This is a genomic window from Shewanella sp. Isolate7 (assembly GCF_022398425.1).
Lineage (GTDB): Bacteria > Pseudomonadota > Gammaproteobacteria > Enterobacterales > Shewanellaceae > Shewanella.
The window spans coordinates 1-44757 of record NZ_JAKEVJ010000032.1 but is presented as its reverse complement, the minus strand read 5'-3'; the positions used below and the strand labels follow the sequence as shown (position 1 = coordinate 44757).

At 52.3% G+C, this 44757-nt stretch carries 48 protein-coding genes and 2 pseudogenes; 18 read left to right on the top strand and 32 right to left on the bottom strand.

Translation table 11 applies throughout. The features are described from left to right. Window positions 1-195 precede the first annotated feature (195 nt). The 11 genes and pseudogenes from ndk to trmJ all read right to left on the bottom strand — a co-directional run bounded on the left by ndk (window position 196) and on the right by trmJ (window position 8247). Window positions 196-627: a nucleoside-diphosphate kinase gene (gene ndk / locus L1D47_RS10110; RefSeq protein WP_041510960.1), complete on the bottom strand. Its 432-nt coding sequence runs from the start codon at window positions 625-627 to the stop codon at window positions 196-198. Between the two features lie 202 nt (window positions 628-829). After that, window positions 830-1014, bottom strand: a pseudogene (gene iscX / locus L1D47_RS10105) (Fe-S cluster assembly protein IscX). 121 nt (window positions 1015-1135) lie between these two features. Beyond that, complete coding sequence (gene fdx / locus L1D47_RS10100) at window positions 1136-1471, bottom strand: ISC system 2Fe-2S type ferredoxin (RefSeq protein ID WP_041510958.1); 336 nt, start codon at window positions 1469-1471, stop codon at window positions 1136-1138. A gap of 8 nt (window positions 1472-1479) precedes the next feature. Beyond that, entirely contained in the window at window positions 1480-3342 is a 1863-nt protein-coding gene (gene hscA, locus L1D47_RS10095) for a Fe-S protein assembly chaperone HscA (RefSeq protein ID WP_239884555.1), read from the bottom strand. 73 nt (window positions 3343-3415) lie between these two features. Further along, entirely contained in the window at window positions 3416-3937 is a 522-nt protein-coding gene (gene hscB, locus L1D47_RS10090; protein WP_239884553.1) for a co-chaperone HscB, read from the bottom strand. 17 nt (window positions 3938-3954) lie between these two features. Further along, on the bottom strand, window positions 3955-4278 hold the full coding sequence (iscA, locus tag L1D47_RS10085; protein WP_041510955.1) for an iron-sulfur cluster assembly protein IscA: 324 nt from the start codon (window positions 4276-4278) through the stop codon (window positions 3955-3957). Between the two features lie 14 nt (window positions 4279-4292). After that, complete coding sequence (gene iscU / locus L1D47_RS10080; protein ID WP_041510954.1) at window positions 4293-4676, bottom strand: Fe-S cluster assembly scaffold IscU; 384 nt, start codon at window positions 4674-4676, stop codon at window positions 4293-4295. Between the two features lie 36 nt (window positions 4677-4712). Next, the gene (locus L1D47_RS10075; protein WP_239884551.1) at window positions 4713-5927 is read right to left on the bottom strand and encodes an IscS subfamily cysteine desulfurase; all 1215 of its coding nucleotides are present in this window, start codon (window positions 5925-5927) and stop codon (window positions 4713-4715) included. Window positions 5928-6004: 77 nt separating this feature from the next. After that, window positions 6005-6466 carry a Fe-S cluster assembly transcriptional regulator IscR gene (iscR, locus tag L1D47_RS10070; protein ID WP_011866115.1) on the bottom strand — a complete coding sequence of 154 codons (462 nt, stop codon included), beginning with the start codon at window positions 6464-6466 and terminating at the stop codon, window positions 6005-6007. 196 nt (window positions 6467-6662) lie between these two features. Then, complete coding sequence (gene cysE / locus L1D47_RS10065) at window positions 6663-7484, bottom strand: serine O-acetyltransferase (RefSeq protein ID WP_239884549.1); 822 nt, start codon at window positions 7482-7484, stop codon at window positions 6663-6665. A gap of 4 nt (window positions 7485-7488) precedes the next feature. After that, the gene (trmJ, locus tag L1D47_RS10060; RefSeq protein WP_239884547.1) at window positions 7489-8247 is read right to left on the bottom strand and encodes a tRNA (cytosine(32)/uridine(32)-2'-O)-methyltransferase TrmJ; all 759 of its coding nucleotides are present in this window, start codon (window positions 8245-8247) and stop codon (window positions 7489-7491) included. Window positions 8248-8404: 157 nt separating this feature from the next. Between trmJ and suhB the strand changes: the two genes are divergently transcribed. The 6 genes from suhB (at window position 8405) to L1D47_RS10030 (ending at window position 13014) form a co-directional block, all read left to right on the top strand. Further along, on the top strand, window positions 8405-9208 hold the full coding sequence (gene suhB, locus L1D47_RS10055) for an inositol-1-monophosphatase (protein ID WP_041510950.1): 804 nt from the start codon (window positions 8405-8407) through the stop codon (window positions 9206-9208). 530 nt (window positions 9209-9738) lie between these two features. Continuing rightward, the gene (locus L1D47_RS10050) at window positions 9739-10911 is read left to right on the top strand and encodes an NnrS family protein (RefSeq protein ID WP_239884545.1); all 1173 of its coding nucleotides are present in this window, start codon (window positions 9739-9741) and stop codon (window positions 10909-10911) included. A 108-nt stretch (window positions 10912-11019) separates the two neighbouring features. After that, complete coding sequence (locus L1D47_RS10045; protein WP_011866120.1) at window positions 11020-11424, top strand: phosphate-starvation-inducible PsiE family protein; 405 nt, start codon at window positions 11020-11022, stop codon at window positions 11422-11424. Between the two features lie 174 nt (window positions 11425-11598). Beyond that, complete coding sequence (locus L1D47_RS10040) at window positions 11599-11901, top strand: PilZ domain-containing protein (protein ID WP_041510949.1); 303 nt, start codon at window positions 11599-11601, stop codon at window positions 11899-11901. 113 nt (window positions 11902-12014) lie between these two features. Beyond that, the gene (locus tag L1D47_RS10035) at window positions 12015-12683 is read left to right on the top strand and encodes an AAA family ATPase (RefSeq protein ID WP_041510948.1); all 669 of its coding nucleotides are present in this window, start codon (window positions 12015-12017) and stop codon (window positions 12681-12683) included. Continuing rightward, window positions 12670-13014, top strand: a complete 345-nt coding sequence (locus L1D47_RS10030) for a hypothetical protein (RefSeq protein ID WP_041510947.1) — start codon at window positions 12670-12672, stop codon at window positions 13012-13014. Before L1D47_RS10035 ends, L1D47_RS10030 begins: the two co-directional genes overlap by 14 nt. A 7-nt stretch (window positions 13015-13021) precedes the next feature. On the opposite strand, the gene L1D47_RS10025 is transcribed toward L1D47_RS10030, so the two are convergent. Then, the gene (locus L1D47_RS10025; RefSeq protein ID WP_239884543.1) at window positions 13022-13264 is read right to left on the bottom strand and encodes a YecH family metal-binding protein; all 243 of its coding nucleotides are present in this window, start codon (window positions 13262-13264) and stop codon (window positions 13022-13024) included. Between the two features lie 157 nt (window positions 13265-13421). Between L1D47_RS10025 and L1D47_RS10020 the strand changes: the two genes are divergently transcribed. From L1D47_RS10020 to L1D47_RS10010, 3 genes are all read left to right on the top strand, one after another. Next, the gene (locus L1D47_RS10020) at window positions 13422-15119 is read left to right on the top strand and encodes a sensor histidine kinase (protein ID WP_239884541.1); all 1698 of its coding nucleotides are present in this window, start codon (window positions 13422-13424) and stop codon (window positions 15117-15119) included. Further along, window positions 15116-15826, top strand: coding sequence for a two-component system response regulator BtsR (gene btsR / locus L1D47_RS10015; protein ID WP_239884539.1), 711 nt, complete (start codon window positions 15116-15118; stop codon window positions 15824-15826). The genes L1D47_RS10020 and btsR overlap by 4 nt, the downstream gene beginning before the upstream one ends. Window positions 15827-15945: 119 nt before the next feature. After that, entirely contained in the window at window positions 15946-17382 is a 1437-nt protein-coding gene (locus tag L1D47_RS10010; RefSeq protein WP_239884537.1) for a carbon starvation protein A, read from the top strand. A gap of 126 nt (window positions 17383-17508) precedes the next feature. On the opposite strand, the gene L1D47_RS10005 is transcribed toward L1D47_RS10010, so the two are convergent. The 9 genes from L1D47_RS10005 to L1D47_RS09965 form a co-directional block, all read right to left on the bottom strand. Continuing rightward, window positions 17509-18048, bottom strand: coding sequence for a YaeQ family protein (locus tag L1D47_RS10005; RefSeq protein ID WP_239884535.1), 540 nt, complete (start codon window positions 18046-18048; stop codon window positions 17509-17511). A 68-nt stretch (window positions 18049-18116) separates the two neighbouring features. Beyond that, window positions 18117-19028, bottom strand: coding sequence for a bifunctional precorrin-2 dehydrogenase/sirohydrochlorin ferrochelatase (locus L1D47_RS10000; RefSeq protein ID WP_239884533.1), 912 nt, complete (start codon window positions 19026-19028; stop codon window positions 18117-18119). 70 nt (window positions 19029-19098) lie between these two features. Then, entirely contained in the window at window positions 19099-19416 is a 318-nt protein-coding gene (locus L1D47_RS09995; RefSeq protein WP_041510940.1) for a DUF2007 domain-containing protein, read from the bottom strand. A 336-nt stretch (window positions 19417-19752) separates the two neighbouring features. Continuing rightward, window positions 19753-20700 carry a protein translocase subunit SecF gene (secF, locus tag L1D47_RS09990; RefSeq protein WP_239884531.1) on the bottom strand — a complete coding sequence of 316 codons (948 nt, stop codon included), beginning with the start codon at window positions 20698-20700 and terminating at the stop codon, window positions 19753-19755. 13 nt (window positions 20701-20713) lie between these two features. Next, the gene (gene secD / locus L1D47_RS09985; protein ID WP_239884529.1) at window positions 20714-22564 is read right to left on the bottom strand and encodes a protein translocase subunit SecD; all 1851 of its coding nucleotides are present in this window, start codon (window positions 22562-22564) and stop codon (window positions 20714-20716) included. Window positions 22565-22603: 39 nt separating this feature from the next. Continuing rightward, window positions 22604-22936, bottom strand: coding sequence for a preprotein translocase subunit YajC (yajC, locus tag L1D47_RS09980; protein WP_033539156.1), 333 nt, complete (start codon window positions 22934-22936; stop codon window positions 22604-22606). A 27-nt stretch (window positions 22937-22963) separates the two neighbouring features. Next, window positions 22964-24088 carry a tRNA guanosine(34) transglycosylase Tgt gene (gene tgt, locus L1D47_RS09975; RefSeq protein WP_239884527.1) on the bottom strand — a complete coding sequence of 375 codons (1125 nt, stop codon included), beginning with the start codon at window positions 24086-24088 and terminating at the stop codon, window positions 22964-22966. A gap of 168 nt (window positions 24089-24256) precedes the next feature. Next, window positions 24257-25294: a tRNA preQ1(34) S-adenosylmethionine ribosyltransferase-isomerase QueA gene (queA, locus tag L1D47_RS09970; RefSeq protein WP_239884525.1), complete on the bottom strand. Its 1038-nt coding sequence runs from the start codon at window positions 25292-25294 to the stop codon at window positions 24257-24259. Between the two features lie 71 nt (window positions 25295-25365). After that, window positions 25366-25509: a hypothetical protein gene (locus L1D47_RS09965; RefSeq protein WP_162484110.1), complete on the bottom strand. Its 144-nt coding sequence runs from the start codon at window positions 25507-25509 to the stop codon at window positions 25366-25368. Window positions 25510-25704: 195 nt separating this feature from the next. Between L1D47_RS09965 and L1D47_RS09960 the strand changes: the two genes are divergently transcribed. Both L1D47_RS09960 and L1D47_RS09955 read left to right on the top strand, forming a co-directional pair. Beyond that, window positions 25705-26298: an ACP phosphodiesterase gene (locus tag L1D47_RS09960; RefSeq protein WP_239884523.1), complete on the top strand. Its 594-nt coding sequence runs from the start codon at window positions 25705-25707 to the stop codon at window positions 26296-26298. 155 nt (window positions 26299-26453) lie between these two features. Further along, window positions 26454-26894, top strand: a complete 441-nt coding sequence (locus tag L1D47_RS09955; protein WP_239884521.1) for a protein disulfide oxidoreductase — start codon at window positions 26454-26456, stop codon at window positions 26892-26894. 32 nt (window positions 26895-26926) lie between these two features. On the opposite strand, the gene L1D47_RS09950 is transcribed toward L1D47_RS09955, so the two are convergent. Both L1D47_RS09950 and L1D47_RS09945 read right to left on the bottom strand, forming a co-directional pair. Then, entirely contained in the window at window positions 26927-28282 is a 1356-nt protein-coding gene (locus L1D47_RS09950; RefSeq protein ID WP_239884520.1) for a sigma-54 dependent transcriptional regulator, read from the bottom strand. Continuing rightward, on the bottom strand, window positions 28279-29901 hold the full coding sequence (locus L1D47_RS09945; protein ID WP_239884518.1) for a HAMP domain-containing sensor histidine kinase: 1623 nt from the start codon (window positions 29899-29901) through the stop codon (window positions 28279-28281). The genes L1D47_RS09950 and L1D47_RS09945 overlap by 4 nt, the downstream gene beginning before the upstream one ends. Before the next feature lie 449 nt (window positions 29902-30350). On the opposite strand from L1D47_RS09945, the gene L1D47_RS09940 reads away from it, so the two are divergent. Continuing rightward, window positions 30351-31130 (top strand): hypothetical protein, encoded by a 780-nt coding sequence (locus tag L1D47_RS09940; protein WP_239884516.1) that lies wholly within the window; start codon window positions 30351-30353, stop codon window positions 31128-31130. A gap of 93 nt (window positions 31131-31223) precedes the next feature. Further along, window positions 31224-31559, top strand: a complete 336-nt coding sequence (locus L1D47_RS09935; protein ID WP_041510931.1) for a hypothetical protein — start codon at window positions 31224-31226, stop codon at window positions 31557-31559. On the opposite strand, the gene L1D47_RS09930 is transcribed toward L1D47_RS09935, so the two are convergent. The 3 genes from L1D47_RS09930 to L1D47_RS09920 are packed head-to-tail and all read right to left on the bottom strand — an operon-like array spanning window position 31556 to window position 34596. Then, window positions 31556-33070, bottom strand: coding sequence for an ABC transporter permease (locus tag L1D47_RS09930; RefSeq protein WP_239884514.1), 1515 nt, complete (start codon window positions 33068-33070; stop codon window positions 31556-31558). The genes L1D47_RS09935 and L1D47_RS09930 overlap by 4 nt on opposite strands. After that, window positions 33063-33737 carry an ATP-binding cassette domain-containing protein gene (locus tag L1D47_RS09925; RefSeq protein ID WP_239884512.1) on the bottom strand — a complete coding sequence of 225 codons (675 nt, stop codon included), beginning with the start codon at window positions 33735-33737 and terminating at the stop codon, window positions 33063-33065. The genes L1D47_RS09930 and L1D47_RS09925 overlap by 8 nt, the downstream gene beginning before the upstream one ends. Before the next feature lie 4 nt (window positions 33738-33741). Next, window positions 33742-34596 (bottom strand): putative selenate ABC transporter substrate-binding protein, encoded by an 855-nt coding sequence (locus L1D47_RS09920; protein ID WP_239884510.1) that lies wholly within the window; start codon window positions 34594-34596, stop codon window positions 33742-33744. A gap of 240 nt (window positions 34597-34836) precedes the next feature. On the opposite strand from L1D47_RS09920, the gene L1D47_RS09915 reads away from it, so the two are divergent. Both L1D47_RS09915 and L1D47_RS09910 read left to right on the top strand, forming a co-directional pair. Beyond that, entirely contained in the window at window positions 34837-35511 is a 675-nt protein-coding gene (locus L1D47_RS09915) for a response regulator (protein WP_239884508.1), read from the top strand. Then, window positions 35502-36851 carry a sensor histidine kinase gene (locus L1D47_RS09910; protein WP_239884506.1) on the top strand — a complete coding sequence of 450 codons (1350 nt, stop codon included), beginning with the start codon at window positions 35502-35504 and terminating at the stop codon, window positions 36849-36851. The genes L1D47_RS09915 and L1D47_RS09910 overlap by 10 nt, the downstream gene beginning before the upstream one ends. Here the strand turns inward: L1D47_RS09910 and L1D47_RS09905 are convergent. Then, window positions 36848-37543: a 2OG-Fe(II) oxygenase gene (locus L1D47_RS09905; protein ID WP_041510925.1), complete on the bottom strand. Its 696-nt coding sequence runs from the start codon at window positions 37541-37543 to the stop codon at window positions 36848-36850. The genes L1D47_RS09910 and L1D47_RS09905 overlap by 4 nt on opposite strands. 120 nt (window positions 37544-37663) lie before the next feature. Here L1D47_RS09905 and L1D47_RS09900 point away from each other — a divergent pair, with 120 nt between their 5' ends. Together L1D47_RS09900 and L1D47_RS09895 are read left to right on the top strand one after the other, a co-directional pair. Next, window positions 37664-38929, top strand: coding sequence for an HD-GYP domain-containing protein (locus L1D47_RS09900; RefSeq protein ID WP_239884504.1), 1266 nt, complete (start codon window positions 37664-37666; stop codon window positions 38927-38929). An 89-nt stretch (window positions 38930-39018) separates the two neighbouring features. Further along, window positions 39019-39327, top strand: coding sequence for a DUF3135 domain-containing protein (locus tag L1D47_RS09895; RefSeq protein WP_239884502.1), 309 nt, complete (start codon window positions 39019-39021; stop codon window positions 39325-39327). A gap of 64 nt (window positions 39328-39391) precedes the next feature. On the opposite strand, the gene corA is transcribed toward L1D47_RS09895, so the two are convergent. Both corA and L1D47_RS09885 read right to left on the bottom strand, forming a co-directional pair. Further along, on the bottom strand, window positions 39392-40339 hold the full coding sequence (gene corA / locus L1D47_RS09890; protein ID WP_239884501.1) for a magnesium/cobalt transporter CorA: 948 nt from the start codon (window positions 40337-40339) through the stop codon (window positions 39392-39394). A gap of 160 nt (window positions 40340-40499) precedes the next feature. Next, window positions 40500-40868, bottom strand: coding sequence for a hypothetical protein (locus tag L1D47_RS09885; RefSeq protein WP_239884500.1), 369 nt, complete (start codon window positions 40866-40868; stop codon window positions 40500-40502). 164 nt (window positions 40869-41032) lie between these two features. On the opposite strand from L1D47_RS09885, the gene L1D47_RS09880 reads away from it, so the two are divergent. Then, window positions 41033-41764, top strand: coding sequence for a DUF2057 domain-containing protein (locus tag L1D47_RS09880; protein WP_239884499.1), 732 nt, complete (start codon window positions 41033-41035; stop codon window positions 41762-41764). A gap of 404 nt (window positions 41765-42168) precedes the next feature. Here L1D47_RS09880 and L1D47_RS09875 read toward each other — a convergent pair. From L1D47_RS09875 to tnpB, 3 genes and pseudogenes are all read right to left on the bottom strand, one after another. After that, window positions 42169-42558, bottom strand: a pseudogene (locus L1D47_RS09875) (transposase); the annotation flags it as partial. Further along, window positions 42527-44056 carry an IS66 family transposase gene (locus L1D47_RS09870; RefSeq protein ID WP_239884498.1) on the bottom strand — a complete coding sequence of 510 codons (1530 nt, stop codon included), beginning with the start codon at window positions 44054-44056 and terminating at the stop codon, window positions 42527-42529. The pseudogene L1D47_RS09875 and the gene L1D47_RS09870, both read right to left, overlap by 32 nt. A gap of 86 nt (window positions 44057-44142) precedes the next feature. Beyond that, the coding region (gene tnpB, locus L1D47_RS09865; protein WP_239884497.1) for an IS66 family insertion sequence element accessory protein TnpB at window positions 44143-44757 on the bottom strand (615 nt) is incomplete at its 5' end.

Here is a 44757-nt window from a genome sequence, read left to right as displayed (position 1 = left end):
ATTTTTAATTGTAGAATAACTACTTATCTAAAAATCCTGCTTTGTTCTCAAGCGTTTTTCCTGCGCTATTTCTGATCACATGTTTACTGTGATTGGTATGACTCGGGCTATTTTGCCTTACTATTTTGCCGTAAATGGCGGGCACAAAAAAGGAGCCCTAAGGCTCCTTTTCGCGTGTTTTGCATCAGACTCGTATTAACGAGTACGTGGGCAAAGTTCTTCAGCGCTGAAGAAGTAAGCAATTTCACGCTCTGCAGAAGTCAGTGCATCTGAACCGTGAACGGCGTTTTCGTCTATGCTGTCTGCGTAGTCAGCACGTAGAGTGCCACGAGCCGCTTCTGCTGGGTTAGTTGCACCCATGATCTCACGGTTAGCCAGAACAGCGTTTTCGCCTTCTAGTACTTGAACCATGATAGGACCAGAAGTCATGAACTCAACCAGCGCGCCGAAGAAAGGACGCTCGCTGTGCTCGGCGTAGAAGCCTTCAGCTTGTTCTTTGCTTAGGTGAACCATTTTAGAAGCGATGATTTTCAGGCCAGCGGTTTCAAAACGGTTGTAGATAGCACCGATGTGGTTTTTAGCAACGGCATCAGGCTTGATGATAGAAAAAGTACGTTCGATAGCCATGTCTAGCTTCCTTCATTAAACAGGTTTTTAAAAATTCGCGCGGATTATACGAAATTAAAACCGAAAAACCTACCTTTATAACGAGATGAATGAGACATTCATCAAACCGTCATCTAGGCTGGGCGCGATCCTGCTTGCAAAGTAGCAAACACAAACCTGATCCTCTTTGGGTCAAGGCGATACTAAAAAGCTCGACGCAACATCAATACTCGTAGATCCAGCAGGCCTGAATCGACTCCAGGATCCGCTCATTGCAATGATTGGGGTCGTCGTCAAACTCATCGAGTGCCACTCCCGCAGATCGGTAAAGCGGATCTTGGCAGGATCCACATCGGGATGTGCCTCAAGCAGACTGAGTGCGACATCGAGAGAGTCTATCCATTTCATTGTCTTACCTCTATCGCTGAAAACTCTCCCTTAAGTTTAGTCCCTCGGCGAATTGGGGGATCAAAAAAGCCGGTCTGATGAACCGGCTTTCTTTCACTGTGCAGCGCACTGTTAGTCAGGCTTAACCTTCACTCACCATGTTGATGGTGTATTTAGGGATCTCGACCACAAGATCGCTGTCGGGCACCTTAGACTGGCACGACAGGCGGCTCTCAGGCTCCAGGCCCCAGGCCTTATCCAGCATGTCATCTTCGAGCTCATCGCTCTCTTCCAGCTCATCGAAGCCTTCACGGATGATCACATGACAAGTGGTACAGGCACAGGATTTCTCACAGGCATGTTCGATGCTGATGCCATTACGCAGCGCCACGTCCAGCACAGTCTCGCCCACCTGGGCCTCGACTACTGCGCCGTCCGGGCATAACTCTTCATTGGGTAAAAAAACTATTTGAGGCATATTGTTACCTATATATTGTCAACCGACTGGCCCTTGAGCGCCAATCGAATGGAATTATCCATACGTTTCGCGGCAAAGCTTTGGCTGGCATCGTCCAGCGCAGCAATTGCCTTCTCGATGGCGTCCGTATCGGCTTGGCTCGCCACCTGCGCCAGATTGGCCATTCCCGCCTGAATCGTTGCCGCTTCTGCCTCATCAAGCAGATTGCCATCTTTAGCCAGTGCCGCCGACAGGGATTCTAGTACCCTGGCCGCCTCCACTTGCTGCTCAGCCAACATGCGACGCTCGATATCCTCTTTGGCATGGGCCATCGAATCTTTAAGCATGGTGCCGATCTCTTCGTCGGTCAGACCGAAGGAAGGCTTAACCTGAATGCTGGCCTGAACGCCAGATGATTTCTCCATGGCGGTCACGCTAAGCAAACCATCGGCATCGACCTGGAAAGTAACACGAATATGGGCCGCGCCGGCCGCCATAGGCGGAATGCCTTTGAGGGTAAAACGGGCTAGCGAGCGACAATCGGCCACCAGCTCACGCTCGCCCTGCACCACATGAAATGCCATGGCAGTTTGGCCATCCTTAAAGGTGGTAAACTCCTGGGCGCGGGCAACCGGAATCGTGGTGTTACGAGACACCACCTTCTCAACCAGGCCACCCATGGTTTCGATACCCAGCGACAGCGGGATCACATCCAATAGCAGTAGATCAGACTCTGGCTTGTTGCCCACCAAGATGTCGGCCTGAATCGCGGCGCCGATGGCGACCACACGGTCGGGATCGATCGAGGTCAGCGGCGCCTTACCGAAGAAGCCTTCGACGCGCTCACGTACCAGAGGCACGCGGGTCGAGCCGCCAACCATCACGGTTTCCAGCACTTCATCGGCACTGATACCGGCATCGCGTAGCGCGCGGCGGCAACTGGCGATGGTCTTCTTCACCAAGGGCTCGATCAGGGCATCGAACTGCGCCTTGTCGACCACTTGCTCAAATACTTCTCCCGCCGCCAGTGTCAGGCTCGCGGTAACACTTGCCTGCTCGGTCAACGCCTCTTTCACCCGGCGACTCTCGATGAGCAGGGCGCGGCGCTCGCTGGCGCTGAGGCTGGCCAGTTGCCAGCTCTGCTGCAGATGATCCGCCAAGGCATGGTCGAAATCGTCGCCGCCCAGCGCGGAATCACCGCCGGTAGCCAGTACCTCGAACACCCCTTTGTTAAGACGTAGAATAGAGATATCGAAGGTGCCGCCGCCCAAGTCATAGATGGCGATCACCCCTTCCTGCCCCGAATCCAGCCCGTAGGCGATGGCTGCCGCCGTCGGCTCGTTGAGCAGACGCAGCACCTTGACCCCAAGTAGGCTGGCCGCCTCTTTGGTACCCTGACGCTGAGCGTCATCGAAGTATGCCGGCACTGTGATGACCACACCTTCTAAGGAACCCCCTAGGGTCTTCTCGGCGCGATCAACTAAGGGTCTTAGGATATCGGCAGAAATCTGAATAGGGTTGAACTGACCGGCCCGGGTATTAAAGAGCGGCAAGCCGTTTTCGCTGGCAGAGAAATTATAAGGTAGCGAGGCATCCTTGGCCTGGATATCACTCAGGCTGCGCCCCATGAAACGCTTAACAGAGACCACGGTATTGAGTGGGTCTTGGGCAGAGAAACGCTCGGCATCCACGCCGACCTGCACCCCATCTTCGCTGTAACGCACCACGGAAGCCAGGGCGTGACGGCCTGATTCGTCGGCCAGGGTATCGGCAACACCACTGCGCACGGCAGCCACTAGGGAGTTGGTAGTACCTAAGTCAATGCCCACCGCCAGCCTGTGCTGGTGCGGCGCGGCGCTCTGTCCGGGTTCAGCGATCTGCAAAAGTGCCATATCTTTCCAACTTAAAAAAATAAAAGGCTCAATCGACCTCAATCGACGACAGAGCCATAAAAAATGTTCGCGCTTAAAAGAGAGCGTCTTCGGCTCGCTCGAGTTCCGCCTGCAGCTTATCCATAAACTTGAGTTTACGCACCAGATCGGCGGCCTGCTCCAGGGTTGAAGACTCGTCGCTGCCTATCTTTTGTGCCAGCTGCGAAGTGATCTCACCGCGATACTCGCCAAAGGATTGATGCAGGTGCTCGATCGCCTCGTCGGGATCATCGCTGTCGCTGATCTCCTCCAGGGCCTCGCGCCACTCCATCTGCTGCATTAAAAACCCAGTGTCTTTAACCGTGGTGGATTCGTGGCTGAGGTCGATCCCCTTGAGGCTGAGCATGTGCTCGGCGCGCGAGATGGGATGTTTCAGGGTGTTATAGCCATCGTTAACCTGGGCGGTATGCTGCACGGCCAGACGCTTGTCCTGCTCGCTGGCATTGGCAAACTTATCAGGGTGCACCGCACGCTGCAGCTCGCGATACCGCTCTGAAAGCAAAGCGGTATCTAGCTCAAACGATGGCGATAAACTAAACAACTCAAAATAGTTCATGTATCTCGATTCGCTCGCTAAACGGTAAAGCTCTCGCCGCAGCCACACTCCCCTTTCGCATTGGGGTTGTTGAACTGGAAGCCCTCGTTGAGTCCCTCTTTGACGAAATCTAACTCGATCCCTTGCAGGTAGATGAAACTCTTGGCATCGATGATGATTTTCACCCCTTCGATCTCATAAACTTCATCGTCATCATTGAGTTCGTCGACGAACTCCAGCACGTATGCCATGCCGGAGCAGCCGGACGTCTTCAGTCCCAAACGTAATCCGATACCTTTACCGCGGTTAGCCAAGAAACTTCTTACTCGCTCGGCCGCCGCCGGTGTCATCGTTATTGCCATTATTACTCCGACTATTACTTTTCGTGCTTAGCCTTGTATTCGTCTAACGCTGCCTTGATGGCGTCTTCAGCCAAGATTGAGCAGTGGATTTTTACAGGCGGTAAGGCAAGCTCTTCAGCAATATCCGTATTTTTAATCGCTTGTGCTTCTTCAATCGTCTTGCCCTTCACCCACTCGGTGACCAGAGAGCTAGACGCGATAGCGCTACCACAGCCGTAAGTCTTAAACTTGGCGTCTTCGATGATGCCTTGCTCGTCGATCTTCAGCTGAAGCTTCATGACGTCACCGCAGGCAGGCGCGCCTACCATGCCGGTCACGACTGAAGGGTCGTTCTTGTCGAATGAACCTACGTTACGCGGGTTCTCATAATGATCTATTACTTTTTCACTGTAAGCCATGATTCTGCTCCAATCTCTATTCGTTTATCGGCCGGATTAATGGTGTGCCCACTGCACTTTTGACAGGTCTACACCATCTTTGAACATCTCCCACAATGGAGACATCTCTCTCAACTGACCGATAGACTTGGTAATGGTCTCGATCGCATGGTCAATCTCCTCTTCCGTCGTGAAACGACCGATAGAGAAACGGATTGAGCTGTGCGCCATTTCATCGTCTAATCCTAATGCACGAAGCACATAGCTAGGCTCTAAACTTGCTGAGGTACAGGCAGAACCAGATGAAACAGCCAGATCTTTCAGCGCCATCATCAAAGACTCACCTTCGACGAAGTTAAAGCTGACGTTCAGGCTGCCGCAGTATCTCTGCTCTGCATCACCGTTGATATAGGTTTCTTCGATATGCTTGATGCCGTCCCACAGTCTGTCGCGCAGACGACGGATACGGGCGTTGTCGCTTTCCATGTCGGCCTTGGCAATGGCTGCCGCTTCACCCATGCCCACAATCTGGTGAGTCGCCAGGGTACCGCTACGCATGCCGCGCTCGTGTCCGCCACCGTGCATGGTCGCTTCCAGACGAATACGTGGCTTACGACGCACATACAGGGCGCCGATGCCCTTAGGGCCATACATCTTATGGGCCGAGATAGACATCAGGTCGACCTTGGTCTTCTGCAGGTCGATAGGCAATTTGCCTGCGCTTTGCGCCGCGTCTACATGGAAGATCACCTTCTTGGCACGGCAAAGCTCACCGATGGCGTCGATATCATGAATCACGCCGATCTCGTTGTTTACATGCATCAGGCTGAGCAGGATAGTGTCTTCACGCATCGCCGCTTCGATCTTTTCGATAGGGATGATGCCGTTTGACTCAGGCTCAAGGTAGGTCACTTCAAAGCCTTCACGCTCTAGCTGACGGCAGGTGTCCAGCACAGCCTTATGCTCTGTCTTGCTGGTGATGATGTGCTTGCCTTTCTTATAATAAAAATGCGCAACACCTTTGATAGCCAGGTTGTCAGACTCGGTCGCGCCCGAGGTAAAGACGATCTCACGAGGATCGGCGTTGATCAGCTCGGCCACCTGGTTACGGGCGATATCCACCGCCTCTTCGGCCTGCCAGCCGTAACGGTGAGAACGTGACGCGGGGTTACCAAAAATCCCGTCCATCGTCATATATTGCATCATTTTCTCTGCTACGCGCGGATCGACCGGCGTCGTCGCAGCATAATCTAAATAAATAGGAAGCTTCATCTCACACTCCGTACTGAGTAGTCATGGCGCGACCACTTAACCACGTACATATAGTAATAATTAATAACAAAGTTAACTTATAGGGTTACTCTTTGTTCCTGTTGCATCTTGTCTTGCTTGATTGAGATAAATTGCACATCTCGCTTGTTCATCAGACCCGCAAGGCTAATGCCATTTAAAAAATCTGAAATCTGTTTGCTCAAATCGCCCCAGAGCGAATGGGTTAAACATCTTGTACCGCTCTGACAATTTCCCAAACCTTGACAACGTGTGGCGTCGACCGACTCATCTACCGCCCTTACGACCATGCCCACCGAGATATCACTGGCGTCGAAGCCGAGACGATAACCGCCGCCAGGTCCTCTGACACTGGACACTAATCCATGCTTACGTAATTTAGCGAAGAGTTGTTCAAGATAGGAAAGAGAGATTCCCTGACGCTCGGAGATGTCAGCTAATGGGACCGGGCCAGAAGTAGAATGCATTGCAACGTCTAACATTGCCGTTACCGCATACCGACCTTTTGAAGTTAGTTTCATAGCTACCACTGCTCTCTAAAATGCTTAGGTCAATTCAATCATACTTGACCATTTTAGTCAAGTATAAACCTTAGCAGTTTAGTCAGGTATTAAGGGCGTTATCGGAAACAGGAAATACCCTGCTTCGTTGCTGGGGTATTTAACCTGTTTCAAGACAAAGATTCAACGCTCAGAGGGCAATAAATCTCACTCTTTATTAAATAATGGGATCAAACTCATCTATCGCCTGCTGGCGTTTCTCGGCGGCGGCCTGCTCGGCGTCGCTAAATTCGCCCACTTCGAGCTCGGGAAGCCTTTCGGTACAGACGCTGCCGCCCATGCTCTGCACGGCCTGACACACCTCTTGCACCTTAGAGTCCATCAGGTGCATATGGTCAAGCACCTTGCCGATGGCATTGGCCACAGGATCGGGATTATCGGGCGAGACCGCATAGGCATCGAAGCCATATTTCTTGGCCATCTCGGAGCGGCGCTGAGCATGCTCCTTAGCCTCATCGCTAGGCCTGGCCACCTCTCGGGCGGGGATCCCCACCACAGTGGTGTCTTTTGGCACCTCTTTGACCACCACTGAGTTAGAGCCCACACGTGCCCCATCGTGCATGGTGATGGGACCGAGGATCTTGGCGCCGGCGCCCACGACCACATTGTTGCCAAGGGTCGGGTGACGTTTACCCGCCTGCCAGGTCGTGCCCCCAAGGGTAACGCCATGGTATAGGGTACAGTCGTTGCCGATTTCGGCTGTCTCACCGATCACCACGCCCATGCCATGGTCGATAAAGAAACGGTCGCCTATGGTGGCGCCCGGATGAATTTCCACGCCGGTTAACCAGCGTGAGAAGGTAGAGATCATGCGCGCCGTCAGACACCACTTGGCCTTCCAAAGCTTATGGCTGACACGGTGGATCCAAATCGCCTGCATCCCTGGATAGTTGAGCAGGATCTCTAGGGTACCGTTTGCCGCCGGGTCTCTATGGTAGATGGAGGCTATGTCATCTTTAATTCTGGAAATCACGCCCATGGCTCTATTCTTCCTTCGTTGACTGCACGTCTTTTGTGGCCTGCTGGGCCAATGCGACCTTTTTATCTACCGAGGTCAGGATACCACGCAGGATGTTCATCTCCTGGCTCTCGATCCTCGCCCGGCTAAAGAGTCGTCTCAGCTTGGTCATCACCTGCCCCGGATGCTGCTTGATGATAAATCCGGTCGAGAGCAGTGTCTTCTCCAGATGAACGAAGAAGTTTTCCTGCTCCTTGGCCAGCGGATACGCCTGCTCTTCCACCGTCTCGGGATCCATGTTGAGGTGCGCCACGCGCGCCTCATAACAGATGATCTGCACCGCCTGAGCCAGATTCAGCGAGGTATATTCTGGATTGGCGGGTATGCTCACATGATAGTTGCATTTTTGCAGCTCATCATTGCTCAGGCCATTGCTTTCACGACCAAAGACGATGGCCACCGGGCCACTAACGGCGGCGCTGGCGAGTTTTTCACCCGCCTGACGAGGATCCAGCATGGGCCAGTCCAGAGTACGGCTGCGGGCACTGGTGGCGATCACTAGGCTGCAATCGGCAATAGCGTCTTCCAAACAGTCGACGGTCACCGCATGCTTAAGGATATCCGACGCCCCGGCGGCGAGCGCGACAGACTGGCCATCGGGTGCCACCTTGGGCTCGGCGAGATAAAGTGTGGAAAGCCCCATGGTTTTCATGGCACGGGCGGTTGAACCTATATTACCTGGATGAGTGGTTCCTACGAGAACGACACGAATATTGCTAAGCATGAAACAAGTTTGATTTCTTTCTATAGAACAGTGGATTGATGGTATCACAGCGTAAGGGGATCCCTTAATATAAAAATCTATATTTGATATAACGCTTGAAAAGCGTATAATACGCGCCGATTATTTATATCTGTTCTTTAACATCCAGGGGATTGTAATGCATCCGATGCAGACCATCGCTGTGCGCGCCGCTCGCGCTGCCGGCCAAACAATTATGCGTGCCTATACCGAACTCGACCGTGTAGAAGTTAGCGCAAAAGGTATCAATGACTACGTGACTAACGTAGATAAAGAAGCTGAAGCTGCCATTACATATCAAATCCGCAAGTCGTATCCGGACCACACCATTGTCGGTGAAGAAAATGGTGAGAATAAGGGTCAAAACAGCGACTACATGTGGATTGTCGATCCCTTGGATGGCACTAACAACTTTGTTAGAGGCATCCCTCATTTTGCGGTTTCTATCGCCGTACAACACAAAGGCAAAACCGAAGTTGCCGTCGTCTACGATCCTGTTCGTGACGAGCTGTTCACTGCCGTGCGCGGTAAAGGCGCCAAGCTAAACGATTTCCGTATCCGCGTGAGCAAAGCAAACGATCTTAGCGACGCCATCGTAGGTACCGGCTTCCCATTCAAGGCGAAGCAACACTCAGAAACATACATGAAGCTGCTGGCCTCTACTTTCAGCCAGTGTGCCGATCTACGCCGTGCAGGTTCTGCCGCCCTGGATCTGGCTTACGTAGCAGCCGGTCGTATGGACGCCTTCTTCGAAATCGGTCTTAAGCCATGGGACATCGCCGCTGGCGATCTGCTGGTTCGTGAAGCCGGCGGTACCGTCACCGACTTTACCGGTAACCACGGCTACATGGGTTCAGGCAACATCATCGCAGGTAGCCCTAAGGCAACCGTCGCTATGGTGAAGAGCTTCCGCCCTCTGCTGAGCGATGCCCTTAAGCGTTAATCCCGGAATTAATCGCACTCTGTTAAAACCGCCCTTTAGGTTACTGTGTATAATTTAGGGGCGGTTTTTTAATGCCTGATTTTTTACGCTTTTTGTTGACATCGTTTTCAGGTTTCGCCAGCGATTCTTGGGTTCGTGAAACCATCGGCTTTAACTGTATACCTGCCAGCTGCTTTAACCCTGCCAGCCGCCTATAAAGTAGCAAGTACGCTTATAAGGCCCCGTAAGACGACTGCCGCCCTTATACCAATCGTAATAAATAATTGATCATGCTAGCTTGTTAAAACACTCAATGACGACATCAGTATTTTTAATTGTTTAATAATGACTTATCTAAAAACCCTGCTTTGTTCTCAAGCGTTTTTCCTGCGCTATTTCTGATCACATACTGACTGTGCTTGGTATTAGTCGCCGTCAATACCCAGATTTAAAGTCTGTATTCGTTAAAAGCGACTACCGCTTATTTACATGCATATAAATTACACCTTATAATATCCGACATAATTACTCGGATATTTATTGAGACGCGTATGCTTAACATAGACGAACCCGCCCACCTCCAACCCAAACTCGCCCTGCTGCGTTTGGGATTTCGTCCCTTCTTCCTGTTTGGCGCCCTGTTCAGCCTTGTTGCCTTAGCACTTTGGGGCAGCTTTCTCACCGGTCGTCTCGGCTTTACCCCCCACGGTAATCCGCTGTGGTGGCATGGCCATGAGATGTTGTTTGGCTTCGTGATGGCGATTGTGGCAGGCTTCCTGTTAACCGCATCGCAAACCTGGACAGGTCAGAAGAGCATCAAAGGCTGGCCACTGGGCGCCCTCTTCCTGCTTTGGCTGGCGCCGCGCATCTTGCTCGCGAATAATCAATGGGGCAGCTTCGAGGTCGTGGCTATGCTGGATCTACTGTTCGCGCCAGCAGCGGCACTGGTGCTGGCCCGCCAGGTGATCGCCGTGAGGCAATGGCGCAACTTTGCCTTCATCCCCATCTTGCTGCTGCTCACCATGGCCAATGCCCTAAGCTACTACGGTGTGAGCAGCCAGAACAGCCTGCTGGTATCCCATGCCTTTCACGGTGCGACCATCTTGATGGTGACCATAGTGGCCCTCATCGGTGGCCGGGTAATTCCCTTCTTTACCGATAGAGCCACACAGTGGCAGCGCCCGGACAACATCTCCTGGCTGGAGAAGCTCACCTTCATCAGCCTGATGGCACTCTTTATCGCCATGCTCGTGGGGCAGCCACTTGCGGTAATGCTGTGCGCCGCCGTGGCCGGTATCACCCTCTTGGTACGCTGGTCTCGTTGGGGCGTGCAATCTACCTTTGGCGTACCACTACTCTGGTCGCTGCATCTGAGCTATCTCTGCATCCCGGTTGGCCTGCTGCTAATCGCGATGGGCGCTAGCGTCTCGGCCGGTCTGCACGCCATGACGGTAGGCGGACTGGGCGGCATGATCCTGGCAATGATGGCCAGGGTCTCCTTGGGCCATACTGGTCGCAACCTGCTGCCACCTAAGATAATGACAGGCGCCTTCGCCCTTATCCTTATCTCGACAATCACCCGTGTCTTGGCAAGCCTGTTCCCACAGCAGTTTATGCTTTGGCTCACGGTTGCCCTGGTGGCCTGGATCTTCGCCTTTGGCACCTTCGTTGTCTGCTACGCCCCCATTCTGCTCACCCCAAGGGTTGATGGCAGACCCGGCTAAGTCCCTAACAGAGGCCAAAGCGTCAGTTTGTGAAAAGCATCACATCCAGGCTCTGGCATAGCGCTCAATACTTGTTACCATCTATAAAAACATTATTGAGCGCTATTCATGGGAAAACTCTACACGCAATATGGCTCTAAAAGCCTCAAAGCAATAGAACATTTTGTTTTAATTATCATCGCCATTGCCACCATAGTGGCCATAGGGCAAGAGATAGCGCACATCATCAAGATGGGAGAGGTCGCGCTGGCGGATCTGCTGCTGCTATTCATCTATCTCGAGGTGCTGGCCATGGTGGCCAACTACGCAGAGTCCGGTAAGTTACCGGTGCGGATGCCGCTTTATATAGCCATCGTCGCCCTGGCCCGTTATCTGATTCTGGATATGAAGGGGATGGAAGACTGGCGTATTCTGGCCATCTCGGTTTCTACCCTGGTGCTCGCCAGTACGGTCATCGTGATCCGCTGGGGACAGCTAAAACTCCCCTATCCTCGAAAAGAGGACGATCACTAGCCTATTTGTGGGGCGGCAGGCGCCGCCCCTTTTTACATTTGGCGACCAAGCATAAACTCAACATCAGCTGTAAATAACTAACCGTTATTCATGTTGTTATAACTATTATTTCCCACATAAACTGTGCTACGTTTAAAAGGCTTTCCCCTATATCTAACAGCAAGGAAAACTCTGATGGATCAAAACCACGAAGATTTTGAAGAACGCCGTCAATCCCTGCGGGTTGACATGGAAGCCGAACGTATCCTGATCTCATGGACAGATGGCTTAGACGTGGTTCACACAGATGATGCCATCTGTATGGATCTGGCGCGTCGTGGTGTGCTGATTGAATATAAGCAGGCTTTTACTTTGGGCGACCTGCTCACTGTCACCTTCAATCCCAACACAGATAAGCAAAACAGTATCAAGGCCCAGGTGTGTCGATGCACCGAATGTGCACCACATCGTTTCCAGGTTGCGATGCAAATTATTTAGCCTTTTCAGTGAACTAAAAACAGGAGTTCGGGCAGTATCCATAACTCTGTTCTATACTAAACAGCACAAGTTCTGCGACATAAACCAGTGCCAATGCTTGAGGGAGACACGCTATGATTCTGCTTGTTGGGGGTGAGAAAGGTGGCGCGGGCAAGAGTTGCCTGGCCCAAAATATCGCCGTACATATCACTCAAAAATACAAAGCCAACGTATTGATGGTCGACTGTGATCCCCAGCGCACCACCTCAGACTGGATCCAGGCCCGTAACGAGGATACCAGCCTACCCGCAATTAACTGCATTCAACTCTACGGTAAAATTCGTAATGATCTTCTTGGGTTAGACCAAAGATTCGACTATGTGATAGTCGACTGTGGTGGTCAGGACAACCTAGCCATGCGTGCGGCCATGTCGGTAGCCACCTATGTGGTACTGCCTCTGAGGCCCAAGCGGCGGGATCTTAAGACTCTCCCCCATATGGAAGATATGCTCAGCACCTGTAAGATGGTCAACCCTAAGATGGTGGCTACCGTGGTGATGACCCAGTGCCCTGCGCTGCCCAGCCAATATAAACGCATACTGGAGGCCAAGGAGGTGGTTGAATCATTCGGACTCAGGGTGTTGGACGCGGTGACTTTTAGCCGCAACATCTATGATGACAGTGAAGAACAAGGATCGTCGGTCATCGAAATCGAACCGGAAGGAAAAGCCGCCGCCGAGATACGTGCTATCGCCGATGAACTGTTTGCGATACCACCAGAAAATTCCTATGAGCTTAACTGATCTTAAACGCCGTAAATCTAAGCCACGCAAAAAGTTGTCGGTTGAAGATTTTATCGAGGATGCCAACAACTATGCGTTTGGTCAGCCTAGCCTCTCTAATCGCGTCAAGAAACAACGCAAAACTAATACCACGGTCAACCAGAAGAAGCAGGCGAGCCGTATCTTTCGCCATGCCACCTTTACCCTGACCGAGACCAGCATAGCTCAGCTCAATTCGCTGGCGAAGGAGAGCAAGGTGGCCAAGTCTCGCCTGATCCGTATGATGATCACCGAATTTGCCGGTAAATCTAAGGCCGAGCTACAAGCCTTGATAGAGCTCAGCCAGGACTAGCGATGAGTTAGTGATTACAGATACGATCGGCTGCGGTGGCTATCCCCTCGGCCGACTCGGTAAACTTGCCCTTACGCTCGAGAAACGCAATCAGCTCCTGGGCGTCCATATCGCTGGCCGAGCAGGTATGATAGCGTGCATGCTCACCAAACTCGTTATGCATGAGCTGAGTCAGCTCCCTCTTTGATACTGCGCGGCCCAAGGACAGCATAAGTTCCATCACCTGATGGCCGTGAATTGAATCTGACATACTCTTCCCAAAAGATATAAAAAAGATATCCCTTTATAACCTATCTCATTGAGAGAAACTTTGATCCCGTACGCAAAGCCCGCCCTTGTCCTAAAACCAGCGCCAGTGCTATGCTGAAGATCACTCAGGCCTCTCCTACACGAGTACCCAAGTTGCTATGCCGCTGATCCTCCTGCTCACCCAACAGATGTGTCTCTATCTGGTGATAGTGTACCTGCTAAGTAAGACGCCGCTGTTTAAGTTGTTTGCCGAGACGGCCACTCGCCTGCCCCATAAGATCTACATCTATCTTATCTTCTCGGGCTTTTGCATCATGGCCACCTATTTTGGCGAGCAGACCAACGATGCTATCGCCAACACCCGCGCCATGGGCGCCGTGCTCGGTGGCCTGTTAGGCGGACCGGTAACCGGTTTCCTAGTCGGCTTAACCGGCGGTCTGCACAGATACAGCATGGGTGGCTTTACCGATCTGGCCTGCGCCATCTCCACCACCCTAGAGGGGCTGTCGGCGGGCATAGTCGGCTTCTATCTGCGCAAACAAAACCGCAGTGAGATGGTCTATGCACCACTGCTGGTCGCCCTGGTCACCTTCTCGGCCGAGATGCTACAGATGGCACTGATCCTGGCCATCGCCAAACCCTATGGCGAGGCCTTGACCCTGGTCAAACAGATTGCGCTGCCCATGCTGACGGTCAACTCCATCGGCGCCGCTCTCTTCATGAGTATGGTGCGAGATCAGAAGACCATGTTCGACAAGCTCTCTTCCGCCTTCTCCACCAAGGCGCTGAAAATTGCCGAGCGCAGCGTAGGCATTCTCTCCAAGGGGTTCGATCAGGAGGGCAGCACTAAGGTGGCGCAAATCATATTGGAGGAGACCAACGTCGGCGCGGTGGCTATCACCGACAGAGAGAAGCTACTGGCCTTCATCGGCATCGGCGATGACCATCATATTCCCGGGACGCCTATCTCATCTAAGATCACCCAAGATGCCATAGAGCAGAACTGCGTCATGTTCGCCGACGGCGTGGAGACTCCCTATGCCTGCTCCATCTCGCCCCAGTGTCGTCTCGGCTCCAGCCTGGTTATCCCCCTGCGGTGTGAGTCTGAGGTGATTGGTACCATCAAGCTCTATGAGCCGAAGAACAAGCTGTTTCTCAACATCAACCGCACCTTGGGAGAAGGGATCGCCAGGCTGATGAGTAACCAGATCCTCTATGGCCGCTATGAGCTGCAACAGAGCCTGCTCACCCAGGCCGAACTAAAGCTGTTGCAGGCTCAGGTGAACCCTCACTTCCTGTTTAACGCCCTCAATACCATCGCCGCCATCATAGGCAAAGATCCCCTGATGGCGAGACAGCTGCTGCAACATCTGTCGCAGTTTCTGCGCATCAACCTCAAGCGCACCACGGGCCTGGTGACCCTCAGCGACGAGCTAGAACATATCGACGCCTACCTCACCATAGAGAAGGCAAGGTTTATCGACAAACTCAGCGTGCATATCGATATTCCGTCCGCATTGCAACAGTACCGCCTGCCGGCCTTTACCCTGCAGCCCATCATAGAAAATGCGGTGAAGCACGGTACATCACTCCTGCTTGAGCCCGGCGAGATCTGGGTCAGTGGCAGAACCGAGCAAGATTTATTAATATTGGAAGTTAAAGACAATGCAGGTCTGTATCGAGAAGAGCTCAATACAGACACCTCAGGATTAGGTATGTCCATCGTCCATAAGCGGATCCAGAGCCTGTTTGGCCCCCTCTATGGCGTTAAGATCAACTGCGAGAAGGACCGTTTTACCCAAGTTATTATTACTCTGCCGCTTAACGATGCGGCACAAACGGAATCCATGGCGTGATCACTTGCTTAATAATCGACGATGAACCCTTTGCCCGCGAAGCCCTTTACGACCAACTCAAGATCTATCCCGATCTTGAGGTAATAGGCCAGTGCAGTAATGCCATCGAGGGGATGCAAGCCATTGGCAAGCTCAAGCCTCAGCTGATCTTCGTCGATATTCAGATGCCCAAGGTAAATGGACTCGAGATGGTCGCCATGTTAGATCCCGACAACATGCCCAGGGTGGTGTTTGTTACCGCCTTCGACGAGTACGCCATCAAGGCCTTCGACAATCATGCCTTCGATTATCTGCTCAAACCCGTCGATGAGGCGCGCCTGGCCACCACTATTGAAAGGGTGCGCCGGGATCAACACCAAAAGCCGCTGGATGCCGTGCTGCCGACTCAGCTCGAGCATGTTCCCTGTTACTGCGGCAATCGTCTCAAGGTGGTCAATGTCGATGAAGTGGAGTTCGCCTTTAGCGATCTCAGCGGCATCCATGTCACCACGGCGCAGGAGCAGGTGCACACTCACCTGACGCTCAAGGTGTTAGAGGAGAAGACAGATCTGGTACGCTGCCATAAGCAGTATCTGGTCTCGCCACAGGCGATCAGCGAGATCCTCATCCTGGAAAATGGCGCCGAGGTGGTCACCCACTCGGGTAAAACCATCCCGGTGTCGCGGCGTTTCCTCAAGCCGCTGAAACAGATCTTCGGCTTTCACTAATACAGTTACCGCCTCGATTTTACCGCTTAATCCGCTTATTCGACCACTCACCTAAATGTCGGTTTCCTAAAATTGCCGACAGGTTACACTCTTGTTAACTTTTAATGGGAGTACTAATTATGATGTGGTTTCTAATCTGTGTCGGCCTGCTCCTCGGCGGATACTTCATCTACGGTAAGTTTGTTGAGAAGGTGTTCGGTATCAATACCGCTCGCCAAACCCCCGCCTTTACCAAGACAGACGGCGTCGACTATGTGCCTATGTCGAAAGGTAAGGTCTACCTCATTCAACTGTTAAACATTGCAGGTGTTGGCCCCATCTTCGGCCCTATCTTAGGTGCCCTCTATGGTCCTGCCGCCATGCTATGGATAGTCATAGGTTGTATCTTCGCCGGTGCGGTGCACGATTACTTCTCGGGCATGCTGTCGGTGCGCAACAATGGTCAGTCAGTGCCAAACCTTGCCGGTAAGTATCTGGGCAAGAGCGCCAAGCACTTCATGAACGTGTTCGCCATCATACTCCTACTGCTTGTAGGCGTGGTCTTCATCTCGGCGCCAGCTGGCCTGCTAGGCAAATTGACCGGTTGGGATGTTAGCCTGTTCCTTGGCATCATCTTTACATACTACCTGATCGCCACTATCGTGCCTGTCGATAAGATCATCGGTCGCCTCTACCCCTTCTTCGGCGCCCTGTTGCTCTTCATGTCTGTGGGTCTGACCATCGCCCTGATCGTCTCTAGTGAGCACACGCTGCTGCCAGGTTTCAGCGCCGGTGACTTCCTGACTAACCTGAACCCGAACGACATGCCACTCTGGCCTGCGCTATTCATCACCATCGCCTGTGGTGCCGTATCTGGCTTCCACGCCACTCAGTCTCCACTGATGGCCCGTTGCGTCGAGAATGAATCTAACGGCCGCTTCGTGTTCTACGGCGCCATGATTGGTGAAGGTATCATCGCCCTTATCTGGTGTGCTATCGCCCTGTCATTCTTCGGCGGTGTAGAAGGTCTAAATGCCGGCATGGCGGGTAACCCTGCAAATGTCGTATACGAAGCCTCTACCGGCCTGCTGGGCGCGGTCGGCGGATTCATGGCTATCCTTGGTGTGATTGTTCTGCCTATCACCTCTGGCGATACCGCTTTCCGCTCTGCACGTCTTATCCTGTCAGAGTTCTTCAAAATGCCACAGACAGCGCTGCCTAAGCGTCTTATGCTGGCCATCCCACTGTTTGTGGTTGGTGCGATTCTGACTCAGGTTGACTTCGGTGTGATCTGGCGTTACTTCGGTGTGGCTAACCAAACCACGGCTGTGATGATGCTTTGGACCGCTTCTGCTTACCTGCTGCGTCATAACAAGCTGCACTGGATCTGTACCGTGCCAGCCATGTTCATGACCACAGTGGTCATCAGCTTCCTGCTCAACTCGGCCACCTTAGGTGCAGGCCTGCCGATGACGGTATCGACCCTTGCCGGTATCGTTGCCACCCTAGTTATCACGGCGCTTATCATAGTGAAGACAAAGGGCCGCGGCGAAGAAGAGCTAGCCGAAGAGGCGTAATCTCCTCAATTAACATCTTCGTTAAAACAACCCCCACAGTAAAAAACCAGTCGCGAGACTGGTTTTTTTATGCCTTTATCCAGGGCTTATGTACGGTAATCGTCGCGCTAGCGTATCCTCTAACGCTTATCCCTTTAGCTGCTCGGGGACTATGTGTACACTGCCGCAGTCGTTTGAGAGCCACACCTCACCTTCGCTGATGTTATATTGCAGACTCATGTTACGGGTCACCATCTCACCCATCGCCTTCACCGCCTCTTCGGGAAGATTCCACACCTCGAGATTTTGGTAACGACTGAGCGCCTGCTCATTTTGCTGCCACCAAATTGGCACGGCGCGGCCACCATAGGTATAGAGCAACACTTTATCGGCGCGGCTACTTGCCTTCCTCAGCCACTTCTCGTCACTCTGGCCAAACTCGATCCACAACTCTATCTCATCGCTTAAGGATTTCTGCCACAGTTCGGGCTCGCCTTCGACGCACAGCCCCTTGCTAAAGGCCAGGGTGTCGCTGGCATTCAGGGCAAACGCCAACAGCCTGACCATCATGCGGGCATTGGTTTCAGACGGGTGTTGCGAAATAGTGAGGGAATGATCCTGGTAGTAGCCACGATCCATGTCGGCAATCTGCAGCTGCACTTTATAAACGGTTGCTTTGGGCGCCATAATGCTCAGTCGTTAAGAATAAAGCGCCTAGTTTACCCTAATTAGGCGCCCTTTGAGCAACAGAAGCATTACAATGCGCCCGGGCGCAGATGTTTAGCCATGGGGAAATGGGCCACCAGCTGGGCTATGGTCTCTGATTCACCATAAACCATCACACGTTCGCCCTTCTCTAACCTGGCAGCCAACTCGCTGAGCGACAACATGGGCTGACGTCCGGCGTCACGGCGCACCAACTCAGACAGACGCTGCGGCAAGTCCAAATCGCTACAGAGCCAGTCGAGGCGTTGCATCATGGGCACCGCAGCAAGGGGCAAGAGATCTATGGGGGTGTGGGCATCGAGCAGCAAGAGTTCGCCACTGGTCGATAGGGTATCGAACGCCTGCTCGAAATAGTTGTCCGTACGCTCATCGAACCTGTCGCCATTGAGGTGGAAAAACTGTTCCCAGAACAGCTTGCGCTGGTCAAACGCCGGCAGACGGTCTTGAACCTCGGTGCGTTTCTCGGCAATGAAATCAAACAGTCCGCTCAGGGATGCTGGCAGCCAGGTCTCCAAACGCGCCCTGAGCTCTCTGGCAAATACCGGCGCCGCGCCGCTGGTGCTGATGGCGACCTGTAAACGTCCTCTATCGACGATGGCGGGCGTGATGAAATTACACAGCTTAGGCGCATCGACCACATTGACCCAGAGCCCCTGCGCCTTGGCCTGCAGGGCAAACTGACGATTGAGCGGCTCATCGCTGGTCGCCATATAGAGCAGGTCTATCCCTTCAAGGTCATCGAGTTCGGCGAAACGCTGCTCCAGGGCTATCTGTCCCTGAGTGGCCATGGCCATCACGGCGTCACAGACATCCGGGGCGATCACCCTGATGTGCGCCTGAGTGCGACACAGCAGCTCAAGTTTACGGCTGGCAACCTCGCCAGCCCCTATCATCAGGATCTTCAGCCCATCGGCCTGAGCGAAAATGGGAAAATATTGCATTATCTAAATGACTTGTCTCGACTAAGAATAAGACAAGAGTAAAGTAAGCCTAAGTTAGCGGCAAGCACTACTAGCTGAGCTGTTCGCTGCGCTCGGCGCTGCAATGCCAGCAGAGTTCAAAGTTACCTTCGTTTATCTCGTGACACTTAACGCACTGCCACTTAGGGCTCTCGCTGTTGAGGGTTTCCAGCTGTGCCCTGGCCGCCTCATATTGTGACTCTGCAACCCACAGCTCGACATCCTGTAAGTCAACCGGTAACTCACCGATACCGCCTAGCAAGGCCTCGCCTCGCAGTTCGACCCCAATACCGCAGGCCTCCAACATCCCTTTCCAAGCATGGGCCTGTAACAAGTTACCTCCGGCCACCAACTTACTGCGCTCTTCCATCTTTATCCCCTACAACGCTTGCTCTTTTTGGCAAATTATCAGGTGTATTGATTAATACCAATCGTAATAAATAATTTATCATGCTAGCTTGTTAAAACGCTCGATAACTGTATTAGTATTTTTAATTGTAGAATAACTACTTATCTAAAAATCCTGCTTTGTTCTCAAGCGTTTTTCCTGCGCTATTTCTGATCACATATTTACTGTGATTGGTATATTCGCTCAACATCCTAGCCTTAAAACTGACCAATTGTCGAGTCGGGATCCGGCCAATTTGGCAATAAAAAAGCCACGAAACCGTGGCTTTTTCATGACACATATCTGGCAGTCTGTGCCCTATGGCATCAGCGCTTCCTGATCCGCGCCCTCTTTCTCGATCTCTACTGGCATCATATGCTCGCGATTGATCCCCAGCTTAACCGCCAGGAAACTCGCCACATAGATAGAAGAGAAGGTACCCACGAAGATCCCCATCAGCAAGGCTGTCGCGAAGCCGTGGATCATGGTGCCCCCCTTGAGGAACAGGGCCACAACCACCACCAGGGTCGTGCCCGTGGTGATGATGGTACGGCTCATGGTTTGGGTGATAGAGTTGTTCACCACATCTTCTGGAGTGCCCTTACGCATCTTGAGGAAGTTCTCACGGATACGGTCAAACACCACGATAGTATCGTTGAGTGAGTAACCCACCACCGTCAGCACACCGGCCAGGACGGTCAGGTCAAACTCCAGCTGGAACAGAGAGAACACACCTAGGGTGATGATCACGTCGTGCGCCAACGCCGCTACCGAACCCAGCGCCAGGCGCCATTCGAAACGGAAAGAGACATAGATAAGGATACAGATCAGCGCCACCAAGACGGCCAGGCCGCCCTGCTCAGCAAGCTCTTTACCCACCTGAGGACCGACAAACTCGACACGCTTCTGGGTCACGCTAGGGTCGACCTGAGACGCAGCCTGCATCACATGCTCGACTTGCAGGTCGCTCTTCACGCCCTCTTTCACTGGCAGACGGATCAGCACGTCACGGCTCGAACCGAAGTTCTGCACCACGGCACCATCTGTCTCGTCAGAGGTCAGGGCTGCACGCAGCTTATTAAGATCGACAGGGTTCTTAAACTCCATCTCGACGACGGTACCGCCGGTGAAATCCAGTCCCCAGTTAATCCCGTTCACGGCCAAAGAAGCGAGTGAGCCGACCACCAAGACAAGTGATAGCGCACTAATGGCCACGGCGTGACGCAGGAAGTTGATCGTGCCTTTAATTGATAAAATCTGGAACATGGTCAACTTCCCCTTAAATAGACAGTTTCTTCACGCGCTTACCGCCCCAGATAGCATTAACTATCGAGCGAGTACCCACGATGGCGGTGAACATAGAGGTCGCGATACCTATCATCAGGGTCACGGCGAAGCCTTTCACGGCGCCCGTACCCACGGCAAACAGGATCAAGGCCGTCATAAAGGTGGTGATGTTGGCATCGGCAATGGTTGAAAACGCGTTGCCATAACCTTCATGAATCGCCTGTTGTACGCTGCGCCCCGCACGTAACTCTTCACGAATACGCTCGTAAATCAGTACGTTACCGTCAACAGCCATACCGACTGTCAATACCATACCTGCGATACCCGGCAGCGTCAGCACGGCACCTGGGATCATAGACATGACACCTACTACCATCACCAGGTTAGCCGTCAGCGCCAGGTTAGCGATAAGGCCAAAGCCGCGGTAGTAGACCAGCATGAAGATCAACACGACCGCCATACCCCAGATCATCGCCTGCAGACCGTTGTCGATGTTCTCGGCACCCAGGCTAGGACCAATGGTGCGTTCTTCGACAATAGAGACAGGTGCAATCAGGGCACCGGCACGTAGCAAGAGCGCCAGGTTTTGCGCTTCAGAGTGGTCAAGCCCGGTGATCACGAAGTTGCGGCCCAGACGTGCCTGGATGGTCGCGACCGAGATAACCTCTTCGATCTTATCCATCTTCACGCTGCCGTCAGGGTTCTTGGCGCCGTTATCCTTATACTCGATGAACAGGGTCGCCATCGGCTTGCCGATATTGTCCTTGGTCACGTTCGAGAAGATAGAACCACCCTTAGAGTCCAGGTTAATAGACACCTGAGGACGGCTATACTCGTCGAAACTTGGCTGTGCGCCCTGGATATGGTCACCGGTAAGCATCACCTCTTTATGCAGGGCCACTTTACCGCCCTCGCGGCGATCATAGATCTGCGAACCTGGAGACACGCGACCGGCTGCAATCGCCGCCGCATCGGCCTTCTCGTCAACCATGTGGAATTCGATAGACGCAGTCGCACCCAGGATATCCTTGGCACGGGCCGTGTCTTGAACACCCGGCAATTCGACGATGATGCGCTCCGCCCCCTGGCGCTGAACCACAGGCTCGGCAACACCCAACTCGTTCACACGATTACGCAAGGTGGTGATGTTCTGCTGCAGCGCTTCCTCTTTCACTTGCTTGAGGTAGATCTCGCTCATGTTCGCCAGCAGCATGAAATCGCTACCAGACGACGCATCGACGAACACCATCTCGTTAGTGCGGCTCTTGAGGAATCGTTCTGCCTTGGCTAAATTCTCGGCATCACGAAACTTGATCTCAATCCCTTTAGGGGTATTGCGAATACCCGCATAACGAATTTTTTCACCACGAAGATCGGTTCTGAAGTCGGCAATTTTCGCTTCGGTCATCTTGCGGATCGCCTCGCTCATGTCCACTTCCATCAGGAAGTGCACACCACCGCGAAGGTCCAGACCCAGCTTCATCGGGCTCCCCCCCATAGACTCCAGCCACTGAGGCGTGGCCGGCGCCAGGTTAAGCGCCACGATATACTTGTCACCGAGTACCTCGGCAATTGCCTCTTTCGCCAGCAGTTGCTGATCGGCATCGGCAACGCGCACCAATAGCTGACCATTTTCCAACTCTGAACGCTTCACCGCGATGCCTTTCGCCGACAGAAGGTCAGTAACCTGACTCTGAGTCGAGACATTAACTTCCGCGCCACGTGTGGCCACGACCTGCACCGCGTGATCTTCACCAAATAAATTTGGTATTGCGTAGAAGGCACCGACGGTGATGATCAACGCCACCATCAGGTTCTTCCACATTGGGTATTTATTTAACACACCATCGCCCTCTTGGCTTAAAGTGACTTAACTTTCAACTTAAAGTGACTTAATAGACCCTTTAGGCAAAACAGCCGCTATGTAATCCTTCTTGATTGTGATTTCTGAGGTTTCGTTGATCGTCAGCAACACGTAATCGTTGTCATCGCTGATCTTGGCGATCTTACCCAGGATCCCACCACTAGTGAGCACTTCATCACCCTTGCTCAGCGAGCTCATCAGGTTCTTATGTTCCTTTACACGCTTAGATTGCGGACGGAAAATCATGAAGTAAAAGATCAAACCAAAAATGACCAGCATGAAAACCAGTTCCATGGTACCACCCGCACCATTTACCGGCGCATCGGCTGCGTATGCATTTGAAATGAACATATTTCTCTCTTCTTATTAGCAGTAAAATTAATCGGATAACTTAGGAACTTCGCGACCTTGACTGGTATAGAACTCCTCAACAAAGGCGTCTAATGTACCTGTCTCGATAGCGCCACGCAAACCTTCCATCAACATTTGGTAGTAACGCAAGTTGTGAATGGTGTTTAAACGTGCTCCTAAAATTTCATTACAACGATCTAAGTGGTACAGATACGCCCGTGAGTAGTTCTTACAGGTGTAGCAGTCACACTTAGCATCGAGTGGTGAAGTATCATCACGATGACGCGCATTGCGGATCTTGATAACGCCTTCACTGGTAAACAGGTGACCGTTGCGCGCATTACGAGTCGGCATGACGCAATCGAACATATCGACCCCTCTACGTACACCCTCAACGAGATCCTCCGGTTTACCTACCCCCATCAAGTAGCGCGGCTTATCGGCCGGGATCTGCGGGCAGACATGCTCCAGAACGCGGTGCATATCTTCCTTAGGCTCACCAACCGCCAGGCCGCCGATGGCATAACCGTCGAATCCTATCTCTAACAAGCCTTTAAGGCTCTCATCGCGCAGGTCTTCATACACGCTGCCCTGAATAATCCCGAACAGCGAGTTAGGATTTTCCAGACGGTCGAACTCATCACGCGAACGCTGTGCCCAACGCAGTGACATCTGCATCGACTTGCGTGCCTCGTCGTGTGTCGCCGGGTATGGCGTACATTCGTCGAAAATCATCACCACGTCAGAACCGAGCGAGTATTGGATCTGCATCGACTTTTCCGCATCCATGAAGATCTTTTCGCCGTTAATTGGCGAGCGGAAGTGCACGCCCTCTTCGGTGATCTTACGAATATCGCCGAGACTAAATACCTGGAATCCACCCGAATCGGTCAGAATTGGACGCTGCCAATTCATGAAGTCATGCAGATCGCCATGCTTACGCATGATCTCTTCGCCAGGACGCAGCCAAAGGTGAAAGGTGTTCCCCAGCAGAATGTCGGCGCCCGTGGCACGCACTTCTTCTGGCGTCATCCCTTTTACCGTACCGTAGGTGCCTACAGGCATAAATGCCGGGGTCTCTACCGTACCGCGTTCGAACACTAGGCGACCACGACGCGCGCGGCCATCGGTTGTATCTAATTCAAATTTCATTTTTAACCTCGCCAGAGAAACAGTCTGACTCTCTTCGTGTCACTAAAACAGACACAGCTGAACAATAGAGATAAGGGCAAACAACTGAGTATCAACCCTCATCAGCAAAAATCTCTAAAAAAATACCCACCTCAAGTGTGGGTGGGTATTTTAAAGCAAAATCATCGCTTAGATCGCTTTTTTAGTCACAAACATGGCATCGCCATAGCTGAAAAAGCGGTATTTTTGTGCAATCGCGTGCTGATAGGCGTTTTTCACCTCGTCGAAGCCGGCAAAGGCACTGATCAACATGATAAGGGTCGATTCGGGTAGGTGGAAGTTAGTCACCATGGCATCGACGATCTGAAACTCATAGCCTGGGTAAATAAAGATGTCTGTGTCGCTGCTGTAGGCCTTAAGCTCCCCTTCGCTGGCCTTGGCCGCGCTCTCAAGCGAGCGTACCGAGGTAGTGCCCACGGCGATGACGCGATTACCCGCCGCCTTAGTGGCTTTGATCTGGTCCACCACATCCTGAGGCACCTCGGCCCACTCGGAGTGCATCTTGTGATCTAAGATGTTATCGACTCTGACCGGCTGGAAGGTACCCGCGCCCACATGCAGGGTCACGAAGGCGACATTCACCCCCTTCTCTTTCAACGCGGCTAGCAGGGCATCGTCAAAGTGCAGGCCCGCCGTCGGTGCTGCCACCGCGCCCGGGTTCTGGTTATAGACCGTCTGGTAGCGCTCCTTATCGGCATCCTCGTCGGGACGGTCGATATAGGGCGGCAGCGGCATGTGTCCGACCTCTTCGAGCACCTCGAGTATGCTGGACTCGCTGTTAAGCGCTAGCTCAAACAGAGTGTCATGACGGGCGAGCATAGTCATCTCATAACCGCCATCTAAGCAGATGATGGTGCCGGGCTTAGGTGACTTGGAGCTGCGCACATGGGCCAGAATACGCTTGTCGTCCAGCATACGCTCGACCAAGATCTCTAGCTTACCGCCGGTTTGTTTCTGACCAAAGACGCGCGCCGGGATCACTCGGGTGTTGTTGAACACCATGAGATCGCCGGGGTTAACCATCTCTAGGATATCGGTAAATTGCTTGTCTGCTACCGCGCCGCTATTACCATCGAGTGTCAATAGTCGGGACGCCGTGCGATTAGGCATGGGGTAACGGGCGATCAACTCATCGGGAAGATCGAAAGAAAAATCGGCAACGCGCATAGTCTGTCTCTGCTTAGCATAAATCGGCCGCTAGTCTATTGGCTGATGATGATAAGATCAAGACACAGGGCTTAGCTGGCCTTCTTCTCCTTGTCAGCCACGGCAATATTGGCTTGCAGATCGAAGCTGGCTTTACGGTAACTGTGCTGTTCGAAGGGAATATCGACCTCGACCCGACGCCGTTGAGAGGAAGATTTTTTGCCTAGACGTTTCATTAACCAGTTCCACATCATCCATGATCCTTTAAACCGATAATTAATATGAAGGGTGCTAGGTGCACATCCTGTTGATCCCAGTATCCAGGCAAACGATTCGTGAAAGATAAGGTCGCGTCAGATAAAGGTTTCATCACACCTTTGGGCATGATAACGTGAAAAGCGTGAATTAACAAAGCAATTAAACTTTATCTAATGAACTTTTTGGCTCATCTGCACCTGGCAGATAACAGTAAAACCAATCTCGCCGCTAATCTCGCCGGTGATTTTGCCAAGGGTAATATCGCCGATCATCCCAAGGCCCTGCAACAGGGGATCTGGCTGCACAGGCAGATAGACACACTTACCGATAGCCACGAACTCACCAAGGAACTCAAGGCCGCATTTCCTAAGACGCTGCAACGCGCCGCGCCGATACTGATCGATCTGTCTTTTGACCATATGTTGGCAAAATATTGGGAAGAGTATCATCACCTGCCGCTGCCCGACTTTGCCCAGCAGGCCTATCAGGCGCTCAGCAGCGCCGAGGAACTTCCGGGCAAACTGAGCGATATCATCATGCGCATGCAGCAGGAAAACTGGCTTATCGCCTATGAGAGCCGTGAAGGACTGAATCAGACCATCCAGGCGGTGAGCCGCCGCGTCTCTAAGCCGGAAATTTTTGATGGCGCCATCGACACGGTGAAGCGGATGGATACCGAGATAGAAATAGCCTTTCGCACCTTCTATCCACAGCTAATGGCCTATAGCCGCATCTGGACTCGCCAGACACCGCCCGAATATCTCTAATCAACCATGTCCAGTTCACAGGCTCAATGCCAAACTAAAGGTCAGTAACTGTGCCTTCGCTATTCAAAAGAGTGGTAAGCAGTCTGTTTAGCCGCCTGGCGCCTTACCTGAACCCCAGGCGCAAAAGGTACCGCTATCTCAGAGACGCAGCCCTTGTGGCGCTATTTGCCTTTGCCCTGCTCAGCTACCAGCAGCGTAATATGATCTCCGGCGAGGCGCCCCCCTTAAGCGGCATCACTACCCAAGGCCATCCTTTCACACTCGAGCAAGGTGAGATCACCCTGGTCTATTTCTGGGGCACCTGGTGCCCGATATGCCGCGTCACCTCCCCCATGGTCAATAGCGTGGCCAATGAACACAGGGTGATCAGCATCGCCGTCGCCTCAGGCTCAGATAGCGAGATCAACCAATTCATGGCAGAGCACGGCTATCAGTTTTCCGTCATAAGTGATAGCAAATCCCTACACCAGGACTGGGGTGCCAGCGTATTTCCCGCCATCTATATCATCGACAAACAGGGGCAGATCCGCTTTAAGACCTCTGGCGCCACCAGCAGTTGGGGCATGAAACTCAGGCTGCTGCTCGCCAGCTGGTGACCTGCCGCCAAGGCCGACGGGGCATAGATAAGCTAAACCAGCTGGTATTTCTCCAGGCGATAGAGAAACGCCTTATAGCTCAGGCCCAAACATTTTGCCGCCTTGGTACGATTGCCCTCGAAGCGGCTCAAGGCCTGGCGCAGACAATCCTTCTCGAAGCTCTCCCACTCGATACCCTCGTCGGGCAATACAAAGCGGGCCGTATCCAGCGGCCGCGGCGCCGCGTTAAGCTCATGCACCATCTCCTCTTCATCTGTGAGCAAGACGAAACGCTCGATACGGTTAGCCAGCTCACGCACATTACCCGGCCAGCTGTAGTCGAGCAGCGCCTTGAGGGTATCCCGGCTCAGCTTGGGCACGTCCACGCCGTATTGATTGGCATGCAGCTTAAGAAAATGTTCCACCAGACGGCCGATATCCTCTTGGCGCTCCCGCAGGGCCGGCATATGAATGGGGACGACGTTGAGGCGATAATAGAGATCCTCGCGAAAGCGTCCCTCGGCCACCTCCTGCTGCAGATCTCTATGGGTCGCGGCGATCACCCTGACATCGAGCTTTATCTCACTGTTCTGCCCGAGGCGAGAGATCACACCCTCTTGAAGAAAACGCAGCAGCTTGGTCTGCTGCAGCAGAGGCAGTTCGCCTATCTCATCGAGAAAGACTGTGCCGCCATCGGCCGCCTCTAACTTGCCTATCTTCTGGGTATTAGCACCGGTATAGGCTCCCTTTTCGGCGCCGAATAACTCAGCCTCGGCCAAAGATTCGGGAATGGCGCCGCAGTTGATGGCGATGAAGGGCTTATGGCTGCGCCCCGATAGCTGATACAGCGCCCGCGCCGCCAGCTCCTTGCCCGTGCCACTCTCGCCGCCGATGAGCACGGTCGCGTCGGTGGCACTCACCCGCTGCACCCTCTGATACACCTTCTGCATCTGGGCGGAGCGCCCCACCAGCCCCACCAGCTCCTGCTGCTGCGAGAGTTCGGAGGAGAGGCGGCGATTCTGCCGCTTCAGGGCGATAGACTTGGCGACTTTCTCTATGGCCAGCAAGAGGCTCTGACGCTGATAGGGCTTAGCCAGATAATCGTCGGCGCCTGCCTGCATGGCGTCTACCGCATGGGTGATGGTGCCGTAGGCGGTAGCGATGATAAAGCCCATGTCGGGGTGTTCACGGCGCACATAGTTGAGCAGATCCATGCCGGTCAACTGTCCCAGCTTCCAGTCGGAGAACACCAGATCCGGCGCGGACGCCTTAATCATCACAATCGCCTGCTCGACGCTGTCGGCGCTCTCCACCTGATACTGGTTGGCCGCTAACATCTGCACGATCAGGGCTCTTTGATCCGGCTCATCCTCAACCACCAAAATATGCAACTTAGGCTGCTCCATCATACTTCCTCTGTCTGGGGCTTAGATTCATCTGAAATAAGTTTGGCGAAATAGAGGGTCACCAGAGTGCCACCCCCTGGATTATCCGCAAAGGTGATGCGTCCACCATAATGGCCTTGGAGCAGCCGTTCGGCGATATAGATCCCCATGCCGGTCCCCTCGGCCTTGGTGGTCACATGGGGCTGAGCCAGCTTATCACGCACCTCGGGGCTAATTCCCTTACCTGTATCGGCCACCTTTAAGATATAGCTCTCATCATCTTCTGTCAGGGTCAGATCGATACGGCCCGTATCCGGCGTCGCCTCCACCGCGTTTATTACCACGGCATGCAAGATGCTACGGATCTCAGACTCGGCTCCCTGCACCTTGAGAGCGACATTGTCACAGTGAAAGGCGATGCTGGGCTTGCTGCCGTTGATCGACAATTCCAGCAAGATATCCTGCACCGTCGCCGCCAGCGGCACCCATGACAGGCGATTTACTTGAGTGCTCGACAGTGTCAGCAGGGATTGAATGCTCTTATCCATCATGGCGATCTTCTGCTGCATCTGATTAAGCAACTTGTTGGCATCATCCATAGATGCCGACTGGGCGACCGCCTCGGATAGGAGCCCCAGGGTATGTAGGGGATTACGCAGGCTGTGGGCTATTCCCCGGGTCACCTCACCCAGTTCCGCCAGCTGTTTTTGCTGCGCCATCTGCTTCTTCTGCTCGCTTAACGAGGCAAGCTGGTGACTCATCTTATTAAAGCCATTGAGTATGCTCTTTAACTCTTTGACGCCGCGCTCATCCACCTGATAACCAAGCTCACCCTGTCCCAACTTCTTGTGCCCCTGCGCAAGGGCCGACAGCGGCGCACTGATCACATGACTGAGCATATAAACCAGCAACAACCCGACCAAGGAGCTCATCAGAATCGCCCCTATCATGGACTCGCTGAAGCGTTCCAACTGCTCGTTGGTCTCCTGATTGGGGAGGTTGATATCATGGGCAAACTCCACGGCGACTCTGCCCTTTTCCGGTGTGGTAGGCGAGATAGGCGCGTCTATGATGGCCACGTTGCCCTTATCCAGCCAGCTATTGGCGTCTATCTCTATCTGACTCACCGCATCATGTAAACGCCGGCGATACTCATCGGCGGCCTCTCTCTTCGCCTCGGCAATACTCGCTTTCTGGCGCTGCTTGAGCTCTCTCTCGTAGGCCATCATGGCATTGAGGTGGTCCCTCAGCTCCTGCTGCTTGGCGGCGAGTTTGGCACGGAAGAAGGCTTTCTGCTCGGCCGAGGCCTCGTCCGTCTCCATCTCCATTTGCACCACCTCTTCGCTGAGCTGCGCGATCGCCTCGGACACAGATTCGATATCCTGTTCAAACTCCTGTCTAAGTGCCTCTGCATCCTCGACTGACGCCTGCATCGCCGCCTCGTCGAACTGCACCACGAACTCCTGTTCGCTGCCCACGTTATCTATCAGTACCTTGACCAGGTTTTGCGACAGGTCTCTCGAGCGCTCACTCAACTCGCTCTGTAGCTGCGCCTTATAGAAATGAGAGATCAACAGCTGGCTGCCACCCAATATTAGAATGAGCGCGCCAAACAGCACAAACAGATAACCTTTAATCGACATAGAACCCTCAAGTTTCGATGAAAACGCCGCATTGGCACCGTTGAAGATACATCGTCGCGTGCCTGTCCCTCAGGTTATACAAAAACAGTACCAAGATGAAACCCCTTGTGGATCACTCTATTAGGCAAGTTGCCAATATGTCTTGTGGCACTCGCTTTAGTAGGGCGAGGCTTACAGGTCTGTAAAGCCGATGCAGAGCACACATGGACTTGTTCGCACCTTTCTTAGCACCTAGTAGCAATATAGTTAGCACCGAAGTAACAGTATCGCTCGATAGATTTCCCCATATCAGGAATTCCATGACCCATTTGAGGGTAAGCCGCTAGGGAGCAATATCTCTGTCTTCAAGGCTGAAGTTGCGCAACCCCTTATCTAGCCTAGATTTCGCAAATTTGGCACGGCCTTAGCAGTGCATAGGGAAATCATTCATCACTATGGAAGGAAAAACCATGAAACTCAATAAACTAACTTCGCTCATCGCCTGCTCTGCGCTACTGTCATTTACCTTGGCGGCTGTACCCACCGACCTGCGTCAAATCGATTTTAATGATAGCCAAATCAACGCCAAGTTGATTCAGGATGGCGGTGACGCCACTAAGCTGACCCTGGAGCTCGAAGGTAAACAGCACAAATTCAGCTTCAGCCAAGAGGAAATGAAAGACGAGCAGCTCATCCGTCGGAAACTCGCCAAGCTCCCTCGAGAGACCCAAGATAAGATGGTACGCCTGCTCAAGCAGATCAACGGTGACGAACACCACTACCATTACCTGCGACACGATAAACTGTCTGAGGCCGATCAGGCCAAGATAGCCTCACTCTCCAAGAAGATGGCCAAGAAAGAAGCTGAACTGGCCAAACACATCGCCAAGATAGAAGTAAAAGTAGCAGCCAAAAGTGCAGAAATGGCGGCGAAAAGAGCCGAAATGGAACGCAAAGCCGCAGAACTTGAGGCGAAAGCCCGTGACTTTGAGGTGATCATCGACGCCCATGATGGCGAATTTAATCACGACATCGAGCTGTTATCGGACGATATCGCCGAAATCGCCACCGAGATAGCGGAGATCGAAATGAAATATCATGGAGACGGCGAGCGCGAGTTTATCGTGATTAGAAGTGACGGTGACGAGGCTGACGTCGAAGAGCTGCTCCATCTGATCGAAAGCGGCAAGCTAAGTGACGCCCAAAAGCACAAACTTCAACAGGCCCTAAACAATGATGATCGCAAATAAATGAAAATGTGAACAACGCGATAGAATACGCCGCCGCCCCAAGGTAATCTGCCACCAAGCTATTTATTCACTCTACAATTCGAGGCAACTATCATGTGGTGGCGCATTCTCATCATCTTTCTCGCTTTTGCCCTACTGGGCGCCCATTTTATGCGCTTCGGCCAAACGCTGATCAGCGCCGCTTTCATCGCGGCGCCACTACTCCTGTTTATTCGCCATGTGGCCATCACCCGCAGCCTACAGCTGGTGCTTATCTTAAGCGCCATCTTCGTCTGGGGTCTGAGCGGCATTGATTATGTGCAGATGCGCATCTCGATGGATGCCCCTTGGGTAAGGCTCGCCTTCATCATGTCGGCGGTGACCCTGTTTACCCTCTTGGCCTCTTACTGCTGTCAGGGCGTACAACGCCTGCGACAGGCTAAGCGTTAGACCACACAGGATACCTGGCCGACCGCCATCCCCTGAGACAGGCGCTTGGCCAGCATTCGCCGCGCCAGCGCATCGACCAAGACGTTAAGCAGTGCCGTCACCAAAAGCAGGTAGAAGGCGTTGTTGTAGCGTATCTCACTAAAGGCGCTGTCGATATAGAAGCCTAGGGTCATCACCCCCAGCACCCCAAAGATAGCCGTTTCCCGCAAGATCACCTCGAAACGATAAAAGAGCAGCGACATCAGGTTAGGATAGATTCGCGGCAACACCTCATAACCATAGTGATCGCCGCGGCGCTGATACAGAGCGCTTGGTGTGATCAGCCTATCCTGGCGCGTCAGCAAGTAGGCGATCAGGGCGCCATTGTGCAGCCCCAAGGCTAGCATTGCAGGCAACATCGAGGGGCCACACAGCATCATGAAGATAAACGCCAGAATATACTCCGGCATGGAGCGCATGATCAGCAGCAATAGCTGTGCTAGGGGCATAGAATACTTACCGCGGCTATGCATGCTGGCAAAACGATGTCCAAGCAGTGCAAGCAGATGGGTCAGTCCCAATGCGCTCACCGCCAACACTAAGGTCGCCCCCACACCGGGTAAGGCCTGCTCAAAGGTCAGGCGCTGCCACCAGCTGGCAAATCGCGTGAGCCCTTGTGTCAGATCCTGCTGACCATGGAGCAGCTCGCGGATCCCTGGGGGGAGAATATCGAAGGTTAGGAACTGCCAGACCAGCTGCAGATCGACGCCTGTCATCTTAGGCAAGGTCAACAGCGCCGCCAACAGATAGAGTGGCAGCAGACGGCGACGCGACCAGAGCGGAATGGTGCCAATCAACACCACGAAGAGGATGAGCAGCGCCGCTCCCTCATGATACTTGCCCTGGCGAAATGCGGTCTCCAGGTAGAAGCCGAGCGTCGGCATACCGATAAAGCCCAATACGGCGCTGCTGCGCAGGGCACACTCGAAACGGTATCGTACGTAGGCCAGCATCAAAGGCAGCACGTGGCCGAGCTTTCCGTAGCAATAAGCGCTCAACCTGTCGCAGCCAAAGGGCAACGTTTCCCTGGTGGTTCCCGGCGCCTGTTGCAATATGTCGTGGAAGACCCGGGCAAAGGTCGCACCGTAGGGTAAGGCGATCGCCAGCACGCCGGTTAACGGCGACAGGCCAAAGACTTGCAGGAAGAGCAGTGCCCAGAAGATCTCATGGATCCCCCGCACCATGGCGCAGACGCCCGCCACCCAAGGCGAGCGATAAACCAGCGCCAAAGGCGATCCAAGCAGCAAACCCAAGGTTACACCGAGTAAGGCGAAACTCACCGTCTGCCAAATGGCATTGACCAGTGATTCGGTCGCGAAGAAATCTGGCGTCAGCAGCCCCTGCCCCAGGCGCAGCAACTCGCCCCAGGGATCCAGGCTAATGATCTCGATATCGACAAACAACAGGCTGACACCAACCAGCAGCCAGAGGCTTAATGTCAGCCGCTGCCAGGGACCGACAAACTTAAACATCTTGAGCTGTCACCATCTGGGTATCGAAGAAGCGGGACAGTTGCTCACCATCGAGTTCACTCGCAGGCTTATCGAGCACTAACTTGCCCTCGCTAAGCCCTATGATGCGATCGAAATGATTCAGTGCCAGCTCACTATCGTGCAGCACCATGATCACCGTCTCATGGCGCGCCTTGACCAGGCTAAGCAGGCGCTGAGCCATCACAGGATCCAGGGCGGAGAATGACTCATCGCCGATGAAGGTCGGTTTTTCCTGATAGAGTGCCCGTGCCAGGGCAACCCGTTGGCGCTGGCCACCGGATAGTGAAGAGACTGGTTTTTGCAGCGGCGCCTCGAGGTACAGCTCCGCGCACAGCTTGGCCACCTCTTCACGTCTCGCCGCCATCGGCCAGGCGAGATTTAATAGGTTATAGGCAAAGGAGTGCCTGGCCAAAGCGCCCATATAGACGTTATGAAACACGCTCAGGGCATCGACCAAACCTTGGGACTGACTGCACAGGGCGGCATCTTGTTTAAGCTGCTGATAGATATAGCCGAGCAGCGTCGACTTACCCGCACCCGAGGGGCCGACTATGGCTAAAGACTCTCCCTGCTTAATCGACAAGTCGAGATCGTCAATGACCCGAGTCTCGCGATAACTCAGGGAGAGTGATGCTATGTGAAGCACAGAATTAATCTAACAGGCCGATCGCCGTCGCCACAGACTCGATTGGCTCGTAGTCTGCGTTATCGGCCTCAACAAACGACTGACGCGGGAAGCTGGCCAGTAGATCTGGATCTTTCATCTCTAGCAGGGCCTTGGTCAACTTCTCGGTAAAGCCATCACCGAAGCGCTGATCGGCATCGGCACGTACCGTCCACTGATAGTCTGGATAGGCAGGAGTTTCCCAGATAACCTTTACCTTGCTGGTATCGACAGTGCCGTTAGCTACAGCCGTTTCCCACACCTTATAGTTTACCGCGCCCACCTGATAGGCACCGGCCTCTACCTGGGCTATGGTGCGGCTATGATCGCCGGAGAAACCGATGCGGGTAAAGATATCCTTCACCTGTTTGCCCATGTTGCGCTCAATATAAAACTGCGGCATCAGGCGACCAGAGGTAGAGCCTTTCGAACCAAAGGTAAAGGTGTAGCCATTCAGGTTAGGAAAGTTGCTTGATTGTTCGAGCGGCGTTGAGGCATTGGCGATAAAGAAGCTCTTAAAATATTGATCTTCATAGCCCTGAGCGATGGCCTGTGAGCCTGGTACCAGGCGTCTTGCCTGCACCCCAGATAGGCCGCCAAACCAGGCCAGCTGCACCTGATTGTTACGAAATGCCGTTACGGCTGCGGCGTATGATTTCACCGGCACATAGTTCACCTCAACGCCTAGCTCGGCCTCAAGATACTTAGCCACCTTGTTAAAACGTGTCTTTAGCTGACTCTCGTTTTCATCCGGAATCGCGGTAAAGGTAAAGGTCTCGGCCAAGGTCGCCGGCACGAACAGACAGGTAAAGATCAGGGGTAAAATTTTAGCTAAGGACATATCCAGGCCTAATAGAGTATAAAATTAACCGGATTCTAACCATTTGACAGGCAAATTAACAGGTACAAGAAGCCCCTATTGCTCACAAAATGCTAACGATTAAAGCTTGTTTGAAGATGAGTCAGTCCCTGTTAAGCTAACCTATTATAAAGTAATGTTTTATAAAACGTCCTCCGCTTGGTTAACAATTGCACTACCGGGTCACTAAGCGAGCACACAAATAAATGATAGGCAAAACATATGAGAATTTTGGTCGTTGAAGATGATCCCCTCCTGTCCCACCACCTCAAGGTACAGCTGAGTGAATTAGGCAACCAGGTTCAGGTTGCCCTGACCGCCGAAGAGGGCTTTTATCAGGCGACTAACTACCCCATAGACATCGCCATCATCGACCTGGGTCTGCCGGATCAGGATGGTATTGCCCTGATCCAATCGTTGCGTAAGGCAGATCTCAAGGCGCCCATCCTCATCCTGACCGCCCGGGTCAACTGGCAGGATAAGGTCGAGGGGCTAAACGCCGGCGCCGACGACTACCTGGTAAAACCCTTCCAGAAAGAGGAACTGGTCGCCAGACTCGACGCCTTGGTGCGCCGCAGCGCGGGCTTCGTCAAACCGCAGATCACCAGTGGTCCCCTGGAGCTGGATCTGGCCGCTAAGCAGGTCACACTGAATCAGAGCCCTATGGAGGTTACGGCCTTCGAATATCAGATTCTGGAGTACCTGATGCGCCACTGTCACGAGGTGGTCGCCAAACAGCGACTACTGGACGTGATCTATGGCGATAAGGAGGGCGATCCTAATACAATTGAAGTAATGATAAGCCGCCTGCGAAAGAAACTCACTAAGGGTGGACTGGAAAATCCTATCGCCACCATACGCGGCCAAGGTTACAAATTTAATCTGCCATGCAAATAAGATTTAAACCCAAACAGCGTCTGCTGACGCGAATGTTTCTTACCTCCTTATCTATCATCGCATTGGTGGGGTTTGGTCTTGCCTGGCTGGTCAACCTGTTATACGCGCAAAACAACTATAACGAAGAGACAGCCGAGCTAATCGCCGAGATCCCCAAGGTTGCCGCAGAGCTAAAGGAGCACAACCTCATACCGGAGACTACGGCATGGCTCGACGAGAACAACACTCCGGAAAAATATATTATCGCCAGCTGTGACGAGGAGTTTAAACAGGTATGGACCTCCTCCCTGGCCGTTGATCGTGGCCTGTTTGACACTTGCGAGCGCTTCAACGAAATACGTTTCGACTCACCTCCTTACTACCTCAACCTAGCCGACAGTAAAAACTACTTTGTCTACCTACTGTCGGTTGAACTCGCCAAGCAAAAGTACAATCTGCTAGTGATGAAGGATGCGGAAAAACTAGAGAAGAAATTTGATAAGTTCAGCCGCCGCACCTACTGGCGCCTGGGCATGATCTTGGCCTTAGCATTGGTACTCTTGATCAGCGCGGGTTATTGGGGAATGCGTCCATTGGTTCGTATGCGCAACGAGCTACAACAGGTCAGCAGTGGCACGGCCAAGGCCCTCTCCGAGGATTATCCAGTGGAGCTGGAAGGTGTTACTCAGGCACTCAACCAACTGCTGCTGCAATCGAATGCCCAGCAGGAACGATACCAAAATGCCATGAATGATCTCGCCCACAGCCTGAAGACTCGACTTGCAGCAGTGCACGCCATTACGGACGACCAGAGTTTGAGTAAGGCGGGCGCCCGCGAGAAGATCATGGAGCAGGTCAGCCAGATGGATCACTTGGTCAAGTATCAGCTCAAGCGCGCCATGCTGGGCCGCAAGGGACTTAAGCAGGAGCAGACCCTAGTAGCGCCACTGATAGAGCAGCTGTCACAGATGCTGTTTAAGGTTTACCGTGACAAGCAGATCCAATTTAGCGCCGATATCCCCGCCGATCAGGTGTTCCCAGGAGACAAAGGGGATCTGATGGAGCTGTGTGGCAACCTGATGGAGAACGCCTTCAAGCTATGTATCAGTAAGGTGGCGGTTACGGCTCGCTACAGCGACAACAGCGAGTTTGTTTTGATCGTGGAAGATGACGGCCCAGGGGTTCCCGAGGCCATACGTCAGAGGATCATCGAGCGTGGCGTTCGCGCCGACACCCAAAAGGCAGGCCAAGGCATAGGGCTTGCCGTTTGTCACGAAATCGTCTCTAGCTACAACGGCAGTCTCAGCATAGATACCTCGTCCCTCGAGGGAGCGAGGTTTACCATTAAGATCCCACTTTAACCCAAGGGAGCGTATAGCTTCTCGGCGCGGTTAAACATCACCCAAGAGGTGGCGATATACTTATCGCCACTGATGGGCATGTTGCCTCTATGGCTATGGGTAAAGCCGGCAGGGGCGATCACCATGGTGCCCTTCTTCGGCTTTATCTTGCGTTGCTGATAGAAGAACTCGGTTTCGCCGCCCTCTTCCACATCGTTAAGATAAAACATGTACAGCACCACTCTGTGCAGCGCCTCGTTATGTCCCATCTGGGGGAATTGCTCAGAGTGCCAATGAGGGTACCCCCCCTTACCTTTCTGATAATATTGAATATTAATGCTGCCGCTACGATACAGGTATTGCACCAGGGGCTGTACCCTGTGACGTCCCAGGGTATCGAAATTTTCCGGCGTCAGCGTCTGCGGCTTGCCCTGCTCATCCGCCAGGGTGACAGCTACCGCCCCCATTAACCCCAGTGCATATTTTTCAAAATATTGCGCGCTGTGTTTTAGCGTATAATTAAGGAGTTCGTTTCTCAGTGGCAGTAACTCCTGAAAGTTATCCATGGTAATGTCACGGCTAATTTTCTTTTCCAGGTCAACACCATGACCCGTAATACCATCAATAACACCAGGATGTGTGTTGACGGTCTCCATGAGACGATCGCACAGTTCATCTGGGATGGCATTGGGGTAGACTTCGATGAAATCCATGTACAACTCGCTAATTTAGATAAATTTATGATGTAACTATGCTGACACATAGCTTAAGTAATTGTAAAGCCAGCTGGTTCAGATAAAATATGGCGTAACTCAAGGCAAACGTAAAGACACATGAGCAGAAGCTGTAAGGTAAAAACAAACCAACTACAAGTCGGCAACTTTGTTAGATTACCTGTCTCCTGGAAAGACCATCCCTTTCTATTTAACTCCTTTAGACTCAAGCAAGAAGCTCAGATTGAACTGATCAAAAAACTCGGTATCGAATATGTGTTTGTCGTTCTGGACAAGAGCAGCGCGCCGCCTCTAGGCAAGGAAGATGCCTACGATGCCCCCAGCTTTAGAGATGAAAACGACCTGACACAGCTCAGTCAGCAGATGAATCAAAATAAGCAAGAGCGCATCGAACACCTAAAGAAACTCAGGCGCGATCTTAAGAAAACCGAGCAGGAGTTTGACCGCTCGGTCGCCATGATGCGTAACCTGGTGGCCAAGCTGAGAAACCGCCCCCTTAACGCCATTTCCGATGCCAAGGAGCTGATCAACAGCATCACCGAAGAGCTGCTCAACTCTGACAACCTGGTGCTGCACCTGATGAGCGATGCCAAAGACAACGAGGGGATCTACTATCACTCCCTCAATGTGGCGGTGCTCTCTATGATGATCGCCAAGGAGCTGGACTGGCCGAGAGAAGATATCGAGGCCGTCGGTATGGGCGCGCTGTTTCATGACACCGGCAAGCTCAAGATCCCACCGCAGCTACTGCGTAAGAAGACGCCGCTCACCCAGCCCGAACTTAACTTCATCAAGCAACACCCCGCGATGGGAATAGAGCTATTGAAGCTGGCCGATAACTTCCCCGAAGATGCGGCGCCCATAGTAAGGGACCATCACGAATTTCTCGATGGCAGCGGCTACCCCAGAGGCTTGAAGGCGGATCAGATCAGCCTGCCGACTCAGCTGGTTGCCGCGGTGAATCTCTACGACCAACTCTGTCACCCAGAGGGACAGGTTAAGCCGAAAACTCCCTATGCCGCGCTAGGCTATCTGTATAAGAACTACAAGGAGCGGCTAAACCAGGCTGCTATCGGCAAACTGATCAAGATGCTCGGCGTCTATCCGCCGGGTAGTGTGGTGGAGCTTTCCAGCGGTCAATATGCCATGGTGATGGCGGTGAATCTTGAGAAGATCCTCTTCCCACGGATCTTGGTATACGATGCCTTAGTGCCTAAAGAACAGGCGCCTATCGTTGATCTGGAGAGCGAAGGACTCACTATCGTCAGGTGTATAGCCCCCTCGGCCCTACCTGAAAAGATCTTCAAATATCTGAGCCCCAGAGAGCGCGTCGGTTATTTCTTCGGTGGCGACAAGAAGGCGTAAAACCAGCCTGACTGTCTTTCTCCGCAGGCCAGACTAAAATTAGAGTACTGGCCTTGCATTATGGTGTTTATGCGCTAAGGGGAAAGAGTATGATAGAGCTACCCGATTTCGACAGCCTGAAATGGCTGGCGCAGCACGCGCCGCAGCAACTGGCCACACTGCAGAAAAACCTCAACAAGGCCTTGATCAACGAGGCCAATGCCAACAACCGTGCCCAGCTGGAAACCATTCGCCATCACCTCGAATTTAAACTGTCGCGCTGCGCCACGCCATACGCCCGCAGCTATATGGCGCTGCAGCTGATGAACGATAAATTCATTGCATTAAACCAGGTGATCAATCAGCCCGACCTTTACACGGAAAACAGAGCCAAGGTGCTCTGTTATCCAGGTAAATAGCCTAACGCTTTAAGCTTGAGGTATGAGCCTTTGTCCAAGTTTAGCTATAACAACCAGCCTAAACTTAGAGCCAGCCTTTGCGTTTAAAGAAGAAATAGGTCGAAGCCGCACTGCCAATCATCATCATGATCGCCATCGGATAACCCCATTGCCACTCGAGCTCTGGCATATTGGCGAAGTTCATCCCATAGGCGCTGGCGATCACAGTAGGAGGCAGGAAGATCACCGCCGCAACCGAGAAGATCTTAATGATCTTGTTTTGCTGCAGGCCGCTGAAACCCATGGCCGCATCGAGCAAGAAGTTTAACTTATCGAAAATAAACTGACTGTGCGGCATCAGAGACTCGATATCCGACAACATCTCCCGTAGATCTTTAAGATCTTCCTCGGTCAACTTGCCACGATAATAACGCTGCATATAACGAAGAGAGCGCTGGGTATCGAGCAAACTCAGGCGGATCTTACCGTTAGAGTCTTCCTGCAAGGTGATAAGCTTAAAGACATCGTCCAGCTCGTCACTCTGAAACACCTGCTCGCCCACGTTGTCGAGCACTGAATAGACATCTTCGATGAGATCCGAGAGGTAATCCACCTTGAGATTGAACAGTTCTAGGAAGAGCGCCTGCGGCGTCTGCACCTCTAAGCGGCCTAGACGCAAATAGTTACGCAGTAGTCGGATCAGCCCTACATCGTCTTCCCTTAGGGTCACCAGAAACTGGGGGCGCAGGTTAAAGGAGACGTTCACCCCTTTTACGTCCTGTCCCACACGTTGGGGGAACAGGGAGTTGATGTGCAAGCCGTCCTTGTTTTGATAGAAACGTGCCGAGGCCTCAATTTCGTTAATATCTTCCTCGTCCGGCAGTTCCTCTGCCGAATAGCCCCTCAACCATTCACGTTCGTCATCTTCAGGTTTGTAGAGATCCAACCATAAGGTCCCCTCGGGAACACTGTCTCGAATATTCAACTCGACAATGGATAACTTATTCGCTTGAAAGACATAAGCCGTGATCATAGGACCTCCTGAAAAAGACACTTAGATGAAAACTCACCACATCCAAGCGCAGGGTATAATTTGGCGTTATTCTACCGAATAACACGCCATTGAACAGCCTAATTGACTGCTAATGAAGGGAATATAACCAAAATAAAAGTTGAGCCGTCAAAAAGAGAGCCTACCTCATATTTGGCGGGGCATCGGCAATCACAATTCGCTCTTGAGTCGACAAGCGAACCTTTAAGCCATCGACTGTAGTAAAGGCATCACTCTGTAATTCGCGTTTACGCACCTGATAGACCTCCTTCGAAGCCGCGGCTGGCGAGATAATGGTGACATACACTAGCTGATTCCCCTCTTGCCAAGACCAATACCAATAGGCGCCGCTTCCCAAGAGCGCCAGGGCGGTAATACCAAAGGCAAAATACTTAAACACGATTCGTTGGCCCAACTGACTGGCTGTAGGTTGACTGGCCACCTTTGGCTTACGAAGATAGGCGATTGCGCCGGCAATCACTAACAGAGTCACTAAAATTTTAGTTAACACGCTACGCTCCTGGAATTAATCCCCACCATTATAGAGTCTTAGCAAGCAAATTACTGTAACCCATCCCCCAGGATGCTCAAAAAGCCTAACGGCCACCTGTAAAGTTGTCCAACTGGGCTGCGAGGTGCTATAACACAGGTAAATTACTCTTTTCTCGGTTTACCATGAAATCTTTAATCCATTGCCTATTCCTGATCCCGCTATTATTTGTACAAGCGCACGCCGAAGTCACCATCACCCTGCTCGATAGCGCCGAACCACTGCTGCTTAACGGTAAGGATATCAATAGCCATCGGCTGATCTCACAAAATGGTCAACAGCAATTGGTCTTGGCCGCCCGCGCTACTTATCGCGAATTTGGCCAACAGAAACGCTTCACCTCAGAGACCCTCATCGTCACCTTCTTGGGCGAGAATAATCACTACCGCGTCAGCCTACCTAAAATCAACTCTCCTAGATCAGCTGAAAAATTCAATGACGTCCCCCAAGTCAGTATTACGGATACTCAAGGCAATAAGGTCGCTTACAAGCTAGATAAGCTGCGTAAAGAGGGCATTCAGATTGGCCGCGATTACAGTGAGGAGATAAAAGCCTACAATGCGAGCGGGGGCATTGCAGCCATCGAGGTCAGCCAAGCTATCCAGGTGACACAGACAACCTCAACAAGCCCAGCGACAAACCATGCGACAAGCCCTGTAGCAGCATCGGCGAGCTTATCCGCAGCCCAAGAGGCAATTACACCACAAAGTGCTCAGCAACAGGCTGTGCCGCGCCGCGATCAGATAAATGTCGGCCAGATGTTAGATTTTTGGTATGAGCAGGCAGACGACGCCACCAGAGAAGCCTTTAAAAAACGTATAGGTCTGATTGAAAAAGAACAGAGCAATGGCCACTAACGTCACAGCAATAGCAGATAGAACTTAACGTGTTAATCTTCAGAGATGCTAACTGAAAGCTAACCTGCCCCAACCTGAGCTGATCTAACCACCGGTTAACTATCAGCTCAGGTCTGAGTGAGTACACCTAAATACGCCAGAAAGCCACCTTATTCAGGTGGCTTTTCAATGCTGTTTAGTCTTCACTCTTCTAAGAGCCAAAGTAGCGCCTATCATGACCAGTTTCGCGGAAAAATAAGATACTGCTACAACACTCGCCTCACACGGGGGCGTAAGACATCCGCTTATCAAGCTAAGCTTGATGGATGGCTGTAGCGCGCAGCAGCTATGCTGCAAGCTGAGGGGCCCACACTGCGTAAGCAGCTTTGGACTGCAGGTGAAGTGTAAGCGTCCAGTGATCCCACCTAGCGTTTAGCAAACTGCCATGGTAGTAGCTGCTCGATATCGACTTCGGGTTTGCTGAGCTGCTCTAGGCTAACCATGACATACTCGAACACATTGAGGTCGTTAGCCTTGGCCGTTTCAATGATGCTGTAGAGGATAGCACTCGCGTTAGCGCCGGTGGCAGTCTGGCTAAACAGCCAGTTTTTTCTGCCTATGACGAACGGTTTGATTGCTCGTTCTGCACGATTGTTATCGATGGCGAGATGACCATCGAGTGTGTAACGAACCAGCTTATGCCATTGGTTGAGGCAATACTGTATTGCTTCTCCGAGTTTGGTTTTCGGTAACACCTGTTGGGCTGATTTTATCAGCCAGGTCTCAAGCTGATTCAGCAGTGGCAGGCTTTTTTCTGCGTTTAGCAAACTGCCATGGTAGTAGCTGCTCGATATCGACTTCGGGTTTGCTGAGCTGCTCTAGGCTAACCATGACATACTCGAACACATTGAGGTCGTTAGCCTTGGCCGTTTCAATGATGCTGTAGAGGATAGCACTCGCGTTAGCGCCGGTGGCAGTCTGGCTAAACAACCAGTTTTTTCTGCCTATGACGAACGGTTTGATTGCTCGTTCTGCACGATTGTTATCGATGGCGAGATGACCATCGAGTGTGTAACGAACCAGCTTATGCCATTGGTTGAGGCAATACTGTATTGCTTCTCCGAGTTTGGTTTTCGGTAACACCTGTTGGGCTGATTTTATCAGCCAGGTCTCAAGCTGATTCAGCAGTGGCAGGCTTTTTTCTTGTCGTTGCACATAACGTGTTACCGCTGTTTCTTGTTTTAACTGCGTTTCTACGCGGTAAAGTTTCTGGATATGATTCAATGCCCAGTCAGCTTTACCACTGCCTTTACTGCCAGCGCCTTTCTTTGCTTCCATGAACTTGCGTCTGGCATGGGCCCAGCAGCCAACAAGTGTGGCCTGCGTTTGCTCGTAGCCCTGATAACCATCAACTTGCAGATAACCGTGATAACCTGCGAGGAAGTCAACCGCACATTGCCCTGCACGACTATTGTGGTAATCGTACAACACGATATTCGGTATAGCGGAGCCATTGATTACCCCTTGTGGTGAGTCTGCACCAGTGGCATACAACCACATATAGCTGGTCGATTTATCTGCATCGACAACCTTCAGCGTGGTTTCATCTGCCTGGATAACCGGTTGTTGTAGCAGATGTTGATGAAGTCGGTCGTAAAGCGGTTTAAATAACGCTGCACAACGGATTATCCAGTCCGCCATGGTCTTGCGACTGAGTTCGATGCCGTGTTGTTTGAACATACCTTCCTGCCGGTAAAGCGGCAGACCATATTGGTATTTGCTGGTGATTATCTGGCTTAACAGACTAGGCGTTGCATAGCCTTTGGGGATAACACTTTGTGGCACCGGCGCTTGCTTTACCGTGTTGCTGATGCCCTCCTTTTCGCAGGCGCGACATGCATACTTTGGACGTAGATGCTCAATCACTTTCACCTGAGCTGGGATAAATTGAAGCTTCTCTGACTTGTCTTCGCCGATGCAGTGCAATGTACCGGCGCAGCAATCACAGACTTTCTCATCTTCAGGAATATCGTGGATGATGACTTCACGCGGCAAGTCTTCAGGCAACGGTTTACGCTTAGACTTATTACGTGTGTAGCTGATGGCTTCTTGCTCTGGCGACTCACTCTCAACCGTCAGTTCTTCAGCCTCATTAAACAGTTCGCCCTGACCTGGGTGGCCTTCGGTACTCTTGCCAAACTGTTTTTGTTGCGCAATACGGAACTGCTCTTCTAAATAAGCAATTCGGACATCTCTTTCTTTAAGAAGCGCTTCTAACTCAGCGATTCGGCGTTGATAATCTTCTTCGTTCATAAGACTATTATCGCCGATTAAGGTACTGATTACCTGATGTTATTCAGACTATTTTGTGATCGATAATTGCTGTTTATGATCACCAGTTATAAGCCGGATACCGTATAATGCAGCGGCGAATGACCTATGACATCAAAGCCCGATAATAACCATTGCAGCTGTTGCTCGCTCAGGCACATGTGTTGTAACTCAGCGTTTGTCGGCCATTTAAAGCGGTGTTTTTCGAGACGCTTGTACCACAGAGCAAAGCCGGTTTTATCCCAATAGAGCACCTTCAGCTTATCCCGCTTTTTGTTACAGAAGATAAACAGCGCATCCCGGAACGGATTCAATTCCATCTGTTGCTCGACCACGACTATCAAGCCATTGATGGATTTACGGAAGTCGACATTCATCAGGCTAGCCAGCCAGTGCAGATTAACGTCCGCTGGTACACTCAATGCTGAAGATGCGTGCTTCAGCACGAATGTCTGAGTGACATCTTCTACTTGCGACTCAAAGGTGGTGACTTCGCGCTTAACGTGAACAAATTTATTGTTGGTTCGCTGAAGCCTGATGTCACTGCGTCTGGCGTAAAATGTTTGGATATTAATCTGATGCTGACGGCAAAACGCCACCGCCGATAATCCGCTTTGTTCCTGGCGGTCGAAAAGATCCAGCCAGGTATTTACATCTCGTCGTTGATGCCGCATGGGTATTCT

Excerpts from the sequence above, each read along its gene's own strand:
- L1D47_RS09870 (WP_239884498.1), bottom strand. The coding sequence starts at position 44,056 with ATGAACGAAGAAGATTATCAACGCCGAATCGCTGAGTTAGAAGCGCTT.
- hscA (WP_239884555.1), bottom strand. The coding sequence starts at position 3,342 with ATGGCACTTTTGCAGATCGCTGAACCCGGACAGAGCGCCGCGCCGCAC.
- fdx (WP_041510958.1), bottom strand. The coding sequence starts at position 1,471 with ATGCCTCAAATAGTTTTTTTACCCAATGAAGAGTTATGCCCGGACGGC.
- secF (WP_239884531.1), bottom strand. The coding sequence starts at position 20,700 with ATGTTCCAGATTTTATCAATTAAAGGCACGATCAACTTCCTGCGTCAC.
- corA (WP_239884501.1), bottom strand. The coding sequence starts at position 40,339 with ATGATCACGGCTTATGTCTTTCAAGCGAATAAGTTATCCATTGTCGAG.
- tgt (WP_239884527.1), bottom strand. The coding sequence starts at position 24,088 with ATGAAATTTGAATTAGATACAACCGATGGCCGCGCGCGTCGTGGTCGC.
- L1D47_RS09965 (WP_162484110.1), bottom strand. The coding sequence starts at position 25,509 with ATGAAACGTCTAGGCAAAAAATCTTCCTCTCAACGGCGTCGGGTCGAG.
- L1D47_RS10040 (WP_041510949.1), top strand. The coding sequence starts at position 11,599 with ATGGATCAAAACCACGAAGATTTTGAAGAACGCCGTCAATCCCTGCGG.
- L1D47_RS09910 (WP_239884506.1), top strand. The coding sequence starts at position 35,502 with ATGCAAATAAGATTTAAACCCAAACAGCGTCTGCTGACGCGAATGTTT.
- L1D47_RS10075 (WP_239884551.1), bottom strand. The coding sequence starts at position 5,927 with ATGAAGCTTCCTATTTATTTAGATTATGCTGCGACGACGCCGGTCGAT.
- L1D47_RS10005 (WP_239884535.1), bottom strand. The coding sequence starts at position 18,048 with ATGGCGCCCAAAGCAACCGTTTATAAAGTGCAGCTGCAGATTGCCGAC.
- iscU (WP_041510954.1), bottom strand. The coding sequence starts at position 4,676 with ATGGCTTACAGTGAAAAAGTAATAGATCATTATGAGAACCCGCGTAAC.
- L1D47_RS09950 (WP_239884520.1), bottom strand. The coding sequence starts at position 28,282 with ATGATGGAGCAGCCTAAGTTGCATATTTTGGTGGTTGAGGATGAGCCG.
- L1D47_RS09960 (WP_239884523.1), top strand. The coding sequence starts at position 25,705 with ATGAACTTTTTGGCTCATCTGCACCTGGCAGATAACAGTAAAACCAAT.
- L1D47_RS10035 (WP_041510948.1), top strand. The coding sequence starts at position 12,015 with ATGATTCTGCTTGTTGGGGGTGAGAAAGGTGGCGCGGGCAAGAGTTGC.
- L1D47_RS10050 (WP_239884545.1), top strand. The coding sequence starts at position 9,739 with ATGCTTAACATAGACGAACCCGCCCACCTCCAACCCAAACTCGCCCTG.
- hscB (WP_239884553.1), bottom strand. The coding sequence starts at position 3,937 with ATGAACTATTTTGAGTTGTTTAGTTTATCGCCATCGTTTGAGCTAGAT.
- L1D47_RS09945 (WP_239884518.1), bottom strand. The coding sequence starts at position 29,901 with ATGTCGATTAAAGGTTATCTGTTTGTGCTGTTTGGCGCGCTCATTCTA.
- L1D47_RS10045 (WP_011866120.1), top strand. The coding sequence starts at position 11,020 with ATGGGAAAACTCTACACGCAATATGGCTCTAAAAGCCTCAAAGCAATA.
- trmJ (WP_239884547.1), bottom strand. The coding sequence starts at position 8,247 with ATGCTTAGCAATATTCGTGTCGTTCTCGTAGGAACCACTCATCCAGGT.
- yajC (WP_033539156.1), bottom strand. The coding sequence starts at position 22,936 with ATGTTCATTTCAAATGCATACGCAGCCGATGCGCCGGTAAATGGTGCG.
- iscA (WP_041510955.1), bottom strand. The coding sequence starts at position 4,278 with ATGGCAATAACGATGACACCGGCGGCGGCCGAGCGAGTAAGAAGTTTC.
- L1D47_RS09915 (WP_239884508.1), top strand. The coding sequence starts at position 34,837 with ATGAGAATTTTGGTCGTTGAAGATGATCCCCTCCTGTCCCACCACCTC.
- suhB (WP_041510950.1), top strand. The coding sequence starts at position 8,405 with ATGCATCCGATGCAGACCATCGCTGTGCGCGCCGCTCGCGCTGCCGGC.
- L1D47_RS09895 (WP_239884502.1), top strand. The coding sequence starts at position 39,019 with ATGATAGAGCTACCCGATTTCGACAGCCTGAAATGGCTGGCGCAGCAC.
- L1D47_RS09920 (WP_239884510.1), bottom strand. The coding sequence starts at position 34,596 with ATGTCCTTAGCTAAAATTTTACCCCTGATCTTTACCTGTCTGTTCGTG.
- iscR (WP_011866115.1), bottom strand. The coding sequence starts at position 6,466 with ATGAAACTAACTTCAAAAGGTCGGTATGCGGTAACGGCAATGTTAGAC.
- L1D47_RS10010 (WP_239884537.1), top strand. The coding sequence starts at position 15,946 with ATGATGTGGTTTCTAATCTGTGTCGGCCTGCTCCTCGGCGGATACTTC.
- L1D47_RS10030 (WP_041510947.1), top strand. The coding sequence starts at position 12,670 with ATGAGCTTAACTGATCTTAAACGCCGTAAATCTAAGCCACGCAAAAAG.
- L1D47_RS10020 (WP_239884541.1), top strand. The coding sequence starts at position 13,422 with ATGCCGCTGATCCTCCTGCTCACCCAACAGATGTGTCTCTATCTGGTG.
- L1D47_RS09930 (WP_239884514.1), bottom strand. The coding sequence starts at position 33,070 with ATGTTTAAGTTTGTCGGTCCCTGGCAGCGGCTGACATTAAGCCTCTGG.
- L1D47_RS10025 (WP_239884543.1), bottom strand. The coding sequence starts at position 13,264 with ATGTCAGATTCAATTCACGGCCATCAGGTGATGGAACTTATGCTGTCC.
- cysE (WP_239884549.1), bottom strand. The coding sequence starts at position 7,484 with ATGGGCGTGATTTCCAGAATTAAAGATGACATAGCCTCCATCTACCAT.
- L1D47_RS09995 (WP_041510940.1), bottom strand. The coding sequence starts at position 19,416 with ATGGAAGAGCGCAGTAAGTTGGTGGCCGGAGGTAACTTGTTACAGGCC.
- L1D47_RS09880 (WP_239884499.1), top strand. The coding sequence starts at position 41,033 with ATGAAATCTTTAATCCATTGCCTATTCCTGATCCCGCTATTATTTGTA.
- queA (WP_239884525.1), bottom strand. The coding sequence starts at position 25,294 with ATGCGCGTTGCCGATTTTTCTTTCGATCTTCCCGATGAGTTGATCGCC.
- L1D47_RS09900 (WP_239884504.1), top strand. The coding sequence starts at position 37,664 with ATGAGCAGAAGCTGTAAGGTAAAAACAAACCAACTACAAGTCGGCAAC.
- L1D47_RS09905 (WP_041510925.1), bottom strand. The coding sequence starts at position 37,543 with ATGGATTTCATCGAAGTCTACCCCAATGCCATCCCAGATGAACTGTGC.
- L1D47_RS09935 (WP_041510931.1), top strand. The coding sequence starts at position 31,224 with ATGTGGTGGCGCATTCTCATCATCTTTCTCGCTTTTGCCCTACTGGGC.
- L1D47_RS09940 (WP_239884516.1), top strand. The coding sequence starts at position 30,351 with ATGAAACTCAATAAACTAACTTCGCTCATCGCCTGCTCTGCGCTACTG.
- L1D47_RS10000 (WP_239884533.1), bottom strand. The coding sequence starts at position 19,028 with ATGCAATATTTTCCCATTTTCGCTCAGGCCGATGGGCTGAAGATCCTG.
- ndk (WP_041510960.1), bottom strand. The coding sequence starts at position 627 with ATGGCTATCGAACGTACTTTTTCTATCATCAAGCCTGATGCCGTTGCT.